The organism is Algoriphagus boritolerans DSM 17298 = JCM 18970 (assembly GCF_900108085.1).
In the GTDB taxonomy this organism is placed as follows: Bacteria; Bacteroidota; Bacteroidia; order Cytophagales; family Cyclobacteriaceae; genus Algoriphagus; species Algoriphagus boritolerans.
Genome location: NZ_FNVR01000002.1, coordinates 282640 through 340310, shown reverse-complemented (window position 1 = coordinate 340310; position 57671 = coordinate 282640). Strand labels below are relative to the sequence as shown.

The 57671-nt window shown below is 42.5% G+C and carries 47 protein-coding genes (2 of these 47 only partly in view); 20 read left to right on the top strand and 27 right to left on the bottom strand.

Annotated features, from left to right (window positions below; translation table 11 throughout):
• From C4S61_RS03630 to C4S61_RS03600, 7 genes are all read left to right on the top strand, one after another.
• Window positions 1-618: the 3' portion of an Ldh family oxidoreductase gene (locus C4S61_RS03630; RefSeq protein ID WP_103923429.1), read on the top strand. It extends 456 nt beyond the left edge of the window; 618 of the gene's 1074 nt are visible here — the last part of the coding sequence; its start codon lies beyond the left edge, outside the window; its stop codon occupies window positions 616-618.
• Between the two features lie 3 nt (window positions 619-621).
• Window positions 622-1215: a hypothetical protein gene (locus C4S61_RS03625; RefSeq protein WP_103923428.1), complete on the top strand. Its 594-nt coding sequence runs from the start codon at window positions 622-624 to the stop codon at window positions 1213-1215.
• Between the two features lie 54 nt (window positions 1216-1269).
• The gene (locus C4S61_RS03620; RefSeq protein WP_103923427.1) at window positions 1270-1485 is read left to right on the top strand and encodes a hypothetical protein; all 216 of its coding nucleotides are present in this window, start codon (window positions 1270-1272) and stop codon (window positions 1483-1485) included.
• Complete coding sequence (locus C4S61_RS03615; RefSeq protein WP_103923426.1) at window positions 1485-1943, top strand: DUF6036 family nucleotidyltransferase; 459 nt, start codon at window positions 1485-1487, stop codon at window positions 1941-1943. Before C4S61_RS03620 ends, C4S61_RS03615 begins: the two co-directional genes overlap by 1 nt.
• A 164-nt stretch (window positions 1944-2107) precedes the next feature.
• Window positions 2108-3475 (top strand): Gfo/Idh/MocA family protein, encoded by a 1368-nt coding sequence (locus tag C4S61_RS03610; protein ID WP_103923425.1) that lies wholly within the window; start codon window positions 2108-2110, stop codon window positions 3473-3475.
• A gap of 131 nt (window positions 3476-3606) precedes the next feature.
• A complete protein-coding gene (locus C4S61_RS03605; protein WP_103923424.1) occupies window positions 3607-4764 on the top strand; it encodes an ATP-binding protein in 1158 nt (385 codons plus the stop codon).
• Window positions 4765-4848: 84 nt separating this feature from the next.
• Window positions 4849-5550 (top strand): hypothetical protein, encoded by a 702-nt coding sequence (locus tag C4S61_RS03600; RefSeq protein WP_103923423.1) that lies wholly within the window; start codon window positions 4849-4851, stop codon window positions 5548-5550.
• Here C4S61_RS03600 and C4S61_RS03595 read toward each other — a convergent pair.
• The 11 genes from C4S61_RS03595 to C4S61_RS03545 form a co-directional block, all read right to left on the bottom strand.
• A complete protein-coding gene (locus tag C4S61_RS03595) occupies window positions 5547-5861 on the bottom strand; it encodes a hypothetical protein (RefSeq protein ID WP_103923422.1) in 315 nt (104 codons plus the stop codon). The genes C4S61_RS03600 and C4S61_RS03595 overlap by 4 nt on opposite strands.
• A gap of 48 nt (window positions 5862-5909) precedes the next feature.
• Window positions 5910-7058, bottom strand: coding sequence for a glycoside hydrolase family 5 protein (locus C4S61_RS03590; protein ID WP_103923421.1), 1149 nt, complete (start codon window positions 7056-7058; stop codon window positions 5910-5912).
• Between the two features lie 131 nt (window positions 7059-7189).
• The gene (locus C4S61_RS03585) at window positions 7190-10297 is read right to left on the bottom strand and encodes an efflux RND transporter permease subunit (RefSeq protein WP_103923420.1); all 3108 of its coding nucleotides are present in this window, start codon (window positions 10295-10297) and stop codon (window positions 7190-7192) included.
• Complete coding sequence (locus tag C4S61_RS03580) at window positions 10294-13338, bottom strand: efflux RND transporter permease subunit (protein WP_103923419.1); 3045 nt, start codon at window positions 13336-13338, stop codon at window positions 10294-10296. Before C4S61_RS03580 ends, C4S61_RS03585 begins: the two co-directional genes overlap by 4 nt.
• Before the next feature lie 3 nt (window positions 13339-13341).
• A complete protein-coding gene (locus C4S61_RS03575; protein ID WP_103923418.1) occupies window positions 13342-14415 on the bottom strand; it encodes an efflux RND transporter periplasmic adaptor subunit in 1074 nt (357 codons plus the stop codon).
• A gap of 357 nt (window positions 14416-14772) precedes the next feature.
• A complete protein-coding gene (locus C4S61_RS03570; RefSeq protein WP_103923417.1) occupies window positions 14773-15174 on the bottom strand; it encodes a hypothetical protein in 402 nt (133 codons plus the stop codon).
• A gap of 12 nt (window positions 15175-15186) precedes the next feature.
• A complete protein-coding gene (locus C4S61_RS03565; protein ID WP_103923416.1) occupies window positions 15187-15609 on the bottom strand; it encodes a hypothetical protein in 423 nt (140 codons plus the stop codon).
• A gap of 6 nt (window positions 15610-15615) precedes the next feature.
• The gene (locus C4S61_RS03560; RefSeq protein WP_103923415.1) at window positions 15616-16818 is read right to left on the bottom strand and encodes an NHL repeat-containing protein; all 1203 of its coding nucleotides are present in this window, start codon (window positions 16816-16818) and stop codon (window positions 15616-15618) included.
• A 709-nt stretch (window positions 16819-17527) separates the two neighbouring features.
• Window positions 17528-17680: a hypothetical protein gene (locus C4S61_RS21780; protein ID WP_160111200.1), complete on the bottom strand. Its 153-nt coding sequence runs from the start codon at window positions 17678-17680 to the stop codon at window positions 17528-17530.
• Between the two features lie 747 nt (window positions 17681-18427).
• Entirely contained in the window at window positions 18428-18907 is a 480-nt protein-coding gene (locus tag C4S61_RS03550) for a hypothetical protein (RefSeq protein WP_146064336.1), read from the bottom strand.
• A gap of 402 nt (window positions 18908-19309) precedes the next feature.
• A complete protein-coding gene (locus tag C4S61_RS03545; protein WP_200820534.1) occupies window positions 19310-19897 on the bottom strand; it encodes a septal ring lytic transglycosylase RlpA family protein in 588 nt (195 codons plus the stop codon).
• A gap of 177 nt (window positions 19898-20074) precedes the next feature.
• Between C4S61_RS03545 and C4S61_RS03540 the strand changes: the two genes are divergently transcribed.
• Complete coding sequence (locus tag C4S61_RS03540; RefSeq protein ID WP_103923412.1) at window positions 20075-21301, top strand: metallophosphoesterase family protein; 1227 nt, start codon at window positions 20075-20077, stop codon at window positions 21299-21301.
• The gene (locus C4S61_RS03535) at window positions 21298-24330 is read left to right on the top strand and encodes an SbcC/MukB-like Walker B domain-containing protein (protein WP_103923411.1); all 3033 of its coding nucleotides are present in this window, start codon (window positions 21298-21300) and stop codon (window positions 24328-24330) included. Before C4S61_RS03540 ends, C4S61_RS03535 begins: the two co-directional genes overlap by 4 nt.
• A 679-nt stretch (window positions 24331-25009) precedes the next feature.
• On the opposite strand, the gene C4S61_RS03530 is transcribed toward C4S61_RS03535, so the two are convergent.
• The 4 genes from C4S61_RS03530 to C4S61_RS03515 form a co-directional block, all read right to left on the bottom strand.
• A complete protein-coding gene (locus C4S61_RS03530; RefSeq protein ID WP_103923410.1) occupies window positions 25010-25621 on the bottom strand; it encodes an alpha/beta hydrolase in 612 nt (203 codons plus the stop codon).
• The gene (locus C4S61_RS03525) at window positions 25614-26564 is read right to left on the bottom strand and encodes a ring-cleaving dioxygenase (protein WP_103923409.1); all 951 of its coding nucleotides are present in this window, start codon (window positions 26562-26564) and stop codon (window positions 25614-25616) included. Before C4S61_RS03525 ends, C4S61_RS03530 begins: the two co-directional genes overlap by 8 nt.
• 78 nt (window positions 26565-26642) lie before the next feature.
• Window positions 26643-27167 (bottom strand): YceI family protein, encoded by a 525-nt coding sequence (locus C4S61_RS03520; RefSeq protein WP_200820533.1) that lies wholly within the window; start codon window positions 27165-27167, stop codon window positions 26643-26645.
• A gap of 78 nt (window positions 27168-27245) precedes the next feature.
• A complete protein-coding gene (locus C4S61_RS03515; protein WP_103923407.1) occupies window positions 27246-27698 on the bottom strand; it encodes a MarR family winged helix-turn-helix transcriptional regulator in 453 nt (150 codons plus the stop codon).
• Window positions 27699-27847: 149 nt separating this feature from the next.
• Here C4S61_RS03515 and C4S61_RS03510 point away from each other — a divergent pair, with 149 nt between their 5' ends.
• The 4 genes from C4S61_RS03510 to C4S61_RS03500 all read left to right on the top strand — a co-directional run bounded on the left by C4S61_RS03510 (window position 27848) and on the right by C4S61_RS03500 (window position 32970).
• A complete protein-coding gene (locus C4S61_RS03510) occupies window positions 27848-30616 on the top strand; it encodes a hybrid sensor histidine kinase/response regulator transcription factor (protein ID WP_103923406.1) in 2769 nt (922 codons plus the stop codon).
• Window positions 30617-30754: 138 nt separating this feature from the next.
• Window positions 30755-30910 carry a hypothetical protein gene (locus tag C4S61_RS21775; protein WP_160111199.1) on the top strand — a complete coding sequence of 52 codons (156 nt, stop codon included), beginning with the start codon at window positions 30755-30757 and terminating at the stop codon, window positions 30908-30910.
• A gap of 14 nt (window positions 30911-30924) precedes the next feature.
• Entirely contained in the window at window positions 30925-32265 is a 1341-nt protein-coding gene (locus tag C4S61_RS03505) for an OmpA family protein (RefSeq protein WP_103923405.1), read from the top strand.
• 18 nt (window positions 32266-32283) lie between these two features.
• Window positions 32284-32970: a hypothetical protein gene (locus tag C4S61_RS03500; protein WP_103923404.1), complete on the top strand. Its 687-nt coding sequence runs from the start codon at window positions 32284-32286 to the stop codon at window positions 32968-32970.
• Window positions 32971-32990: 20 nt separating this feature from the next.
• Here C4S61_RS03500 and C4S61_RS03495 read toward each other — a convergent pair whose 3' ends face one another.
• A complete protein-coding gene (locus tag C4S61_RS03495) occupies window positions 32991-35897 on the bottom strand; it encodes a two component regulator three y domain-containing protein (protein ID WP_103923403.1) in 2907 nt (968 codons plus the stop codon).
• Between the two features lie 386 nt (window positions 35898-36283).
• Between C4S61_RS03495 and C4S61_RS03490 the strand changes: the two genes are divergently transcribed.
• Together C4S61_RS03490 and C4S61_RS03485 are read left to right on the top strand one after the other, a co-directional pair.
• Window positions 36284-37684 (top strand): COG1361 family protein, encoded by a 1401-nt coding sequence (locus C4S61_RS03490; RefSeq protein WP_103923402.1) that lies wholly within the window; start codon window positions 36284-36286, stop codon window positions 37682-37684.
• Window positions 37685-37747: 63 nt separating this feature from the next.
• On the top strand, window positions 37748-38608 hold the full coding sequence (locus C4S61_RS03485; protein WP_103923401.1) for a glycoside hydrolase family 16 protein: 861 nt from the start codon (window positions 37748-37750) through the stop codon (window positions 38606-38608).
• A gap of 26 nt (window positions 38609-38634) precedes the next feature.
• Here C4S61_RS03485 and C4S61_RS03480 read toward each other — a convergent pair whose 3' ends face one another.
• The 10 genes from C4S61_RS03480 to C4S61_RS03435 form a co-directional block, all read right to left on the bottom strand.
• A complete protein-coding gene (locus tag C4S61_RS03480; RefSeq protein WP_103923400.1) occupies window positions 38635-39432 on the bottom strand; it encodes an alpha/beta fold hydrolase in 798 nt (265 codons plus the stop codon).
• A 215-nt stretch (window positions 39433-39647) separates the two neighbouring features.
• Window positions 39648-41240, bottom strand: coding sequence for an amidohydrolase family protein (locus C4S61_RS03475; protein WP_103923399.1), 1593 nt, complete (start codon window positions 41238-41240; stop codon window positions 39648-39650).
• 134 nt (window positions 41241-41374) lie between these two features.
• Window positions 41375-42190: an enoyl-ACP reductase FabI gene (locus C4S61_RS03470; RefSeq protein ID WP_103923398.1), complete on the bottom strand. Its 816-nt coding sequence runs from the start codon at window positions 42188-42190 to the stop codon at window positions 41375-41377.
• A 64-nt stretch (window positions 42191-42254) separates the two neighbouring features.
• A complete protein-coding gene (recN, locus tag C4S61_RS03465) occupies window positions 42255-43907 on the bottom strand; it encodes a DNA repair protein RecN (RefSeq protein WP_103923397.1) in 1653 nt (550 codons plus the stop codon).
• 40 nt (window positions 43908-43947) lie between these two features.
• Complete coding sequence (gene porD / locus C4S61_RS03460; RefSeq protein ID WP_103923396.1) at window positions 43948-44850, bottom strand: type IX secretion system protein PorD; 903 nt, start codon at window positions 44848-44850, stop codon at window positions 43948-43950.
• A gap of 28 nt (window positions 44851-44878) precedes the next feature.
• Window positions 44879-46087: a bifunctional phosphopantothenoylcysteine decarboxylase/phosphopantothenate--cysteine ligase CoaBC gene (gene coaBC / locus C4S61_RS03455; RefSeq protein WP_103923395.1), complete on the bottom strand. Its 1209-nt coding sequence runs from the start codon at window positions 46085-46087 to the stop codon at window positions 44879-44881.
• A gap of 5 nt (window positions 46088-46092) precedes the next feature.
• Entirely contained in the window at window positions 46093-46407 is a 315-nt protein-coding gene (locus C4S61_RS03450) for a DNA-directed RNA polymerase subunit omega (RefSeq protein ID WP_103923394.1), read from the bottom strand.
• A gap of 28 nt (window positions 46408-46435) precedes the next feature.
• Entirely contained in the window at window positions 46436-47341 is a 906-nt protein-coding gene (locus tag C4S61_RS03445) for an outer membrane protein assembly factor BamD (RefSeq protein ID WP_407640568.1), read from the bottom strand.
• A gap of 64 nt (window positions 47342-47405) precedes the next feature.
• Entirely contained in the window at window positions 47406-48116 is a 711-nt protein-coding gene (locus C4S61_RS03440; RefSeq protein WP_103923392.1) for a T9SS type A sorting domain-containing protein, read from the bottom strand.
• Window positions 48117-48242: 126 nt separating this feature from the next.
• Window positions 48243-49928 carry an OstA-like protein gene (locus C4S61_RS03435; RefSeq protein ID WP_103923391.1) on the bottom strand — a complete coding sequence of 562 codons (1686 nt, stop codon included), beginning with the start codon at window positions 49926-49928 and terminating at the stop codon, window positions 48243-48245.
• 137 nt (window positions 49929-50065) lie between these two features.
• Here C4S61_RS03435 and tilS point away from each other — a divergent pair, with 137 nt between their 5' ends.
• The 5 genes from tilS (at window position 50066) to C4S61_RS03410 (ending at window position 57510) form a co-directional block, all read left to right on the top strand.
• Entirely contained in the window at window positions 50066-51385 is a 1320-nt protein-coding gene (tilS, locus tag C4S61_RS03430; protein WP_103923390.1) for a tRNA lysidine(34) synthetase TilS, read from the top strand.
• Window positions 51386-51388: 3 nt separating this feature from the next.
• A complete protein-coding gene (locus tag C4S61_RS03425; protein WP_103923389.1) occupies window positions 51389-51904 on the top strand; it encodes a Crp/Fnr family transcriptional regulator in 516 nt (171 codons plus the stop codon).
• Window positions 51905-52046: 142 nt separating this feature from the next.
• Entirely contained in the window at window positions 52047-52982 is a 936-nt protein-coding gene (gene mdh / locus C4S61_RS03420) for a malate dehydrogenase (protein ID WP_103923388.1), read from the top strand.
• Between the two features lie 103 nt (window positions 52983-53085).
• Window positions 53086-55788, top strand: a complete 2703-nt coding sequence (locus tag C4S61_RS03415) for a hypothetical protein (RefSeq protein WP_146064335.1) — start codon at window positions 53086-53088, stop codon at window positions 55786-55788.
• Window positions 55789-55851: 63 nt separating this feature from the next.
• Window positions 55852-57510: a mechanosensitive ion channel family protein gene (locus C4S61_RS03410; RefSeq protein WP_103923386.1), complete on the top strand. Its 1659-nt coding sequence runs from the start codon at window positions 55852-55854 to the stop codon at window positions 57508-57510.
• Between the two features lie 11 nt (window positions 57511-57521).
• Here C4S61_RS03410 and C4S61_RS03405 read toward each other — a convergent pair whose 3' ends face one another.
• Window positions 57522-57671: the final stretch of a DUF4249 domain-containing protein gene (locus C4S61_RS03405; protein ID WP_103923385.1), read on the bottom strand. It continues 1023 nt past the right edge of the window; the window shows 150 of its 1173 coding nt (coding positions 1024-1173); its start codon lies beyond the right edge, outside the window; its stop codon occupies window positions 57522-57524.

Below are 57671 nucleotides of genomic sequence, written 5' to 3'. Positions count from 1 at the left end.
AGGCTTTTGGGCACTAACCCAATTTCAGTAGCGATTCCGGCAAAAGACCAACCTCCATTCGTAGCTGACATGGCAACTACCACAGCTGCAAACGGAAAACTTGAAATCCTGCAACGTAAAGGGCTTGATACGCCGACCGGCTGGGTCCAAGACAAAGAAGGAAGTCCAACTACCTCTGCAAATGGGGTAAAAGACGGGGGAGCTTTACTTCCGCTTGGAGGAGACCGAGAGCACGGTTCGCACAAAGGCTACGCATTGGGTGCCATCGTGGACATTTTCTCAGCCGTACTCTCCGGCGCCAATTATGGCCCTTGGGTTCCGCCGTTTGTTGCGTTTTTGGATCCCTTGCCTAATTTGGTGGGCAAAGGAATCGGCCACTTTTTCGGCGCGATGCGGGTAGATGCCTTCCGTCCGGCAGATGAATTCAAGACTCACATGGATAATTGGATCACCCGGTTTCGATCTGCCACCCCTACTCCTGGCAATGAAAAAGTCCTAATCCCCGGAGATCCCGAGCGGGAATTGGAAGTGATTCGCAGAACCGAAGGAATTCCACTGCTAGATCCGGTGGTGAAGGATTTGACGCAGCTGGGAGAAAGGTTTGGGGTGAGGTTTTAAGGAATGAAAAAATCAAAATCACCTAACATCAAAGACGATAAAACTTTTATCTTCTTCGAACAACATGTCCCAAAAACTAAAGGAAATATTGTTTTGGATGGGCTTTTCTTCGGGTTGATCATTCTGTCATTTATTCTAGTTGTTTTTGCTATAAATATTTACAGGAACACTATCATCAACCCTACTGATCTTTTCGGTATTGTTTCGATTGGTTTTATAGTTACATTTCTAAGTTTCTGGATTTTCTTAGGAAAAAAGCTTTCGTTTATATCACTCATCTTTACCGGAGTGGTTGTAGGAGGAGGTCTATTCTATTTTTCATTTCTTTTATTAAACAAAACTTTTCCAAAAAGCATAACCAAGTCCATTACCTGCCCAATTAGGGATACAGGTGAACTCGCAAAAGGAAAGCGTAACAAATGCAATACTCCATATATAGTAGTTTTTATTCATGGAATTGAAAAACAATTAATGTTCCCTTGCGAACTCAGAGATACGGTACCTAATTCGGAAGTGGTTGTTTTGGAATATTTCGAAGGCTTTCTCGGATATTCATACATCACAAAAAAAGAGATAAGGCGAAGCAATCCTAGTTGAAGAATTCAAAAAATATTTCTTTTTTTCTACCTTAAGCTGTTTTCCATCCTTTAAATGTCTGAATCTCCTAAAAAATACCACCTAGACCGAACCGCTTTTCAGGCCAGAAATGCTTCAGAACAAGTAAACTACGGGAAGGAACATCAAAAACTCACCTGGCAGGAACGGCTTAGAATCCACCAATACCTCAATAGCATCGCCTACGGATATGACTTGGACAATCCTCCACGGATGGACAAGACTTTCTTTCAGATCAAAAAAAGAGAGTGATGGGAAATATTTTTCAAGAGGATTTTAGAGAATTCTTGAATGCTTTTAATGACCAAAAAGTTGATTACATCTTAGTTGGAGGCTTTTCAGTTATCATTCATGGGTATTCCAGAACTACAGGAGATATGGATATTTGGGTAAGGAAGACTAAAGAAAATTATTGGAAAATCACTCAAGCCTTCCTTCAATTCGGTATGCCCATTTTTGACATGAGTGAAGAAAATTTCCTCAATCATCCTGATTGGAACGTCTTTTCGTATGGAAGATCACCAGTAGCAATCGATATAATGACCGAAGTTAAAGGTTTAGATTTTGATCTAGCTTTTGAAAAATCTAAAATCTATGATGATGGTGGTTTGCACGTCAGAACTCTACATAAAAATGATTTGATTGCAGCTAAAAATGCATCAAAAAGATCGAAAGACCTAGACGACTTGGAAAATCTTGATAAGAATTAGGTAAATTCTCTAATGACTTTTTCACTTCTCAAATTAAAGCTAGAACCTTCCAACTTTTCAACCTTGATACTTTTCAACTATCCCCCTCCCATCCTATCCCGATTTGCATCTGTCCACCCTTTTTGTAAATTGTTGATCAACATTACCTCCTAATCCAAAAACCTATGAATCAATTGAATCGACGTGACTTTTTGAAAGGCTCATCTGCCATGATGACTTTGGCGAGTTTTGGCCTGTTTGGTATGGACTTCAAAGACCGGGAAGGCCCGCTCAAAGTTGCCCTTATCGGAACCGGCTGGTATGGTAAGTCGGATCTTTTCCGACTGATCCAAGTGGCCGACGTAGAAGTGGTCGCACTCTGCGATGTGGACAAAAACCTCCTCACAGCTGCCGGAGAACTTGTTTCCCAGCGTCAAAAATCAAAAAATATCCCTGAACTATTCGAAGATTATCGGGAGTTGCTCCAAAAGCATAAATGTGATCTCGTCCTGATCGGTTCGCCGGATCACTGGCATGCACTTCAGGCTATTGAGGCAATGAAGTCAGGGGCTCACGTGTATTTACAAAAGCCTATTTCAGTCGATGTGATTGAAGGGGAAGCCATCCTCGCAGCCGCCAGAAAATATAACCGAAAGTGCCAGATCGGCACACAGCGCAAAAGCACGCCGCACCTCATCGATGCCAAAAAACAGATCATCGATACGGGCAAACTCGGAAAAATCAGCCATGCTGAAGTCTGCTGCTACTTCCACATGCGCGCAAATGGAAATCCACCTGTCGAACCCGTACCGGATTTCCTGAATTATGAGCTCTGGACCGGACCGGCACCCATGAGGCCATACGATGGACTTCCGCATATCCGCTGGTGGAGAACCTTCATGGAATATGGCAATGGAATCACCGGTGACATGTGCGTCCACATGCTGGATACGGTTCGCTGGATGCTCAAGCTTGGCTGGCCGACACAGATTACCTCTACCGGAGGTATCTATGTGCAAAAAGAAGGGAAATCCAATATCTCTGATACTCAAACTGCCATCTTCGAATTCCCTGAACTTAGCGTCGTCTGGCAACATCGGACATGGGGCAATCCTGCAGATCCAGAATATCCCTGGGCCTTCAAGATTTACGGTGAAAAAGGTATGCTAGCCGGCAGCACCATGCAGGCAGACTACATTCCTTACGACAGTAAGGAAGAAAAAGTCCATTTCGATTGCTTCTTTGAGCGGGAAAAGTACCCGGAAGATCTGACCGAAGAGCGAATTGAACTCAACGCTGCTCCGGCGACCCGAATTCACATGCAAGACTGGCTTGAGTCGATTGACAAAGACACTTTGCCAATTGCAGATGTAGAAGATGGTCATATTTCAACTGCTTCCTGTATTCTCGCGAATATCTCCATGGATCTTGGAGGTCGACCGCTTCGCTATGACCCTAAAACCATGACCGTGATTGGTGACCCGGAAGCCACGGCCAAACTCCGCAGACCTTATCGAGCTCCTTACGTACATCCGGAACCGAAGAACGTTTGATTTAACTCTTCATTTTCAAAATTTGAAATCCCGTAAAAAAAAATCAATCATTTAGGATTTTTTATTGATTTTCAATACTTTATGATAATATCATCCCCGTAAATCTAAAATTTATTTTTAGATTTACGGGGATGATTAAGCGAAAAATAGAATCAGATTTCAATGAATCAATCAGGCAGTTTCCTGTCACAGGATTGATTGGGCCAAGACAAGTTGGGAAAACCACACTTGCCAAATCTTCCATTTATCTATCTGAGTCGATTTATTTGGACTTGGAAAAAATCTCCGATCTAAACAGGCTAAATGATCCTGAATTTTTTTTCGAAGAAAATCAGGACAAAACAATAATCTTGGATGAAATCCACCATTTGCCAAACCTATTTCAATTGATCAGGGCCATGGTAGATATACATAGGAAGCCAGGAAGATTTGTAATTCTTGGTTCAGCGTCACCTGCTCTCCTAAGACAAAGTGATGAAAGTTTGGCGGGAAGAATTTCCTATATCGAAATGATGCCGCTTTCTCTCTTAGAAATAGATCAAACTGAATCATGGGAAGATCTGTGGATTTTTGGAGGGTTTCCAGAAGTTTTTCTTTATTCCAATACAAAATCCAAGAGCAATTGGTATCGAAATTTTGTCTCAAGTTATATCCATCGTGATTTGCCTCAATATGGACTACCTGCCGATTCCAAAGTAACTCGCCAATTCCTAATGATGATTGCTTCATCAAACGGTGGAATTTTAAACTACTCAACCTATGCAAAATCCCTAGGTTTAAGTATCCCAACTGTTAAAACCTACCTTAGCTTCTTTGTAGAAGCATTTCTAATTCGAGAATTATATCCTTGGGCGGTCAATCCAAAAAAAAGGCTGATAAAAGCTCCCAAACTGTATTACAGAGATACAGGTATGTTGCATTATCTATTGGGCATATTCAATAGAGATTCTGTTTTCGGAAATTTAATTTTGGGTTCATCTTGGGAGTCATTTGTGATTGCACAAGTCTCCTCCGTACTCTTATCAGATGATGAAATGTATTATTATAGAACTCATGACGGCGCCGAAATCGACCTTCTGATCCGAAGAAATAACAGTTGGCTTGCCGCAGCAGAAATCAAATTCAGTTCGGCTCCAGTATTAACTAAAGGCACCTACATTGCTATGCAAGATCTCGACATCGAACTTCTCCATGTAATTGTACCCAAGAATGAAAATTACCCTCTAGCCAAAAATGTCCGGGTGATTGGTCTTCGTGGTTTTTTGGAGTTTTTGGACAGCACCAAGTAACAAAACAGTTTTCTTTAAATGCCGACCCAATTATCAGTAACCATTTCGGGGTAATTTCTCGTAAGAAAAGCTAACTCAACGCCTATGAAAAAGCTTTTTTTTGCTCTTATCTTTTTTTTAACAGGATTTTCTACCCACGCACAGTTTTTTCTAGCAGGTGGACATTTTAATGGAGGAATTGCCACAGGTCAACTCAAAGAAGAAACAGGAGGATTGTTTTTCCCAACGATATCAGGAATTCTACTTCACGAAGCCCGTAGCGCTCCGATTCAGTTTGGACTGGAATTGGGTTATGGGATCTACGGCTCTAAGCTTGAAAAACGCACCGACCTGTATGAGGGCTTTTCCGACGAACTCCGATTACGAAGAAATAACAACATCGCTACCGGAATGATCGTCATTCGGTATTTACCTTTCATTGACAGCAAAATCACACCTTTTCTGGAGGCAAAATTCGGAGCAAATTACCTCTACACACGCTATAAAATCCGGGAAAGCATCGCTTCCGATGAGGCAATCGAGTCGGGCAAAGACTTTGAAAACTGGACTTTAGCCCATGGATTCGGAGCGGGAGTTCAATTCCCCATTCCATCAAACCCTGACTTGGTGCTGGAGTTCAAAGCGAACTACCAAAGCAGCAATTCCATTCGGTTTTTAACCAAAGGTGATGCGTCATTTGATCCCTTACCGGGAGGAGGAGGTACCTTTGACTATGAAATCAGAAGTGCCCCACTTTCGAAACTCACCTTTTCTATTGGCCTCTTGGTCTACGGTGCGTTCAATTAATCTTTATCGCAAATCGAATCAATTCCTTCATAAAATAATTTTTTGATAAGACCTACATTTTCACTTGGATACAGCAATGGTTCATCTTCCGGATTAAAAACCAACCCTCGCTTTCGTTTGGGATGATTGATCAGCGTTTCTCCTTTGGGAACCAACTCATTGTTTTCTAATTGGAAAAAAAATAATTGATCTCCAATCCTTGGCAAAACTGCAATAACCTTACTTTTTGAACTAGCTGCTATAAAAGGATAAGCTGGTCCAACCCATTTACCTTCTTTTTTCGGTTGCCATGAATCGGAATAAAGATTCAACTTTTTGACTTTTTCTGAATTGACATCAACAAAAAATCAGTTTCTATTTCAAATCTGCGCCCTTAGCAACTCCAAATACTTCCGATCCAACTTTTCGCCGTACCAATCTTCATAATCCACATCCTTTCTCCCTGAGTTCATCACTCCAAATGCACCGGAAAATTCCCAGATTCCAAATCCAACTTCCATTTCTTTCAATACCTGAAGCACATCTCCAAACCAAGCCAAAAACACATCATGCGGCGTCTGATTGTAGCAACCGCATTCCCCACAGTGCACCCCAACTCCCCGATCGATCAGGTCTTTCCATGGCGCATAATATTGACGGATATTCTCAATATCGAGGGTACTCTCCCCCTGTTTCAGAGGCCAATCCACCGGAGGAACTGATGACGGATCTTTGTAAACCCAACTTGCTTTATGATGTGATATCGGAAAAGGATGATATCCTCTGCAGCTTTGGGACAAGTCCAAATAAGCCAATTCAGGCACAGCCATTCCCCCACCCCCATTCCCATCTGCAATGACCAAACGGGATTTTTTCACTGACTTGATTCGCTCCAAGGCAGCCTTTGCTACACGATGATAATCTACCACATCAACCGGTCCACCTGGGCTATGCTGGTCATTTGGATTCTCCCGCTGATAGGGTTCATTAACCAGATCAAAGCTGAGTTTCTTGGAAGAAATGCCCCGATACCGCTTCGCCCACATTTCCCAATGTGCACAAAACGCATCCAAGGCCTCTTGGTTTTTCCATAGGTTATAGGGCTCTTCAAAACCCGCATTGATGCAAAAACCCGGTGCGCGATGAAGATTCAGACTGACATGAAGTCCTTTTTTAATACTTTGCTCGACCAGTTGATCCACTTTTTCCAGCCTGCTTTCGTCAAAATTCAGCACTTCATCCGGCCGGATCGGTCGAGTTCGATCGATGTTCAAATAGCTTGGATAGGAGATTGGGATTCGGACAAAATCAAATCCCCAATCAGCAATCCAGTTGAGATAATCTGGCTTAGTCGGTCTGCCTTGATCCGGATTATGGGAGAAAAAATCCAGCAGATTGAAGCCCTTCCAGGCGGGAAGTTTGTTTTTCCTTTTGACTTCAGAAAAAGAAGAAAACGGCAACAAACTGGCTCCAGCGGTCGCCAAAGCCGTTTTCTTCATAAAATCCCGACGAGAATCAGAAAGGTTCATAGATACAATAGTTTGGGTTTGCGAATGAAAAAAACCAAGACACTACACATCGATTTAATAAAATCCGTGAAAATCTGTGACTTTTTCTGCGATAATCTGCGGGAAACTTTTTAAAATTTTACAGAAAAAGGTCAGACTTTCCTCTCTTTCTTCCACATCAGCACGGGCAATATCCAAAAAACGCCTACCATACTAAACACCAAACCCCCAATCGTTCCGATGGCAAGCGAAAACCAAAAGATCTCATTCTGTCCTTCAATCAGGAATGGAACCAAGCCGAAGCAAGTTGAAAGAACTGTCAGCAAAATCGGAATCGCTTTGCCAGCCACAGATTTAAGAATGTTTCGGTTATACACTCTGGAATTGCGATTGTTAAAATCATTCAGGATGAAAATCCCGGCATTCACTGCCAATCCACCAAGCATCACAAAAGCCGCATAGCCGCCCTGATCAAAGTAAAAGTCGAAGAGCGAAAAGATCAAAAACAAGCCAATAAAACTGATCGGAATCAGAAAGATGATGTAAAACGGTTGCTTAAAATTCTCGAACAGGATCGTGCAGATAAAGAAAATCCCAACGATCAACAGACCCAAAAGCCCGTATTCCCGCTTGGCTTTTTCAGAATTCCAGCTCCAGGTCTGCTTCTTGGCTTCGTAGCCAATCGGCATGATCACTTTCATTTCTTCCAAAACCTCATCGAGGTATTCGTTGCCAAACTTGGCCGAACCCATGTACTCAAAAGAAACCACCCGGATGTATTGCCGGTCCTCTTTGTGCAAGGCATTGGTGGTCGTTTCCAGATTCAGCGTTCCATAATCGGATATCTTCAAAATACGATCTTCCCCACTGATCAGTCCTTTTTGCTCCAGGTCAAACTTGCTGAAGCGCTCTGATTGTTGCTCCCGCAGAATCAAGCCGTAGTTTTGATCTGCCAATTCAAGGTAGCTTGAAGGCCCTTGAGGTTTGGACAAGTCCTGAAGGGTATTTAGCACTTCAAACTGATTAGTTTCGCCTAATGCAATTTGATTTTGGTCGAGGCGAAGCACATATTCCTGAGTTTTTTGTTCATTATAGCTCAATCGCTCATTGGTATTGACCTCCGGGATTCGCTTATGTTGCCGGAGTTTTTCTGCCAAAATCTCTGATTGTCGCTCCAGTTCGTCAAAGTTGTAGCCCTTCATTTCCACGCGGAAACTTGGAATTCCTTCTCCCCCACCACCGGTATAAAATCCCTGCCCCACGCCATAAATATTCCACTGTGCCCCACTCCAGTCGGTGGACTTTACGGATAGTTTCCCTTTCAACTGATAAGGCAAAGCACCTCGCTCGTATTCTTCCTTGAAGGTAATCACGATTTGGGCATACTGCCCCGAGGTAACATAGGTTACAAACTGATCGACTCCCTCCACGCCTTTTAGGTAAGATTCAAACTCCCGCATAATAAAGTCCATCTGATCCAGCGTATTGCCAAATGGAAGTCGGGCAGACACATACAAGCGGGTCTTTTCCGGTTCGCGGTAGGAGCTTTTCTCATACACTCCCCGGACAAACATCCGCAGCGAACCGCCCAGTGCTTTGTCTACATAAGGCCTGATTTCTTCCTGGTAAAAAGTATTTCCCACTGTCTTATTGTACCACTCCTGCCCTTCCCATTTGGCAGGGAGAAAAAAGATCGGCGTCCCGAAAAGCAATAAAACGCCAATCAAAAAGGTCTTTTTGTATTTCGCAGTGAAGGCAATTCCAGACTCATAGCGTCTCAGCCAGTGCACTCTTCTCCGAAGCTTTGGTAAGGTAAGTTTCCTGCCTTTTTGCACAGACTCTTTAAACAAGACTTCATAAAATGCCGGAGTAAAAAATAGCGCAACCAGCAAACTGACGCCCAGCATTACCGAAACTACAATCGAAAACTCAGTCAGACTTTTTCGGTCCTCTTCCGGCAAAAGCAACACCATCATCAAGGCAACCACGGTTGTCAACGAAGCTGCAAGCAATGCAACGAAGACTTTTCGGTTACGATACTTATGCAGGTGATCCATCATGATGATGGCATTGTCCACGATCAGTCCAAAGCTAATCGTCAAGCCGGCTATCGTAATCATGTGGATATCTACTTTCAAAAAATAGAGCACCATCGCCGTTAAACTCAGATTGACCACAATACCTAAAAAGAGAATGCTGAGGTATTTCCAGTTGCGATTGATCAGGAAAATGAAGGTGATCAGAATCAAAATAGACAAGGCCGAGCGCTGATAGATTTTATTCAGCTCCTTTTCAAGAAACTCGGTGTCATCGTTTTCGAGTCGGACTTCAAATCCCTGCGGAAGATTTGCTTTTGCAGATTCGATGGCTGCTTTTAGAGTTTTTGCCAGCAACACCTTATTCACTCCATCCCGATTGATGGCCGTCAACGTCACAGAGTTGTTTCCGTTGATCCGGTAGTAATTGGTCGCCTCGCCCTCTTCCATCGTCACCTGAGCAATATCCCGAAGGCGCACTTCCATACCCCCGACTTGACGGATGTTAAGATTTTCGAGTTGATCGAGGGAATTCAGTTTTCGATCCAGCGTCACAAAAAGCGTTTGGTCTTGATTGTTATACACCGTCCCCGGAAACTTTTGTCCAAAAGCCTGATTGATCTCAGTATTGAGCATGTTGCGGGAAATGCCAAAGGACTGCATCTTCTGCGCATCAAACGTCACAAACACCTGCAAGTCATTTGCTCCCCGGATCTGTACTTCCTCTACTTCAGCAAATTGAGTCAAGGCAGGCTTAAGCACATCTTCTGCGATCTTTTTGATTTCAAAAGAGGCAAATGGTCCATTGACACTGTAAGTTAGAATTGGAGTTTTGAAGTCATCCCGAGCTTGGGCTGATTGGGTCACAATCGGATAGCTGAGTCGCTCATCCAATTGAGGATAGATCTGCCGGATCAAGGCCAAAACCTCAAACTTCTTCAACTCCATGTCAGACTTCTTGTCAAACGTGAGTGTGATCGACCCCCGGTCGTAATTAGAGACAGACTTGATCTTCTTGAGTTCGGAAAGTTGTGAAAATGCACCCTCAAGCGGCGAGGTAGCCAGTTTCTCGATGATTTCAGGCGAAGATCGGGGTATCCCATAGCCGATGGTAAGGACAGGCTCCCGCTCCCGTGGATTCAGATCCACCGAAAGCAAAGGAACCACGGCAAAGCCCAAAATCCCCAAAACCACAAATGCGATCAGTACCCGAAATGGTGTCATAGCTTCTCCTTTTTCCCTACCACCGTATCAAAAAACCAATACATCAACGGCACAAAATACAAGGCCGTCACTGTCCCGATCGTCAATCCTCCAATGACAGCAAAAACTAAAGGACGCTGTAAATCGGCGCCGAGTCCCGAGCTGAATATGATCGGAATCAACGCCAAAATCGTCGTGATCGAAGTCATCAGGATAGGTTTGAGTCGGATCTTTCCTGCTTCACGAATCGCCTTTTCCAAAAGCAATCCTCCAGTAATCCTTTCATTTTCAGCAAACTCAATTTTCAGCTGATTGATCGTATCGATCTTGAGAATCGCATCATTCACCATGATCCCCAGCATGACCACCAGACCGATAGCCGACATGACATTGAGTGTAGCTCCGCAAATCAAAAGCACCAAAAATGCTCCGCCAATCCCCAATGGCAAGGTAAAGACTACAATCAGCGGCTGCACAAAACTCTCAAATTGCGCTGCCAAAATGAAGTATAACAGCAAGACGGAGATTCCCAAAATCCCGATCAATTGAATGATGTTTTCCTGATCACGAAAATATTGCCCTTTGGTCTCCACCGCCAGATTTTTGTCAGCACCCCATTGGATAAAATCTTCTAGCTGTCCATGTGGATTTTCGGAAGTCACCAAGGCACTTTGGAAAATTCCCCCACGGTCTGCCGTCACATATTTATACTGATCCGCATAGCGGTAGTCTACAAATTCCCTGAGCAAATACGACGTACTGTCAGAAGCATACACCCTAGTCGTTCGTAACAAATCTTCAAATCGATCCTGATTCTCCTGAAGTCGGATCGGGGTAATCTCTCCAAATCGACGAATATCCGTAATCGTGAATACACCAAAAAGTCTGGAAAGTTGATCCTGAACATTCTGGACAGGAATCTGATACAAGGCGAGTTTATCAGCCAAAAGGGTAAATACTACCGAGGATTCTTGCTGCAAGCCAGGCCCAGGCTCCCAGTTTTCGGTAGGAAAATCATCCAACCAAGGCTTCATCTTGGCAGCTTCGATTGGCTTTTTGGCTTTCAGATCTTTCCAGCGCACCTCGTAATAGGGCATGTTGGAGCTGAAGAGCTGATCAAAGGCATTGGGCGCATCGCCAAGGACAAACGTCGTCAGTGGATATTCTTCCTCGATTCTCTTTCGCAGCAGCTCGAGTTGGGTTTCCTTTTCAATTTCCGAGGGGAAAAGCAAATACAACAGCGACTTCTGAATGGAATTATCTCCGTCAAAAAGTAAGAATTGCCGAACCCCAATATCGGCTTCTGCCTGCGTGTAATCTTTGATTTCCTGAATAAGCCCAACCAATCGATCTCGGTTTTGACCTGCAGAAATCGGCTCATTCCAGTCGATTTCGAGGGTAGCATCGGGTTTTTCGATTTCGGGCAATCCTTCCGTTTCGAGTAAAATACTCAAGCCTAATCCCAAGGGAATGATCATGAAAAATCCCAAAAGTGCCAGTTTCTTTCTGGCAAAAACCCAGTGAAATCCCTTTTCATAAACATTCAAAACCTTCAGAAAGGCCTTGGGCTCCCCTTTGAGCGAATCCCGTTTTCCCACCCGGAAAATCAACCAATACAAAAGCGGAAGCAAGACAAAAGCCACCAACAGCGAAACTGATAGAATCGCCGCCACTGCCACCGCCTGATCATAAAACAAAGCTCCGGAGATTCCGCTCAGGAAAACCAGCGGAACAAAAACCGCCAAAGTCGTCAGCACCGAACTGATCAACGCACCCATCACTTCATTGGATCCCTGCACGCAAGCTTCAAAAAGTGGGATTCCGGCTTCCCGCTTGCGCGTGATATTGTCCAGGACGATAATGGCATTGTCTATTAGCATCCCGATCCCTAACGCAAGGCCCGAGAGGGAAATGATATTGATCGAGATATCAAAAAAGTAGAAAATCAAGAAACTGATCAGCAGAGAAGACGGCAAGCTGATGCCCATGATGAGCGGAATCCGATAGTCTTTGATGAAAAGGAAAAGTATGCCAAAGGCGAAAATCCCTCCAAATAGCAAACTGGTCTGAAGGTTGGAAATAGCAGCATTCAGCAAACTGCTTTGATCTTGGGTAATCTCGAAGTCTACCTGCGGATAGTCCACACGAAACAATTCAAGTGACTTTTTGAGCTCGGGAATCAGCTCATTCATCTTGGCCGAGGCCTGCTTGTGGACAGTGATCACCAAGCCTTCATTCATCCCAAAGAGGTGATAGCCCAGCATTTCCTGGGTTTCGTATTTAGCTGTCGCTACCCTACCCAAAGGTACAATGGCTCCATTTGGGGAGCGAACTGGCAGCGACTCGATATCGCGCGGAGTGTCGACACGCGTTGCAAGTCGAAGGTAGTACCGGAATTGTCCGTCTTTCACACTGATCCCCGGCAACTCGGCATTTCCGGATTTGATCGCCTCAATGAGTTCTTGCTGACTCATGCCAAGCGCGGCGAGGGCAGCATCATTGGGTTGAACCGAAATGATGCGCTCTCGCTTCCCGTTGATATCGACCAAAGAGACGCCGGGAAGCTGCTCGATTCGCTTTTTGAGGACATTTTCTGCCAAAAGACTGACTTCGACCTGATCCACATCTGCTTTGGGAATCACTTGCACCCGAGCCACGGGAATATCAGAGGTATTGATTCGGATGACTTCAGGTCTGGGAAGATCATTGGGAAGAGAATTGGTCAGGCGGTCGATCTTTTCATTCACATCGATATAGGCCAGTTCCATTTTGGTTCCGTAGTCGAAAGTCAGGCGGACAGTTCCGATTTCCGAACCCGCTTTGCTTTCCATTTCCTCCAAACCATTGAGTGTAATGAGTCCCTCACGGATCTGCTGCAGGACGTTTTGTTCGATGGATTCGGGGGAAGCGTTGGGATAGGTGACTTTGACCACAATCTGCGGCACATCGATAGGCGGTAAAAGCGAGATCGGCAACAACCGAAACACAATCACCGAAAACACCATCAAAGCCAAAAAAGACATGATCACCGCAATCGGCCGCTCAAGCAAAAATCGAATCATGGCTTATTCTTTTACAAGTTTGACAGGAGCCTGATGCGCCAGCTGAAGGTTATTGGTGGTGATGACGGTACTGTTTTCGGGAATTCCTTCGAGAATTTCGATCTCCTGCCCATTGTCTTTGCCCACTTCCACGTAGTTCCATTTGGATTCCTTTCCGTTTTCAACTGTGAAAACAACGGCTCTACCGGATCGATAGACCACAGCATCTTTGGGCACTACCAAGCTGTTACTCTGCGGAGCACGGATGATTGCGCGGGCGTTCATACCGGGAAGAAGATTTTTGACAGAATTTAAAGTGATTGATACCTGTACCAAGCCATTTTCATCCACTTTGGGATTGATGGCAGTGACCCGCCCTTCGATTGCATTTTGAGAATCGGAGATGGGATAGACTTCTGCGCGCTGGTTGGATGAGATGAGCGGAATGTCAGATTCCAACACATTCACACGAAGTAAGAGACGATCAGTGGAAAGTATCTCTGCAAACTCTGCATTCTTGGTGACTAGACTTCCTTCACGAAATTTGATGTTGGCGATTTTGCCGGAGACAGGAGCACGAACTTCACAGCGGGAGAGGTTTAGTTGGGCTTCTTTCAATTCTACTTCGGCAAGCGAAAGGCCACTGTTGACCAGGATACGGTTTTGAACTGTTTTGGAAATTGCACTGTCCTTGGATTCCAAGGCCAGATGAAACTGTGTCTTTAGCACTTCCAGTTCGGATTGGGCTTTGACTACGGCTATTTTGGCCTTTTCCAAGGCAAACTCCGCTTCCCGTCGGTCCAGTGTGGCGATGAGCTGTCCCTTTTGGACATACTGACCTTCGAGCACTGACACCTTCTCTAGGTATCCCTCCCGCTCTACGAGTGCTTTCACTTCGCTTTGCGCCTCCAGCTTACCGATGGCATTGATCAGGTAATCAAAGCTTTTGCGCTCGGCGGTAGCTGTGCGGACTTCGGTGGCAGCCACTTCATTGCGGAAGGACTCGGAGGAAATTTCCTGAGATTTATCCTCTGCCTTGGTGCAGGAGAAAAGCAAAAGAGCAAGAATTCCTAATCGAACAGTAGAAAAAACAGTCATTGGTTTATGATTTCAAAGTATAGGAACTAAGATATAAGAAAAATTTAAGTTCAAAAAATATCATAAATAAAAAAGACCTAGTAAACATTATCACATGCAAATGAGAACTAGCTCTAAAACTTCACCTATTGCTCTGGGCAAGCATACGCACAATTCAAAGCAGGACCAATACATACTACAATTGGACCTATTGAATCAAGCGTTCCGCTTTTCCAACAACTTGCTTGGGTCTTACTAGGTGTAGCTATAAAAAAACTACAAGTTAAAAGTAAGACAAACGAGAATTTTGCAATCTTCAACATAACATTTTAAATTTAAGTGAAACATAGAACAATTTAATTATAAAATCACAAATATTCAATCATTCAGTAATCTTCCTGCCATAAGAAATTTACCATTATTGTCAATTTTCAAAATATATGGCGAAGTTTTAAAGTTTAAGATCGAACCAACAGCCAAAAACAGATCTTTATCATTTAAATAATAAATATTACCTTTTTGGACCAACCTTTCAAACTTAATAAGATTATCTCCTAAATTTCCATAAACTAAAACAAAATTATTTGTTTTAGATTTAAGTGGCCCAGAAAGGTACTTTAGCAGAACATCAGTACAAAAATCACAATCATTAATTTCGAGCAAAAAAATATTGTTAGAATCATTTGCATCAATACCAATTTCCAATATTGTATTTTCAATAACCTTAACAGGATCTGAAAATAAAAACGAAAAATAAAATAAACTTATAAACGACATCATGATAAACAAAGTTTAGTACATCGAAATTGATAGAACATCCTTAATCTCACCATCTATTATCGGAATATAGTAACCGCCTTTATAATCATCAGTTATGGAAACTAAATGATCATAAAGAGATCTATCTGAAACAACACGAAAATTATCCTCATCCTTTAAATAATCATAAAAAACTGAATTCTTTAAAGTAGTTCTTGAACCATTAGAGATGTATATTAAAAGAAAATCACTATTTTTTATATCTTTTACAGCTTGCCTCATGGTATGAAAACAACTTTCACATGAACGTTCGTCATAAAAAAACAATTTTGACTTACCTTCTATAGAGACATTATTCTTACGTAACAACTTTTCAATTTCAAGGAATTCTTTTTTTTCAGAACAAGAAAGAAACAAGAATAATACAAATAAGAACCAATTAGCAACAAATCTCACAATTAATCAATTTAAAGAAATTTCAAAAACATTAATATACAACTCTTCTCCATTTTTTGGATTATCTATAAGATATATCAACCCTTTATCATCTACAAAAATCTCACCCCATGGTGATAAAGTATTTGGTAAGTCGGCAATATATTCATCACCAGAAATCAAATCCTTAACTAATAAAGCCATTTCAGGAGAATAGTTCCAATCATCGCCAAATGATTCGGGAATTTTACTTATTGAACTTGGGGGTTTATTAAATAGCATAAAAATTTTTTCTCCTTTTATGTATCCACTTTGATAAAATTTATTCATATATTTAATTTTGTAATCTATCTTTGATTTCTGAATTGGATCATCCATATCCAATAAATCCACCGAAAAATTAGGATATTCAAAATGATCTTCAAATTTAACTATATCCAAAAAATTCCAAGAACTATCGAACGAGTACAGATCATCATCAAATCTAAATTTTAAATAATTAATTCCATTTTGTTTCAAATATATTGGAGTTATATAAGCCCAAGATCTTCTATTTTTAGAAATCCCATCCTTGATAGTTAAATTTTCAATAATTGGAGCTTTAAATTCTAAGTCTATTACTTGATTGCCCTCAATAGTAAAAAGAGCAATAAAATTATCTGTTTCATAAAATTTCGGATCATTTAAACTATATATAGTACTCGCAATAGGTAGAGCTAATTTAATTTGATCTTTAGAGGGATCTACAATTTCAATCGATGCATTCGATATCAATGGAACAACAAACGAACTTTCTAAGAATTGTGAAAGATTAATACTTGTTAAATAATTTAGCCCTTTATCAAATACTGATAATCTAGTTACGTTCCCCTCTTCTACAACATATAACTGACCATTCTTTCCCCATAAGGGCAAAATAAATTCGGCCCTAAAATCTTCCTTCATATTGCCTTTTCTAGCAATTTCTCTAATGAAATTCCCTTGAGTATCAAACAGACTTAAATTTAAGAGCGGATGCTGAAAAACAAGAATAGAATCTGAATCAATCTTCTCCAAGTTATAATAAGAGAATGCTAAACTATCATTAAAAAGCTTAATTTTATTTTTGAGAATTAAACTAGCATTTACATTTTCATCATTAAAGGAATCATTTGAAATAGAATAACCATTACCACATGAATAACCAGATAAAATTAATAAGAACAAAATGAAAACAATAAAACCCTTCATATTTAAGTTGGATTAGAAAACAATAAAAACTAAAGATTATAATATAGTAAACAAGCCAGAAATACACTCGAAATCTGGCTTGTTAATTTTCATTGATCTGGACAATGATAAGCACAATCATAAGCTGCCCCAATGCACGAAACTATTGGACCAATTATAGACAATGTTCCGCTACAAATACCTCTGGAATTTGCAGGTAAGCAGAAGAAAGAAGTTGACGCAATTGCCAAGGAGAAAACAATAAGAGATTTTTTAAATTTTTTCATCTGTTTTTAATTTAGCGTTAAAGGTTTTAATTAAAAATATTTAAAAAATTATTATTTAAGTTTAAGAAAATTTCAAAATGTGGCGCTGACCTTGATTTTTCGTTAGTTAATCTATACCGCCCCCTTCAAAAAAACAAGCGTAAGTCGGAAAAATTTAAATTTTATTTTTTAACTACTTGAAAATCAAATGTATAAATTTTATAATAATCAGGTATGTAATGTACTAAATTCAGATTTAACCCTCGTTTTAGTATTCCAATCCCTTGGTAATACCGCCTGATCCTCAGTCCCGGATGCTCTTTGTCGGCATAATATTCCACGATCTGGCCTAGATCTACTGTATCGAAGCGAACTTTCTCTAGATAGCATTCACGTTCGACGAGTGCTTTCACTTCGCTTTGAGTCTCATGTTTTCCAATGACATTGATCGTATAGTCAATGCTTTAACGCTCAGCATTCGCCACACGAACTTCGGTGGCAGCCATTTCATTACGGAAGTTTTCCGATGGAATTTCCTGAGAACCTTCCTCAGATTTGGAACAGGAAAGGAGCAAAAGGGCAAGAATTCCTAATCGAACAGTAGAAAAAACAGTCATTGGTTTATGATTTCAAAGTATAGGAACTAAGATATAAGAAAAAATCAGAGTGTTCGATTAGAAGACTTTAAAATTTCTTAATTGAAGGCAATCTGTGATCAAGGTTCTTGGGTTTCACCACCGTCCCTTGATAATAAGGTCTGATCCTCAGACCGGGATGTTCTTTGTCCAATTTTTCAACTTGGTACTTTGAACCTAACCAAAACAGAAGTATCAAAATCCCAACTGTCTTGGATGAGCAAATGGGAGTATTCCATTAATGCATTTAACCTAAATAGGGAATCTATAGAATGGTTATCAATCCTATTTATAACTTCAATTCAAAAAATAAAATAGTTCCAGGTTGGTATTCATAGGCAGCAAGTCTATTTTCCGAAAGTAAATAGGTCACCAAAGTAAAAACCTGCGCCTGCCTTATTAATTAACCCATATCCATCGTTAAATAAAAAAGACCTTCAATAAAATTGAAGGTTCTTTCAAAATATTTCTTTAAACAAAACTTTATCCAAAATACAACTTCCCAAAAAACCTAGAGGTCCAAAATGGGATGAAGGCTAAATAAATTTTATTTGACTCAAGAAGTTTCAAATCAATCAAACGCTGTCCATCTGTGAATCCTCTATATAAATAGTAAGATATCAACAAAAAACTAAATATAACAGGATCGAAAAATGCAGACCAAATCAATAATGGAAATGGAAGTAATATTGCAAAATAATATACACCTATATTTTTCATAGTCAATTTTTATATACAGTTCAAATAAGCACATCCAGCAGCAATACCGGCTGCTGTAGCCGGAATGAAAGCGGTTTGAACGAAGGCCCAAACTGAAATCCAACCGTGGTTCGTGTAGGCATCTGCAATACAACCAGCCACTCCTTCACCGCAAAGCAACCTGGCATTGGGGTCAGGTCCAGAATTAACTAGTATAGCCTCCGATTTGGGATCTAAGCTAATACTTGAAACTAATTTGTGATTTTTAGAAAAATAATTGATCTCCAATTGACCATTATCCAATTTTAAGGTCTGAATAAACATGAAATCGCCTAATTCCCCATTTAAAATTGGAACAACCAAGCCATAGTTGGATTGTCTCTCTTCGCCAAAACCATCTTGATTTAAGACTAATAATCTCTCACCACTTTCCCTAATTTCCAATTCAAAAACTTCATTATTGTTAAATGTTGCGCTACTCTCTAATTTCAAACCACTAAATAAATCCATTTTCATCTGTTTATAACTTGATTTTTATTGGTCAGATGGAATATCGCATGCATTATAATCATCCCAGTGTATGTCACCGAAGGGGGCATGCTCGATTTCATCTGAAGAAAGGAGTTAAAAAGTTCTTTATTTTCTAATTTTTTCAATTAATACGGAATTTCTTGAATCGACCTTTGCTCCTGATTAACTACCATGTCACAGGAATTCAACAAAAAAATTAAAACCAAACCCAAATTTAAAATTCTCATAAATTATTTTTTAAAATTTATGCCTCCTTCCACACCATACAGGGCGAGGCTTTTATCCCTAAATAAATCCAGACTCTGGCACCAACCTTGATCTTTCGTTAGCTAAACTATCGCAGTGAATTGAAAAAAATAAGTGAAAAAAAAAAAAATGAAATTAGTTTTTAACTAACTGAAAATCAGTAGGAAAAATTTCAATGCATTCAGGTGTGTAATGTACTAAATTCAGATTTAACTCTCTTTTTAGTATTGAAATTCCCTGATAATAAGGCCTGATCCTCAGACCCGGATGCTCTTCGTCTGCATAATATTCCACAAGCTTATCCAGCTGGTCCAGATCTACTGCCTCGATTCTCACTTTTGCTAATCCATCCTGAATCATTTCCAGTCGGGTCGCCGCAGCACGGGATAGATCAATCTGCCGCTTGGAGTAGCTGGGCAGCCGATCATTGATCCGCACGACTACAGCCAATCCATTTTTTTGATTGATTACTCGGATCACAGTACCCAAAGGCAATCGCTTATGCGCTGCAGTCAGACTATCCAGGTGAAAAATCTCGCCGCTAGCCGTCTTCTTACCATGAAACTTTTTCCCATAAAAACTTGCTGTCCCCGCTTGAATAAATAAGGAATCCACCTGCGCCTCCGCCATAGAAGCCCAAAACCCAAAAAGAAAAACCAAAAGGAATCGAATTTTCACCGCCGAATCTACCATTTCCGCCCGATTTCCCAATAAGAATGCCAATTGCTGACCGGCTTTCAATAAACTTTTGGTCTAAGCTTGGCTGTAGTTTATCTTAGTGAAACTTGTTTGTCAACCTTCCATTCTGAATTATTTTTTTGAACTCAATTTTGAAGAGTCCAATCAAAATCACTTTCAGAAGCTGTGGACCGTTGACCATGGACCGTTGACCAAAAACTAATGAAAATCCTCCACACCGCCGACTGGCACCTCGGCAAGCGACTTCAGGAATATTCCCGTATCGAAGAGCAAAAGCTCGTCCTGGATGAAATCTGCCAGATCGCAAATCAGCAAGATGTTGATCTCGTACTCTTGGCCGGAGACATTTTTGACACGTTCAATCCCACTCACGAAGCGGTCGAACTGCTGTACAAAACCCTCCGAAGACTATCAAAAAACGGTACCCGACCTATTATTGCCATTTCTGGAAATCACGACAGCACGCAGTTTGTCGAAGCGCCGGATCCATTGGCCAGAGAATTGGGGATTTTATTTTACAGTCGATATGACACCATTATTCCTGTGGGCAAACTCGATTCGGGAGTGGAAATCGTTCGATCTGAAAGCGGTTTTGCGGAATTGAAATTACCAGCTTTTGATTTTCCGGTCCGTTTGATTTTGGCTCCTTATGCCAATGAAGTCAGCCTCCGAACCTATTTAGGGGAAGAGAATCGGGAAGCGGAATTCAGGAATTTATTGGCAAAAAATTGGCAAAAACTTGCAGATCGCAACTGCGATACGGCCGGTATCAATCTTTTTGTGGGCCATTTTTTCTTTATGAAAGAAGGCGAAAAGCCCGAGGCAGAACCCGAATCGGAGCGTCCGATTCTTCATGTCGGAGGTACGCAGGCGCTTTTCACAGATCATCTTCCCGCACAGATTCAATATGCGGCTTTGGGACATTTACATCGCTACCATTCCGTGGCCCATCCCAGCATTCCGGTGGTCTATTCGAGTTCGCCGCTAGCCTACTCTTTCAGCGAAGCGGATCAGGAGAAAAAAGTCGTGATCATCGATGCTGAACCAGCCAAACCCGTAACCTTTCAACCAATTGGTCTTTCCCAAGGCAGACCTTTGTATCGGGTACAGTTTGACGAACTCTCCAAAGCACTCCAATGGCTGGAGGAAAATCCCTACTGCTTTGTCGAATTGACTTACGAAACAGAGCACTCGATCGACGCGGCAACCCGAAAAGCACTCCTGAAAGCCCACGACGGCATTGTCAATCTGATTCCCCAAATCAAAAATCCACATGGACAGCAGAATTACAGCCTGCAAGTCGAGGATTTGGGAAAGGACATGACCACACTGTTTACCCTTTTCTACCAAAGTGAAAAAGGGCAGGAACCCAACGAAGAACTGTTGGGCATTTTCAAAGAAGTCATCAGCCAAAACGACCAATTATGATCCCTGTAAGACTGGAAATTCAAGGCTTATATTCCTATCGGGAAAAGCAAACTGTCGAGTTTGATCAACTCACCGGGGCAGGATTGTTTGGGATATTCGGAGCTGTGGGCAGCGGAAAATCCTCCATTTTGGAAGCCATACTTTTGGCACTTTACGGCAGTACCGAGCGGCTTTCGGATCGGGGAGAAAAGAACTCCATGCTCAACCTCCAAAGCGATCAGGTGCTGATTAATTTTGAGTTCCGTGCCGGAAAAAACAATGCCAAAACCTACCTGGCCCGCTATGCCGCAAAACGAAACCCGAAGAATTTCGAGGATGTAAAACCTGCCGAACATACATTCTATGAGCGTGTCGGTGATACTTGGGAAGCCTTGAGTCAGCGTGGCGAGGAGCTCGTCGGAATGCAAAAGAACCACTTCAAGCAGACGGTGATCATCCCGCAGGGAAAATTCCGGGAATTCATCGATCTCACGCCCGGTCCACGGGCAGAAATGATGAAGGAGCTTTTTGGTTTGGAGCGATTTGATCTTTCGGGCAAAACCGGTACACTGCTCAAGGCAGTTCGGGAAGAAAAAATCCGGCTGGAAACGCAACTATTGGCATTGGAAGCTTTCACCAAAGAAAATCTAGCCGAAAAGAAGACACATTTTGACAAGCTGACGGAGTCCCTTACCCATGCGGAAAGCATTGTAAAACAAGCGGATCAAGAATTTCGGGCAAAAGAAATCCTGAGAAATCAGCACCAAGAACTCCTCAAGTATCAATCCCTCCGGACTGAACTACTCGAAAAAAAGCCGGAAATCGAATCCAAACGCCAGCTTCATGGAGCATTCATCACGGCAAAAACCCACCTCAAACCCACTTGGGAAAAGCGGAACGATGCCAAAGTCGAGCTGGAAAAGTACACGGTCAGTGTCGAAGATTGCATTCGGTTCAAGGATCGATTTGAAAAAGAAGTGGCTGAGCTCGAAAACGAGGAAATTGAACTTAAGAAGAAAAACCAAGAACGTCCACAGCGGGAAGCCAAAGTTCGTGACCTCAAAAAAGTCTTGGAGATCCAGCTTTTAAACCAAAATCTGAACATTGCGAAGTCTCAACTCGAGACCCTCCAACCTCAGATTGACACCAAAAAAGCAGGTCAAAAAGCGCTTAAACTGCAAATTCAGCACTTGGAGAGCGAAAGCGAAAAAATAGCACCAACTGACAGTTCGCTGTTGGCAGATTTGAAATCGGCTGAGCGAGATTGGAAAAACTGGGAAAATCAAGCGGCAAAGTTTAATGCGGAAATAAAGCAAATCGAGAATGAATCCCGAGCTTTTGAAGGCGAATTGACTCATATTCTCCAATCACTTCCCTTTACACAAACTAGTCTAGACACCTGGCTTCAAGGAGAAAAGGAAAGACTTGCCAAGCTAGAATCCGAGCGCGATGCCTTGATCCAAAAGCAGGGTTTGGTGGCACATATTCATCTCCTCCACGATGGGGAAGCTTGTCCGCTTTGTGGAGCCTTGGAGCATCCCGATCCGTTGCAGGCTGCCGAGGAAGCAATCGAACTCGATGAAAAAACTCGGGAAATCGGATTGACAAAAGACCAAATTCAGCAGATCCAAAATTCGATACAAAAGCAAAATGAATTGGCCATTCATGTAGAAAACTTCCGTAAAAACAAAGAAGCCAAGCAGACTGAAATCGAGCAACTCAGCCAACAAATAGCCAACTTGAAGTCAACCTTGTCAATCCAGGGAATTGAAACACAAGAGTCGCTTTCAGCAAAAATCCAGCAAATCTCAGATTCAGCAAAAAACCTCGAAAAGCTTCAGCTTGACATCCGATCCAAGCGGAAAAAGCTGGATACCGAACAGGAAGATCTGGAAAGAGCAGAAAATGAGCTGAACCAAGCACGGCTGAAAATGCAATCCATTCAGTCCGGGATCAGCTCCAAGCGGGAAGAAATCAAGGATCCGCCATTTTGCGAAGGCTTTTTCGCAAAGGAACCTGACGTAATCCAACAGATGATTCACAACGTTGAAAAGGACATCGAGGAAGCGATTCAACTCTTGGAAGGAAAGCAAAAACACCTACGGGAAAAGCGAGTGGAACAAGTCAAAAACCTTGCGGACTTGGAGACTTTCACTCAGCTAAAAACAGAAACCTTGGAGAAGCTGAAGCAGTTCACAGAACGCTTTGAGCAGTTGAAAGCGGAGTTTGGATTTCCGGATGAACAGGTTTTGATTCGGTTGTTTGAGCATTCTTTGGATGCAGAAAAAGTCCTGAAGGAGATCACCAAGTTTGATCAGGATTTGGCTATCGCCGAAAGTAGAATTCAGGAATTAACCAAAAATCCCGAGGTCGGCCAGTTTCAGGAGGAATCCTTCCTTCAGCTTTCAGCGAAGCTGCAACTCCTCCAAACCGAGGCGGAAAACCTCCAAAAACAACAACTTCTCCTCGGTCAGGAAATCAAAGAATCCCTCAAAAAACTGGAAGAAAAGGCGAAGCTGGAGCTGATTTATTCCAAGCTCCAAAACCGGGAAAGCAACCTCCGTGAGCTGGATAACCTATTTCGTGGAAGTGGCTTTGTGAAATACGTCAGCTCCATCTACCTCAAAGAACTCTGCAACACGGCCAATGTGCGATTTATAAAACTGAGCAAAAACAGCCTCAGTTTGGAGATTGACGAGGACAATACGTTCTGGGTGATTGACTACCTGAACGGTGGAAAAAGACGCTTGCTCAAGACGCTTTCGGGTGGACAAACTTTCCAGGCATCACTTTGCCTTGCTTTGGCTTTGGCAGAAAAAGTAAAAGCACTCAATCAGGCTGATCAGAGCTTTTTCTTCCTGGATGAAGGCTTTGGTGCCTTGGATCGGAATGCACTTCGGGTTGTCTTCGAAACGCTCAAATCACTTCGTCATGAAAACCGCATCGTCGGTATCATCAGCCATGTGGAAGAGCTTCAGCAGGAAGTCGGCGTCTATGCGCAGATCGAACTCGATCCGGATCGCGGCTCGCAGGTGAGTTATTCGTTTTAGGAAATCTTTGCCGCAAAGACAGTTAAGCGCGAAGAAAGTCCTGCTTTTCATTTGGTTCAAGTTTTCAAACTTGAACCCACAATTATAAAGTTTTTAGACTGCTGTTTAATGATTAATTCTTTTTTGAAGCAGTCTGAAGACTTCATTATCCTAAGCACAAGTCGAAAGACTTGCGCTGGTATGGTTGTAGGTTTGAGTTTTTAGAAATCTGTGAAGACCTGCCTTGCCGTCAGGCAGGTCTGTGCCTTTTTCTGCGCAAAACTTGCCTGAAGGCAATCAGGTCTGCGGGAAAAAGTTTCAATAAAAGCCCAAAGTGAACCCTATTTTCAATAAGACCCTATAAAAATCCTCTTTTGTGCCTTCGCAACTTAGTGGCGAAAAAAAGCCATTGAGTAATTTTACTCAGTATATTGAGTAAATTCCAAATTTACCATCCATTTTATTTAAAATCAGTGAGTTGTAAAATAATTTTTCAACAAAAAATCAGTTAAAATTGGCCTAAATTGAGGCTATCTTAATTTCTCATCCTTGAGAAAAAGACAAAAAAATACCCCGACAACGTGCCGGGGACTTTTAAAACTAAATAGACCTTACAAGAAAATTGGTCTATCCAAAAATGGACAAAATGAATCAGGGTTCTTATTCTCAGAATAGTTTTCCGATCAAACACTTCTGATCTTTAACTAAAAATATTCTGATTTACCCAGTTAATCTCTTCTTCTCGGATCGTATGATCCGGGTCATCAAATAATTTTATCGTGACTTCTGCTCCCATTTTTCGAAGCAGTTCACCTGATTCTTTTATCCTACGGGCAGGAACGTGAAAATCACGATCGCTGCTACCGATGAAAATCGGAGTTCCCTGAAAATCACCCGCATAATTTTCAGGCTTCAGCTGCTCTCCGATCAATCCTCCTGTGAATGCGACTATGCCTCCAAATTTCTGACCATGACGGGCAGCAAATTCTAGACTTAGACAAGCTCCCTGCGAGAACCCCAACAGAACAGTGTTTTTTGAGGGAATACCAGCAGCTTCGATTTTATTCCAGGTTTCTTCCAAAATCTGAAGAGAGCCTTCCAATGCAACCTTATTGCCTTCGTCAGATGCCATAAACCCAAACGGATACCAGCTATTTCGGTTGGCCTGAGGCGCAAGAATTGCATAATCGGTCAGATTGAGATGAGGAACCAGCGAAAGGATACTATCAGCGGTCGCTCCACGACCATGGATCATGATGATTGCTTTTTTAGCTTCCGATAAAGGAAGTCCTGTTATTTTGATATCAGACATAAGATTCAATGTCCAGTTTTACAGGTGCCAGGTTTTTTTCAATTCTTTCACGGCTAGGTTCCGCCCATTCCGGAAGTTTGATCAATTCCCCTAAATGTGCCTCATCCTCATCAATTGCAAAACCCGGCTCATCTGTGGCTATTTCAAACAAAACGCCTCCTGGCTCACGGAAATAAATTGACTTGAAATAGTTTCTGTCTTTGACTTCTGTGACTTGGTAGCCATTTCGCATCAAGATCTCCTGAATTTCAAGTTGAGTGGTCGTATTCGCAGTTCGGAAAGCGATGTGATGTACTGATCCGGCAGATTGCTGACCTCGATTACCTGTTCGGTCGATGACAATGTCCACAAGATCTCCAGGCTTACCTTCCGTACCATAGCGGAAACGCTCTCCTTCCTGACCGATAAACCGATAATCCATGTGCTCAGTCAGAAGCTTTACTGTCAATTCCTTGGCTCGGAGATTTAATGTAGCGCCATAGAATCCTTTGATCGAATGAGCGGCAGGAATGTGACCATAGGTCCAGCCCGGACGATCATCCCGATCATTGGCAACCAGCTCGATTCCCATGCTGTCGTGGTCTTCAAAGCGGATCAGCATTTCTCCAAAGCGGGTTTGAATGTCAGAGACTGCAATTCCAAATTTTTTCAATCGCTCGATCCAAAAGTCCAGCGAATCTTTTCCAATAGAAAAAGCCGTATAGGTCAATTCACCAGCTCCTTTGGTACCTTTTCTGGCCCCTGTAAAAGGAAAGGTAGTAAATACCGTACCGGGTCTGCCCAACTCATCTCCGAAGTAGAAGTGATAGACATCCGGCGCATCAAAGTTGATTGTCCTCTTTACCAGCCTCAAACCAAGGATACCGGAATAGAAGTCAACATTTTTTTGTGGGTTTCCGGCGATCGCAGTGATGTGATGTATACCGGTGATTAATGGAGTCATAGAATTGAATTTAAGAAAAAAAGCCACCCTGAGGCAGCTTTTATAGATTACACGATAGCCTCTGGAACGAAGGTTCGGTTACTGTTTTACTACTTGTACGTTAAGGATCAATCTTACCTGATCACTTACTACCACATTTCCAGCTTCGGTAACTGCGGACCAGGTCAGGCCAAATTCTTTACGGCTGATTTTGCCTTCAATTTCAAATCCAGCTTTGGTTTGTCCGTAAGGATCTACGGCTACACCACCGAAGTCAACGTCCAAGGTTACTTCTTTCTTGTTTCCGCGGATCGTAAGATCTCCTACCAACTTATAATCACCACCGTTTTTGACCACTTTCCCTGAGAAAGTTAAATTTGGATGATTAGCGGCATCAAAGAAATCCGCTGATTTCAAGTGATTGTCACGGTCTGACTGATTGGTATCGATGCTGTCAATAGCGGCAGAAAAATTAACGCTTGCTCCGTCAAAATCATCGGAAGTTGACTCTGCAGAACCTTCGAAGCTTCTGAAATAACCAGTGACTGTTGAGATGACCAGGTGTTTTACTTTGAACGAAACTTCAGAGTGTGTTGGGTCGATAATCCATTTTGCTGTACTCATAATTTTTGTTGTTTTAAGTAGATTGTTTTAGAATTGTTTTGACATTTATTGTATAGACATTTATTAATTCAAATTTTTTTAACCCCTCAGTTTATCCAGCAAGTCATTTAGCTGAAGCGCCTCTTCTTTGGTGAGTTTCACAAAATTTCGATTTGCTTCCTCCACTTGGATTTCCAATTGATTGAGCAACTCCAGACCTTTCTCTGTAATCAGAACATCCACCTGACGCCGGTCACTTGGGCACTCTTCACGCTTCACCAATTCTTTCATTTTCAACTTATCCACCAGACGGGAAGCATTGGACATTTTGTTTAGCATGCGATCCTGAATCGAAGAAACAGTTGTAGGCGCACCATTTTGACCTCTGAGAATTCTCAACACATTGTATTGCTCAGGTGAAAGATCATGAGGCTTGAACAGGGCATTTTGAGAGGTCACCAAATAACTATTAGTATACAGGAGATTTACCACCAATTTGTTGTAAGGATCCTTAAATTCCTTTTGCTGAATTGCCTCTTCGATTTTTCCCATATTAATTACAGATGAATTAAATGTATATACATTCAAATGTACAAAAAGGTTTCACACTTCTCAATTATTTTTTCAAAAAATTCACACTTTGAAGTTCGGGCCTTAGAAAAGTTTTTTTTTTAACTTCCTTTCCATTTCCTTTTTTGACTATGAAAAAGCTTTCTTCTGTCCTTATCTTTTTTCTCTTTCTGAATCCTCTGGACATCTGGCAAACTTTGGGTCAAGTAAGTAGTCACGCGCAGGCACAATTCCAGCGGTTAATCGACCAAAGAAAATTTAATGCCGCCGAAGTTTTTGTAGATTCTCTGATTGCGGAAAGCCAAAACGGATCAATCGATCAAGCCAATGCCGTTCTTTTAAAAGCTATCGCACTTCAATCACAGAAGAAATTAACAGACGCTCACCACCTTGCCGATAGTCTCCTTCGTACCGGCGTTTTTGATGAAATCCCAGCGCTTCAGATGCAGTCGTTTCTGGTTTTGGGGAATGTCAACTACTCCCGGTTTCGTCAAAAAGAAGCAACAGCGCTTTATCTAAAAATTGACAGCCTGGGTGACAAATACCAAGATGGGATCGAAACCCAAATCAAAGCATTAACTAATCTGGGGACGCTGATGCTCAGCGTAGAAGAAGGGCGAGCAGAGGACTTTCTTCGTTCCGGTGACTATTATTATTCCAAAGCACTTGCCCTGTCACTCCATACAAATGACAGCACCTCTTTCTATGACCTCAGCACCTACCTTGCAACACAGGATTTTGGTAAAGGGAAACTGGACTCAATCGAAAATGTGTATTTGCAGGCCATTGCCTTTTTTGAAAAAACGAAAAATCAGAAGTTGCTGGCCTCTACACTTTGGGGATTGGGATGGGCTTATGAATCCGAAAATGAGCCGGACAAGGCCGAAGATACTTATCAAAGACTCATTCGTCTAAACTCCGGTGATTCTGCAAAAGTTAACGACATGGCCCGTGCACATTGGATCTATGCTAATTTTTTAAATCGCAGAGAGGACATTGACGGAGCTATCCGGGAATTTGAAACAGCGGAAAAACTCTTTAATTCAGAAAAAGAGCAGGACATCGGCCCCTTAAATGGCACAATTTACAATTTGGCAACTCTTTATCGTAAAGCTGGGAGAGATCGGGAGGCTTTTGACTATTTGGAAAAAGCCTGGACTATGCAAGACTCCATCGATCAGGCAATGGAATATGATCTATTGAAGGAACTGGAAATCAAATACCAAACTGCACAAAAAGATAAGGCAATCGCAGAGTTGCAATTGGAAACCAGCCGAAGAAATTTCCAAATCGGAATTGGGCTAGCTGCTTTTACTCTCTTGGTAGCTGGATTTATATTTTTTGTACGCTATCAGCGAAAGAAAATAGCTCTTGCAAAAAAAATCACCGATTTGGATGAAGTCAAAAATCAATTCTTCGAAAACATCACGCACGAATTTCGAACCCCCCTTACACTCATTGACAGCCCCTTACAACTTCTTTCAAAAGACAATCAAACTACTCCTGAAGCAAAAACCAAAATTGAATTAATCCGAAGTCAAAGTAGCCGATTATTGGAACTAGTTGATCAGATCCTCTCTTTAAATCAACTGAAAAACGGGGAAATAAATGTGCTGCTCAAAAAATCAAACCTTAATCATTCAATCCGATCTATTCTCGATCCTTTTGAATTTCAGGCTAAAGAAAAAGGAATTCAATGGCAGTCCGCGCTTAAATTATCGGAGGAAGAAGTATGGTTTGATTTCGACTTGCTTCAAAAAATACTTGGGAATCTCCTTGGCAACGCATTGAAATACACCCCATCGGAAGGAAAAATCATTTTATCAGGAAGCCATGACGGAAAATTTTTGAAGTTAAAAATTCAAAATTCTGCTCCCGATATACACCCTCAGGATTTGAAAAAAATCTTTGACCGATTCTATCAAAAAGATGATAAATCTTCTGGATTCGGGATTGGTTTATCCTTGGTCAAAGCGGTACTTGATCGACTCAATGGTTCTTGGGAAGCGGCAATTCAGGATCAATCATTGGTCATTTCAGCACAAATTCCGGTTACCTTGGACCTCCTTCCCCAAAATGCTATTGTGCTTCAAGAAACTCCGGAACCAGAAGCCGCAGCTGCTGATCCTACTGAAGCGCTTGGTGAAAAACCAATCCTACTGATTGCAGAAGATCATCCGGATACACGGGCCATTCTCTCAGACATTTTCCGGAAAGACTATCAGGTCATCACAGCCAAGACCGGGGTAGAAGCTTGGAAAATATGCCAGGAAGTAGTTCCAGACCTTATTTTGTCCGATATCTCTATGCCGGATGTCGGAGGATTGGAACTTTGCAGAAAAATCAAAGTCCATGAGTTTCTATCTCACATTCCGGTCTTCTTATTGACTGCATCGAGCGGTATAGCTTCTCAAATCAAAGGTGCTGAAGCAGAAGCGGATGGCTACATGACCAAGCCTTTCAATCACGATCTGCTCATCAGCGAAATCAAAAAGCTGATCACACAGCGCAAAAAACTCCGGGACCGATACAGCAGAGAAGTCATCCTAAAGCCAGTGGATCTTGCCATCAATTCCGCTGAGGAGCAGTTTTTGGAAAAATTACAGCAAGTCATCGCTGATAATTTTGAAAACCCTGATTTCAGTGCAGAAAATTTTGCCTCAGCCATGGCGATGAGCAGAATGCAGCTTCATCGCAAACTCAAGCATCTGACGGGCCTTTCGGCTATGGAGTTTCTCAAAGACCAGCGTTTAAAAACGGCTGCCAATTTACTTTCGCGAGGTGATTTGAGTGTTTCGGACGTTGCCTATTCTGTCGGCTTTAATGACATTTCCCATTTTTCAAAAAGCTTCAAAGCAAGCTTTGGACAGAGTCCGACCGACTATCAACAGTCAAATTAATCCTTTCTCGTTTTTTAATTAGGCCTCTGAGATTATTCTGAGGCCTTTTTTGTGGCTTGTTACAACTGACCAAGAAGCTGTTACACAGTGACCAGCCATTAATATTCGGAGATACTAAGTTTGATTCGAAAGAATGGTATGGAAAAAAAACCAGGAAAATATGAGGGAAAACTTCCGCCATTGGAGAGTCGACAGATTTTATTGAATGTAAACGAATTGGAAAAAGGTCAATACGAGCTTATCCTCCTTCAAAATGGAATTCCCTTCAAACGCGTCTATTTCAAAAAGCATTAAACGAACCACACAGCATGAAAACTATTGAGAAAACCTTAAGACCCCTTGTTTCATTAGCCGTCCTCACTTTTTGTCTTGGAGCTATCCCAGCCTTTTCACAGTCAAAATTTATCAAGGATTTGAAAAAGGCGGCTGAGGAATCAGCCAAACGGACAGTCGAGCGAAAAGTAGAGGATAAGACTGCCGAAAAAACCGATGAAGCGGTAGAGGCGGTATTTGATGCCCCAAATATCTTTAAATCAAAGAAAAATCGCGAAAACCCTGATTCGGATCCATCCGAAACGCGGACAGGCGGCTCTGATAAAAACTCCAAAAGCTCAACATCAACTAACAACCAACCTTCCTCATCAAACCGCAATATCTCTGTGGCCGACCAATTCATCCCAAATGGTCAGGTGATGTACGTCGATGAATTTGAACGGGACGCTTTGGGGGATTTTCCTTCCAAATGGGAAACCAACTCCGGGGGTGAGATCGTCACAGTAGATGATTTTAAGGCTTTGCGCACTTCTGGAACGGGCTATTATACGCCCAATCTCCCTTCCGAACTCCCTGAGAATTATGCTGTGGAATTTGATCTGTTTACTTACAATCTAGAGTATAAAACAACCACACCACTTCGTTTTGCAATTCATTTGGTGGAGCAACCTTTAATTTCAAAAGCAAAAAAAGGAGCTGAGATTGACATGCCACTTTGGTACAAGGGTGCTTCCGACTATTTTTTGGTAGAGACCTATGGCACTGCAACGAAAATAAACAATAAAATCCCCTTTGACTACACCGAGAAGCTGAACGACATCATTCATTTTACCTTGATCAAAAATGGAAAGCGAGTTCGGCTATTTCTCGACGAGACGAAAGTAATTGACATTCCTTCTTTGGCTTCGGACAACCTTGGAAAATACATTCAATTCTACGTGCGAGAAGTGGACCTCCAAAAAGATCTCGTAGTTGCATTAGCCAACCTTAAAATCACCGAAGAAGGAGAAGACCTGCGCTCCAAACTTTTGAAAGCAGAGGGTTTCTCGACAACGGCAATTCTATTCCAAACAGCATCGGATAAGCTTCAACCCGCATCCTTTGGGTTTCTGGACGAGTTGGGTCAAGTCTTGAAAGACGATGAGTTTCTGAAAATTCAAATCATTGGACACACGGACAGTGATGGAGACGAGAGCAGCAATCAGGTCCTTTCCGAAAAAAGAGCACTGTCTGTCGCGAATTACCTCACAGAAAAATTCGGCATCTCAAATTCCCGACTTCAATCCCTGGGAAAAGGGGAATCAGAGCCATTAAATACCAACTCTTCGGCTGCAGAAAAAGCAGCAAACCGAAGGGTCGAATTCAAGAAATTTTAACCTAAAAAAATATCTATCATGAAACCGTTTTTAAAAATATTCGCTTTGACTTTGCTTTTGATGCCATTTTATTCCCAAGCTCAATTCAGCACTACCTCCAAAATCCCAACCAACACAACGGTGAAATCAGGGGTAAATTTGTCAAATACTTCAAAGTTGACTTTGAGCAAGACCACGATGGATCAGCTTAGTGTTCAGATTCTGGACAAATCCATAAGCTCAATTCCAAAAATCAGCCTAAATCCCGAAGATCTTGAGCGAAACCGGGTGAAATCTTGGGAAATAACTCCACTGAGACCAATCACCCCTGGAATGGATATCAGTTTTATGGGCAATTATTCGAAAAATGCCTTCTACATTATCCCAATTCTAAATGACAGAATACAAGGACAGCGACACTATCAGGCGGTAAATCTGTCTGTATTTACTTCAATGATTCTGGGAAAAGACTATCGATTTACTATCGAGTTGGAAAACCCCAACGAATTCCCCCAAGGTGGAGAAATCAGAATTTCTTTGGGAGGAACAAACTATTTCATTAAACCCGAAAGAGGGAGAAAAGAAGTCTATCTCTTATTCAGTAATGCAGAAACAGCCCCACAGATCATCAGTATCGGACCGGCTGTAGTAAATGACGACTGGTATAACCCGAAAAGCTACGGTGTGACAAAAGTAAAATTGGAGGAATTAGCTCCTGCTCAATAAGCTTCAAAAGAACCAAATCTCTAAAACCTCAGCAAGAAATCGCTGAGGTTTTCTTGTCTCGACAGGCCTAATTTTTTTCTAACACGATACCTTCCGATTTCAACACCCCGCACTGAGATGCCCAAAAGATTTGCGATTTCTTTGGTGTTCAGATTCATTCGTAGATAGGCACTAAACCTAATTTCCTGAGGTGTGAGTTCGGGATATTTTTCTTTGAGCCGGGTGATGAAATTCCCGTGCACCTGATCAAAATTTTCTGAAAACCTACTCCACTCCTCTCCCCCATCCAGGTCTTTGTCAATGGATTTAATCAGGCGATTTAGCTGGGCTGTAAGCTGTCTGTTCTTTTCCTCTTCAGTCAGATTCTTTAGGGAGATTTTAATATCGTGTAGCAGTTTATTTTTCTGTATCAGGTGCATCGCGGAGGAAGTCAGCTCCTGATTTTTGAAGGTGATCTCAGCTTGAAGTTTGGCATTTTTTAATTGCATGATTTCCTCCTCAGATCTGATGGTAAGGTTCTCTATCTCATCATTTTTACGCTGTATAGCCTTATTTTTTTCATTTTCAAGTCGCTTCGTTTGCGCTTTGTGGCGTTTATCAAGCCAATTAAACCCTAAATACAAACCCACACCAACTGTGATCGCATAAAAGAGATAGGCAGCAAATGATCTATAGATAGGCGGCTTGACGGTAAAAACAAAGGAAATTGGCTCAGAGACCTCTCCAAAGATAGTTTTTGAGCGAACTTGAAAATTGTACTTCCCTTCCCTCAGTCCAGTATATTCTTTCCTGCTATCCAAAGACCAGGGAGACCAATTTGCATCATAATTCTCAAGCATCACTTGAAACTGAACCTGATCACCACTCTCAAAATGCGGGGAGGAAAACTCAAAAACGAAGGAGTTTTGAGCATAGGAAAATTCTCCTCCACTGAGTATGCTTGGAAAGCCAACCCCTGCCTGATGTCCTGAAAATAAAAGATTTAATGCTCTCCCATGATTTAGGATTTCTCTAAAAAGTACGCGAGGCCTGTCTTCCCGTGGCAAATCCTTTTGAGGATCATAATGAATGAACCCTTGTTTTCCGCCAATCAGGATATTCTGATTGTCCAAAACCGTAATATTCGCCAGATCATCATTCCAAAGCCTGTTAACCTTATTAAAAGCTTTTGTGTGAAGTTTTTGCCTATTGTTTTCGGTTTTAATGATTCCCAGCTGGGATTGTTCAATAAAATAAATATTGCCCAGCTCATCTGATTCCAAATCTGCAATCACTGTCCCATATCCAAAAAGATCATTGAACTCATCCCAGGGAAAGAAATAATTTTTCTCGGAATCATATCGATAGAATCCTCCATTTGCGGTAAAAATCATTTGGTTAGCGACTCGATGAACGTTGATTAAGACATCATTCGGAAAGCCATCGGCGCTATTATAAAGGTCACTTTCAACCACCTCAGAAAAGTCAGGGTTGAATTTGACCCGAAAAACTCCCTTGTAGCCATGTGCCACCCAAAGGATATTTCCATCAAACTCCATGACTCGGGATGATTCATCGAAACCCCTTATTTTATGTACATAAACCAATTCTCCATTCTGCCATTTAAAAAGGCTAAGCCCTGAATAAGTCCCTTGAATAAAGTACTCAGGATGATCAGGGATAGCTTTTAGAATCCAAGCTCCCTGCTCTGAGGAAAGAGGCAGTGCGCTTTCGCCTTCTATCAAAAAAGTACCGTTATTATGACCCAAAACAACTTTTCCACGGATATTCTGAATCGAATAGACTTGACCTTCGGTTCCCGAAACAAGTTTAGCTTTTCCGTTTTGCCAGATAAACAATCCGTTATTTGTCCCTAAGTAATAGAGGTCATCCTTTTTCAAAGCAGCATATCCTGAGCCTGCCAGTCCCATCCGATCATCAATCACTGAAAAAGGGGAAACCAAATCCACTCTTGCGACTCCATTATTCATCGCCAGCCAAAGTCCCATTTGACTGTCCTCATAAATAAAATTTATCGTAAAATCTCTCAATCCGGCCCCTTTATCGATATGGGATATCAGGTTACCATCTTTATCAATCACAAAAAGTCCTGCATTTTGAGTACCGATCGCTATCCCTCCATTTCTAAGTCGAATGCTGTAATTGATGAGGTATTCATTTTTCCAAAACTCTGAACTTAACGGAAACGGAGTGATATCTCCATCATAAAGAAAAGCGCCATTTGAAAAAGTGGTTATCAGCCATTTGTCATGATCGTAGGGCAGGATATTTGAAATCCGAATTTCTTTAAAAAAATCCCCATTGGGAATGGGCTTGAAGCCTTGTAGTGTTACCAAAAAAAGCCCGTCTCCAGTAATTTGAGTGTAAATCTGGTTATCAATCTGAAAAGAGATATCCAATCTCTTATCCGAATTTATTGGCTCAACAGTCTCTCCGTCATAAACATATATCCGCTTGAACGTACAGAAATAAACCACGTTATTTTGCCCAAAAATCTTCCATGTTTCATCAAAGTCCCGAATCGAGGAGGGAAGACTGTCCGCTAATGAGGTATACTTCAAAGTGCCCGTCTCATCGCTGGAGAGAAAACCAAAATCAGCCTGACTTCCGACATAAATTCTCCCATCTTTCCCCCAAAATGCGGAGCGAACTTTAGTATTATTGAGTCCATATCTCTTCCAGAATTTTCCGTCAAATTCCAGCAAACCAAGATTATTGGCTATGTAGATTCTACCCACATCATCCTGAATAATATCCCAATTTTGAATGCCGGCTTCATAGGTAGCTGGTTCATAATTTGCAATAAAAGGCAGGCCTTTGTAATCGTTACTTTGCTGACCAAAAGCAGTAAGGGTAATCAAGAATAATGAAAGAAACCAGAAGCCTTTTGTTCTACTCCGCACAATCACTTTTGAGATAATCCCCATACTTTTCAGATGTAACAGCCAAAATGACTTGTGAAAATTAAAAAAATTAAAAATCTGCCTTAATCTAAGCAAAACTGACTTTTTTTCCCAATTGATGAAATTTTGATGTAGTAATTTTAGAGTAATGATGAATAGTTGTAGTGGGTTATTATTTGGGTTTTAGTCAATTAGATGACAGTTTGCATTAAAAAAATAGACCCATGAAATCGAGCATGACGAAGATCGTCTCACACTGGGATGATTATAATGCATGCGAGATTCCATCTGACTAATAAAAATCAAATTACAAACAGATGAAATCGAGCATGACGAAGATCGTCACACACTGGGATGATTATAAACCATGCGAGATTCCATCTGACCAATAAAAATCAAATTATAAACAGATGAAAAAAACAATCTTACGACTAACAGGTATTATATCGCTGTTTATCTCCGTATCGGCATGCGATAATGGATACAACGATGTACCGGTAATTGATTCTCCCCCCAGCCTCAGCTTAGGAGCAATCACAAGTGGATTGGTGGAAGGCCAAGATTTTAAAATTGAAATCACGATTGGAGATGGAAGGGATGAAGGCACCATCAGTACGCTATCAACCTTTACGTATGCCATTACCAGAGCAGGGGAAACTGTATCCTCCGGATCTGAGGATCTTTCAGGAGATCTTCAAACGGTAGTAATTGAAATTCCTAATGGATTCGAACCTGGTAATTATAACCTTGACATCTTGGCTACAGATTCCAACGGAAATGAAAGCACAGAAAATCTTTCCTTCACGGTAGCCTCGGCAAGACCTGAATTTGATATTTCCGGAACTTGGACGATGGAACCAATCGCCGGAGCACTTAAAGTTGGCCCTAGCCCGGGCAGTGGAGAGTGGTATCAGAACTCTGCGGGAGACGTTGCGCTGCGCAGTTGTTATTTTGACGACACCTACACCTTTGATTTAAATGGCACTTTTACCCAGGACATGGGGGGCCAAACATGGCTTGAAACTTGGCAGGGTGTGGCAGCTGATGGCTGTGGAACTCCAGTTAGTCCTTTTGATGGTTCAGGGAGCTTTACTTATAGCTACACCAGTACTACGCTTACCTTGATAGGAGAAGGTGCCCATATCGGTCTTGCCAAAGTCAATAATGCAGGAGAAATCTCCAATGGCGCTCCCCTGGCCAGTCAGATCGCATATACCATTGTAGAGCAATCCCAAGAGGGTGATGTAAGAAGAATGACCCTTCGAATCGAGGCTGGATCTGGTGTTTGGTGGGATTTTAAATTAATCTCCGGCACACCGGCAAGTGCCCCTCTTGCTGGAACATGGAAAATGGAACCAGTAGAAGGAGCATTTGCAGTGGGTCCTTCGGCAGGCAGTAGAGAATGGTTCTTTAATACCACTGCGGATGTGTCCACAAGAGCCTGCTTTTTTGATGACACCTACACTTTCGGCGAAGACGGTACATTCTCAATAGAGATGGGAGAGCAGACATGGTTGGAAGCTTGGCAGGGAATTGCATCAGATGGATGCGGAACTCCAAAAGCTCCTCATGATGGAGCTGGATCTTACACCTATCAATACGATGGTACTACCCTCAAACTTATCGGTCAGGGAGCTCATGTCGCACTTCCTAAAGCTGTAAATGGAGGGGAGTTGCCAAATGTTGCTGTACCCAATGAGGTAAATTATCAGGTTGTAAGTTTAACCCAGGCCGGTGGAGTCAAAAAAATGACCTTACATATTGAAACAGGTACCGGAGTTTGGTGGACTTTCAAATTAGTGTCTGAATAAATCCAAGTGAAGATTTTTGTAAGGAATTCCAGAAATCTTCACTTTACCTAAACTTTATTAGCTATGCAAAAATGGATTTATTTGACGGTATGTTTTTCTTTTTTGGGATTCGGCGGATGTGTATCTGAGGAGGGTAATCCTGACGGCAATGGAGCTTCAATTTCTGTAGCCATTCCAACTTCCGGAGCTACCTCACCTTCCTCGTATCCGGGAATGAATCTGGTATGGGAAGATGAATTTGAAGGAAATTTGCTAAATACCTCCAATTGGAGTCATGAGACCGGAACGGGCCAGAATGGCTGGGGAAACAATGAATTGCAATTTTACAAACAAGAAAACACCTCCTTGCAAGATGGTTACTTGGTAATAACAGCCAAAAAAGAATCATTCGGTGGAAAGGAGTACACTTCTTCACGGATCATAACAAAGGACAAAAAACAATTCCGATACGGAAGAGTAGACATACGGGCAGCATTGCCAAAAGGGCAAGGGATGTGGCCTGCATTGTGGATGCTTGGATCCAATTTCAATTCTGTTGGTTGGCCAGCATGCGGAGAGATCGACATCATGGAGATGATTGGTGGAAATGGCAGGGAAAAGACTGTTCATGGTACGGTACACTGGCAACATGACGGATCACAAGCTCAATACGGCGGCGATTATTCGCTTCCTTCTGGGACCCTATCAGACAAATTCCATGTCTTTTCTATCAGTTGGGATGCCCAATCCATCCGCTGGCTGATAGATGATCAGGAATACCATGTAATTGACACTTCTCCCGCCCAATTGGATGAATTTAGGAGAAGTTTCTTCTTCATCTTCAATGTGGCTGTGGGGGGAAATTGGCCCGGATCTCCAGATGCCAATACCACTTTTCCTCAACACATGATTGTGGATTATGTGAGAGTATTCCAATCCAATTAAAAAAAGCCCCTCGGGGCTTTTTTTTGCTACTGTTCCATGATCCATTCCGCAATCAGTCGATTGACCTCATCGGGCTTTTCGATGCAGCTGCTGTGTCCCGCACCGGGTATGAGGTGAAGTTTTGCTTTACCTATCCCCATTTGAATGTATTTAGCCTTTTCAGGCTTAGTGGCTACATCCTCGTCACCCACAATGATCAGGGTCGGACAAGTAATTTTGGACAGCTCATCCTCCACGCCTTTTCGGTAAATGACTCCTTCTACCGGACCGCTGATACTTCTTTTGTTGGAGGACAATTCCTGCTTCCAGTACTTGATCAGGGGCTTATTCGACGGATTTGAAAGCCAACTCTCCGCAAACATGAGGTGCATCACTTTGGAAGCAATGGGAGGAATTACTCCAACCCATTTTACAATTCCATTGAGGGTTTTGTATTGCGGTAGGTTTTCTACGGGCTCTGCATTGGCAGAAGTTTCCATGAGTATGAGGCTTTTGATCAAATCTGGTCTTCTCGCCGCAAGCCTCAACCCCACAAATCCACCCATGGACAAGCCCGCGAAATGGACGGGGCCATCAACCAGATTTTGGATTAATTCAGCAGCATCTTCAGCGACAGTTTCCATATCAAATGGCCCCTTCACTTCGCTTTGCCCTTGACCCCGGTGATCATATGCTATCACGCGGTAATTTTTACTGAAAAAATCGATCTGGTTTTGAAACATCCGGTGACTCCAAAGCAATCCATGCGAAAAAATGATGGTCTCTTTCCCGAATCCTTTCTCTTCATAGAAAAGCTTCACTTCGTTAACCTCAATAGTGGGCATAAAAACAATGGATTTTGAGTAGAACTATTTGAATAAAGGATAAATTTTTCTAATTATATGCTATTCTGCAAGTAGACAAGTATACCCTTGATTTTGGGCTGGGAGACCGAAGACGGAAGACCGAAGAAGTCCAAGAATTGGCATTTACTAGTTCATTTGAACTTCGAAGTTAGCTACTGGCAAAGTTCCGTATATCCATATAAATTTTTGATGAGTTATTGCCAGTCCAAGCCTGGCTGAGTCATTCGGGCATTTTCTCTGGCTTTATGCGCATCCACAATTTTCCGAACATCCTCAAGAAGTTGCTTTGCGTCGTAGACAATGCCGTCCTTCACCGTGTACTTAACGCCACCTACTCTCACGGGTTCGTTTTTTTCATTGATTCGGATAGAACCTGTACCGTAGAGTACTTTGAGGTTTTGGAGTGGATTTTCTTCTACGATAACAAAATCAGCAAGCTTGCCAACCTCAACAGTTCCTATCTCTTTGTCCATCCCCAAAGCTTCGGCTCCATACATGGTAGCAGATCGGATCACCTCCAAAGGATGGAAACCCGCCTCCCGAAGTAGCTCCAATTCCCGGATATAGGCAAATCCATACAATTGATAGATAAATCCTGAGTCAGATCCGGCTGTTACCCGACCACCTCGGTTTTTATACTCGTTGACAAAAGTCATCCATAGGCTGTAATTTTTCTTCCATTGAACCTCCTCCTCTGTAGTCCAGTCAAACCAATAAGATCCGTGGGATTGTCTGCTCGGGGAATAGAATTTCCACAAAGAAGGAAGTGTGTAAACTGCATGCCATTCCTGAGTCCTTGCTCGCATCAGGTCACGATTTGCTTCATAAATATTGAAAGTAGGATCAAGCGTGAAGTCAAGCTCAAGCAATTCGTCCATCACTTTGTTCCAGTGCTCAGAATAAGGTGGTGCGGCCTGATTCCATAGCTTTCCTGCCTCAGCAAATCGATGCTGTTCGTTCTGATAGTTGTAATCCAGCCTAAAATCCTGGATTGTCCTGTCTTGAAATAAAGCTTCAGGCAATCCATACCAATGCTCCATACCTGTTAACCCGGCACGTGCAGAATTCAGGACATTCCATCTGGCAACGCCTAATTGCTGATGGTGCATGATAGATCGAAGTCCGATTCGCTTGTTTTCAGAAATCGCTGCCTCGATCACCTCAGGATTGGCACCAAAAAACTTAATCCCATCGGCTCCTTTGGCTTTGTTGGAATTGACCCAAGCCTTCGCTTGCGCTGCATTTATGATGGGACTTTCAGAACCCTGCCCGAATGAAGTATAGGCAAAAATCCTAGGGGCGGTGATTTCATTGTTCAGTGATTTCTTTTTTTGGTCCAAGACCCAGTTCAGTCCATTTCCGGCTGAGGGATCTTTAATCGTGGTAATCCCATGTGCCATCCATAATTTATAAACATATTCGGCAGGAGTACCCTGTCCTGTGCCTCCAATATGACCATGGCTATCCACAAAACCAGGTAGCAGGTAGTGCCCTTCTAGGTCAAGTACTTTTGTGACTGAATCTGCTTCTGGCCTTTCGCTTTCATTGATCGGAAGTCCCGGATAGCCAACGATTTCAATTTGAGTGATACGGTTTTTCTCTACCACGATATCTACCGGACCAACAGGCGGTGCTCCGGTTCCGTCCACCAAAATTACTCCGCGAAGGATCAATTTGGAATAAGGCCCTTCACCTTCCTCCCTGATTGGGGCGGGCATGATTTGGGAAAAAGCTTGAAGTGTGAAAGCAATGCCTACTAAGGCTGCGAGTAGAATTCTTCGATACATAGATTGAGTGGATGTGAATTAGGACAATAAGATAAAATAAAATGCATCAGGAAAAAATTGGATTTGTCTCATTGAGCGACATGAAAAAAGCCCGACTGAGAACAATCGGGCTTTTTCGATAGAGATTAGTGGTTTTATAAATCTTTAAACTTTTCCATGATATCTTCAGAGATTCCAGTGAAAGAATAGCCTCCGTCATGGAAGAGGTTCTGCATAGTGACCATTCTGGTCAAGTCCGAAAACATCATCACAATGTAATCTGCACAGGCTTCAGCCGATGCGTTACCAAGAGGGGAAAGTGCCTCGGCAAAATTGTAGAAGGAGTCAAATCCACTGATTCCTGATCCGGCAGTAGTTTTGGTAGGAGACTGAGAAATCGTGTTGACCCGGACTTTTTTCAACTTCCCATAGCGATATCCATATCCTCTTGCAATGCTTTCCAGCAGGGCTTTGGCGTCAGCCATATCGGTATAGAACGGGAAAACCCGCTGCGCTGCGATGTAAGAAAGTCCTACGATCGAACCCCATTCTTTCATCACATCCATTTTCTCCGCCACTTGCATCATTTTATGAAAGGAAACGGAAGAAACATCGTAAGACTTCATGGCCCATTCGTAGTTCAAGTCACCATAGCTGCGGCCTTTTCTAATATTGGGGGACATGCCAATGGAATGTAAAAGGAAATCAAAATCTGAACCCAAAAACTCCTTGGCCTCAGCATAAAGCTTCTCAATATCCTCCACGACCGTAGCATCCGCCGGAAGGACGATGGTGTTGCATTCTTCAGCGAGTTCCTTGATGGCGCCCATGCGCATTGCTATGGGTGCATTAGTGAGCACAAAACGCCCACCTTGTTCTTTAACTTTTAGGGCAGTTTTCCAGGCAATTGAATTTTCATCCAGTGCTCCTGTGATGATTCCAACTTTTCCTTTTAGCAAATTTTCTGGCATATAGCTTTTGGATTGATTTCAAAAATTTTAGGGTAAAAATAGGAAAAATTTGGGATTACCCTGCTCAATTCAACAATAGCTCTTTGGCACTCTCACGTGATGATGTAGATGGATTAGCTCCTGCGATCATCTTGGCCAACTCCTCCACCCGCTCTTCATGAGTCAAAAGTTTAATTTTACTTACAGTCCTTTCGGCCGAGTTGTCTTTATACACAAAGTAATGCAATTCCCCCTTTGCAGCGACCTGAGGAAGATGAGTAATGCAAATCACCTGGTGTCGTGAGGCTATTTCTTTCATCATTCGAACCATCTGAAGCGCCACTTCACCCGAAATACCCGTGTCGATTTCATCAAAAATCAGCGTGGGAAAGGCCATTTTATCAGCCATTAAAAATTTGATTGCAAAGAGTAACCTTGAAAATTCTCCTCCCGAAGCCACTTTTTTTAAGGGTTGTAAGGTGCCACCCTTATTGGCAGAAAATAAGATCTCCACTTCATCAAGTCCTGAAAGTGAGGGGGAAATCAGCCGATGCTCAAATTGGATTCGGGCATTTTCCATGCCCAATCCCACCAGCAATTCCTGAAGTTCCTTTTCAAATTGCCGAAAACAGGATTTCCGTTTTTGGGTCAACAAATTCCCAAACTCCTCCATGGAATTTCTTGCGTCATTCATTTGCTTCTCCGCTTCTGCAAGACTTTCGTCCAGGTTTTGAAACTGAAAAACTTTATCTGCCAGCTCGCTTTCAATTTGGATCAATTCCTCCACAGTACTTACCCCATGCTTTTTTTGAAGTTGGTAGATTTTACTCAAGCGCTCCCGAATCTGCTCCAACTTTTCAAAGTCTATTTCTACCTTGCTTTCCTCATCGACAAGCGATTCACTGAGATCTTTCAATTCAATAAATACGCTTTGAAACCGCTCTCTCAGCTCGGAAAATTTATGAGCCAAACGCTCGAGACTCTGCAACCCATGCTGGATTTGACCCAATCCCTGGATCACTCCAAACTGCTCTTCCTGAAAAAGAGCAAGCATTTCGTTGATCTTCAGCTTGATTTCCTCTGCATTTTCCAGCACCTCTTGGGTGGATTCCAGTTCAGATTGTTCGCCTGCAACCAAAGCCATTGCACTCAGTTCATCCAATTGGAACTGGTTGAAGTCAGCCTCCTTCTGCATTTCAAAGGCTTTGTATTTCAATTCATCAAATTGCTTTTTCGCCTTGCGGAAATTCCTGTAGCGTTGCTGATAAGCCTCCAAATCTTGCATGGTCTGGGCAAAAGCATCCACCAGACTAAGTTGATAACTTCCCTCACCGAGCTGAAGGGTGTCATGCTGGGAATGGACATCCATAAGTTTCGATCCCAGAATTTTCAGAGCATCAAGCAAGACCGGGGTATCATTTACAAAAGATCGTGACTTTCCATTCGGACTGATTTCTCTTCGGATGATGCAGCTTTCCTCATAATCCAACTGCTCCTGATCGAAAAATTCTTTTAACCCATATTCAGAAATATCAAATATGCCTTCGACGACGCATTTTTTATCTTCGTGCAGCAAAACCTTCGAATCTGAGCGATTGCCGAGCAAAAGTCCCACAGCCCCCAGCATGATAGACTTGCCGGCACCTGTCTCCCCAGTGATCATACTAAGCCCATTGCTGGGCTGCATACTTAGTTGGTCGATTAGCGCATAATTGGAAATACTAAGTGATTTGAGCATATACTTGATCAGCTTTGGACAAAGCTAAAAAAAAACCAGCTTAGCTTCTCAGAAGCTCGTTGTACTTTCTGGCGTTATTTGGGTCGACCTCCAAAAGTAACTTCACTGCCTCGTCCCGAATTTCAAAAGGTGCACTTTTCAACACTTGTGAAATTTCATCTGATTTGGCATCCACAAAAGTAATGGTAAAGATCCCATTTGGCTGTAATTTATTTGCTGTTGCCACTAGTTTGATTGCCTCCAGGATGTTCTTGTAGGCAGTTTCGGGATCAATTTGAATCAGATCCATGCCTTGCCGATGATAGAGATAGTAGGCATCACGTATCGATCCATAAATCGTGGACACATAAATATCATTGATCAGCCAATAGCGATTTCTTCGGTCAGTTTGAGTTTGGACCCAGCCGGGTCTCCCGGATTGTTGGGCATTGTTTACAATATCGTTTGCCACCTCAAAAAATGGATTTCCTCCCCGGCTGGCAAAAGTGTCGTAGTCGATACCCAAGGCGATGTAAGCGTAAAAAGCCAGAAGTGAACTGATATTATTCAAAAATGTAAACCTGTTAAATTCCAAGGGCTGAGACTCCAAATACTCAAAGTTCCAATTTCGGTCCGCAAAATTAAGAATCAAGGACTCATAATTGGTCCCATAGACCGGACGAACTACCTGAACCTGAACCGTGGCGTTGTAAAACCCGATCTGAGGTACATCATTGATGGTAATCAGTAGGTTTCCTTTGACTCGCTCTTCGGGGCGATATTCGTCATCCGTCCAAGATCTACCATTGAGAAACTGCTCAAAATTGGTCTTCATCTGATTGAAAATATCCGTATTCTGAATTCTGGATCGGTCGCTGTTAATGATGACCGTGAAATTCAGTTCTTGCGCCTCCGCTGCCCATGTAAAAAAATAAAACAGAATTAGAAATTTAAGCTTAGTCATAGGTCTAAAGTAGCTAAAATTTCGAAAGTCAAATCCAAACCGGCACCTTTTTGATTTCTTCCAAAATTAAGACTGCAACGTCATTTTTCGAGACAAGTCCTGAATCTGCAGACCTTCCATCCGAATGAAATATCTTCACTCGATTCGTGTCATGTTGGAACCCAGCCCCTTTTTCGTTTGCCGAATTCAAAACGATCAGATCAAAGTTTTTCTTGTCTAGCTTACCCTTGGCGTTCAGTTCCTCATTTTCGGTTTCCAAGGCAAATCCAACATGAATTTGCCCTTTCCTCTTGGCTTTACCTAATTCAAAGGCGATGTCAACATTCTTTTTAAGGAGAATCGACATTTCCGAATCAGCTTTTTTGATTTTCTCCTGAGCGACCACCGCTGGAGAATAGTCCGCTACTGCCGCTGCAAAAACACAGACATCCATTTCTCCATGAAGTTTTTTGGAGGCTTGGTACATTTCTGCGGCAGACTTTACCTTGACCAGGTGAAATAGCCCGGTGTCGATTGGAAGCGAAACTGGACCGGAAACCAGAAAAACTTCGGCTCCGCAGGTCCTGAAGGCATTTGCGATAGCCAAGCCCATTTTTCCGGAAGAATGATTGCTAATGTATCTGACAGGATCGATAGCTTCCTGAGTTGGTCCAAGTGTGATCAGCACTTTTTTTCCTTTGAAATCAGGTTTTGATCCAAAAAAATTCTCCACCCGCACCAAAATATGCTCCGGCTCCATCATTCTTCCCTGTCCCAAAAGCCCACTCGCTAATTCTCCACTTTCGGCATCCAAAAGTAAATTTCCGAAAGATTGAACTTTTCGAAGGTTTTCGCGGACAGCAGGATGTTGGTACATGTCCAAGTCCATGGCTGGCGCCAGCATGACGGGGCACCGAGCTGAGAGGTAGGTAGCAGAGAGCAGGTTATCACAAAGTCCATTTGCAAATTTCGCAAGGGTATTGGCACTCAGCGGAGCGATAATGAAAAGATCGGCCCAAAGACCAAGTGCTACATGATTATTCCATTCTCCGGATTTCTTATCAAAAAATTCTGAATAGACCGGACGCTTGGATAGCGTTGCTAAAGTAAGAGGGGTAATAAAGTCAAGAGCCGAAGTGCTCATAATGAGTTGCACTTCAGCTCCTGATTTGATTAGTAAACGGGTCAAATGAGCGGATTTATAGGCAGCAATACTGCCAGTCACCCCCAGTAGAATTCGCTTACCGTTGAGGTTCATCGCGATTACTCAGCCCCTTCTTCGGTGGGATATCTGAAATAAATTTTCCCCTCCATAAATTCTTCCATAGCCAAGGCCGAAGGCTTGGGCATTCGCTCGTAAAACTTTGAGATTTCGATTTGCTCTTTGTTTTCGAATACTTCCTCCAAGTTATCCACGGTAGATGCAAACTCAGAAAGCTTGTTGTTCAACTCCTCTTTTAGATTAGTAGAAATCTGCTTTGCACGCTGCCCAATAATGTGAATAGAATCATAGATGTTTCCGGTCTTTTCAGCCACTTTATCAAGGTCACGAGTTACAATAGATGGATTGATTGCCATAGTATTTTTGCTATTAATTTTTCGAATTTTAGTTATTGTTTTCCCCTATTTTCGCTTCAGACAAAGCCTTTGCTTCGGCCTCTGCCGTTTTTTCCGCGTATTCTTTCTTCAACTTCAAATGCGATTCCAGCTCTCCTCGCGTATCGGCCTCGAAGGCTTTTACTTTACTCAGGTATGGACTACTTGGGTATTTTCTGTAAAAGGTATTTGCAAAAGAAATTGCTTCCTTTAGCCTTTCTTCTTTTTTATCAAAAGCTGAATTTCTTGCGTACCCAAATCCTACTTCAACCAACTTATAAGAAAGCTCTTCATTACGCTTACTTTCAGGATAGTCTTTTGTGAAGTTCTGGAAATTCACAATGCAGGCCCTATAAAAGTCTCCGGGAAATAACCCATCCTTTAACCTGTAATACATCTGGGCCTCGCTGTATGCTTTGTCCTCGAACCTTCCCTCCAAATCGATCAGCATCTCCATGGCTCGTTCATAACTTGCAGATTCTGGAAATCTGGTCACAAATTGCTGGATCGCCGCCACAGCCTCCTGGCTACTTTGCTGATCCAAATTGAAATCAGGAGCATCCAGGTAAAGTGAATAAGCATGCATGAAAAGTGCTTCTTCTGCCAGAGGGCTTCTGTTGTAAGTTCTGAAAAACGTATTAAAATAACCAGCAGATTCAATGTATCGCTTGATTTTGAAATGCGCGTTGGCATAATTGTATTCTGCCAATTCTGCTTTTTCTGATCCCTTGATTACCGGTAATACCTTCTCGTAAAGAATAATGGCTTTGTTGTATTCTCCTTCCTGATAATATTTGTTGGCACCGTTATACAGCTCTTCCCAGTTGGTACTTTTCTCCAATTTGGTGAAAGGCCCACAAGAAGAGATCAAAAACAGTACGAAAAGAAATTGAAGGGATTTTGACAGCATGCTCATTTTCAAGACCGCAAATATACGGGTAAATTGTTTGTATTCAAATGCCTGAATAATTCAAGGATTCCTACTTCTTTACTTGTAGTTTCTTGGTTACAACGTTTTTGTTGTCCACAAAAAGGGTGTAGAAGTACACACCCGGCTGAAAGTCCGTCACGTTGATTACCAATGAATTTCGTTCCGGATCAAGTTCATATTCGGCAATAGGGTTACCAATGAAACTATTGATTGAAATCTTGGCTTTGGCTTTAGGATTAACCAATTCATAGTCCAATTGTGCTACTCTATTACTCGGATTTGGATAGATTTCGCTGAGATTAATATCCTTATGGGAGAAGTCTTTGGTAGATGTGGAAGCAACTTCATACCTAGCTTCAACGACGAAATTTTCCCGAATATTTTCTGCGTTAACGAAAAATAAGTCAAAACTTCCTCTTGTTTCGGCAATTCCCAGCTCGAATTCCAAGTACAGATCGGTATAGATTTCTCCCGGCGCTAGTTTCAAGGAAATTTTTGCGAGATCCTTCTTGGGATCAAAACACTGGTCGTCAATACAAATCTTAACTTTCTGAGAGGAACCGACACTTCCCCGGAGGTTTTTCAGAAGATAGGTTTTAGACTGATTGGCTTCATTCTGCAAAATGACGGTTTTCCGCTGAGAAGAACCGATCTCCCCTGCAAAGTCCACTACCTCACTCAATACACGAACCTGCTGCGCACCAGCCAATACAGGCGCAAAGAACAACATGCATGTTAAAAATTTGAATAAGGACTTCATGTAAAACTTTAATCAATAGGATCGGCAGATTGGTTTTTCTGAAATTAATATACGGACAAAAATACTTTTTTGATTCTCAATACAATAAAATTACGGGTTAATTGTTGTTAACCTTTTAAAATACTTTCAAAGTAATTCGACTTCGATTTGATTGCCCTTTTTAGGCAAAGGAACCAACATCGTTTTTATTGGGACTAAACCCGATTTTCCTAGTTTTTCCTGAATTTGTTCTTCAGTTGGCATCTCAATTTTCACATCGGGATCATTGAATAAATTTTCAGCATCCAAGTCAATTTCGACCGGTTTTCTCCAGGCATCAATCGCAGCCCGATCTGGTTTTTCTTCAATTCTCCAGTTGAACCCATCGAGCCGGGAGACTTTTTCATCTATTTTTTGGACAGGAGTAAATTTTCCGTCTGGCCGAATGCCGAAATTAGCTTTACGAATTGCCCCGTCCTGAAAGGTCAATTTGATATTGGCACTCAAAATCCGATTTACTCCCTGTGTCAGCGTATCTGCCTCCAAAGCAAAATACAAGGATTCCCCGTTCCCTTCAATGATCAACCTATCCATCTGTCCCTCCACAAAGTATCCCGTCATCTCCCTTCCTTTCATTTGGTTGTAATTCAGCAGGGTGTCCGTCATGATCGAAAAAGCCTTGTCTTTCATGTAAACCCTATCTAATTCCTCATTGGCAATGTAAAAAATCATGGAATCGGCAGAAATCTGGCTTTTCTGATTCCACATGACCGGATCCTGGAATAATCGAATCGAAGAATCAGCGTAGTTGTACACGAGCGAATCTGCAATCCCTGCAAGATCTGCCTTGGTCAGCTTAATGGAATTGAATGCCAATAAATATCTGGCGGTGTCAGCTTCGCTATCCTGAGAAATCAAGGTGTCTGCAGTCATAAACAGGGTGTCCTTCTCGAAGTATTTTCGTACCAACGCATTTCCATAAATCAAACTGTATTTCCTGTCTTCCCAATATTTCCCATTGTCTCCATAGACTTCCACCTGACGTTCCTTGTTCAATACACGGACATCTTCTTTTCCTTCATAGTAGGCTTTAGTTTCGTCATAAAATAACTCCTGCGCTTTGATCCGGCTTTCCTCTGTCTCTACGATCCCGTCGAAAAATCGAAATTGTTTCTGTTGGGTATCATAGAAACTTCCATTTTGGGCATCCAGTTTATACCCCTCTTTGGAGACTATATTGGTTAATCCTTTAGTCTCGGAAGTTTTTGGAATCGTCAGATAGATCAGGTTATTGGTTTTCATGGTGTAGTCCGGATTGACCAGAATTACATTTTGACGAAACGTAATCCGTTCAAAATTGACCTCGTAAACGCCCCTTTCGCTCGTAAGGACGTTGGTTGAATCGACAACTTTACCATCGTTGAAATAAGTGGCAACATTTGTTTCTCTGTTGTAATCCAGGTAGTCAGTGTAGAGTGTGGTTTCCTGATTGGTAAAAACAACGTTGTTCCGCAGCTTGGCAACTTTGGTATTTCCATCGTACTCCGCATAGGTACTAGTCGTGGTGATCGGGTCCTCTACGTCTTTGATCCGAACTCGGCCAAAAAGCTGGGCTCTATTCTCTGCTCTATAAAAATGGGCTGAATCACAGTAAATCAGAGAATTTTGATGCTTCATTTCCACATTACCCAGCAATCGATCAAATCCTACTGCACCCCTCAACAAATCTGCCTTATTGATTTCAAGCGTAGAGCTCTGTTGTGCGAAAGCTTCGCCAGTAAGGGAAAAAATCAGGATCCAGAACACCGATGTAAGGAAGAAGCGAATAGTCATAATTGCTTAGATGTGGGCAAAAATAGCGGAAAGCACCGTAAAACTCTATCAACGCCACACCTAAAGCTTCGATTTTGATCTTTCTTAACAAGCACGTTCAGTTCTATTTTTGTCAAAGAAAACCCTATTTTTGATCAATGCTCGACATATTCCGATCTCACGTCTCGTCCAAAAATCTGATCGATCCACAATGCACTTACCTACTCGCATGCAGCGGTGGAATGGACAGCATGTGTTTGGGTAATCTTTTGACCCAAGCAGGTATTTCTTTCGAAGTCGCTCATCTTAATTTTCAGCTTCGTGGATCAGAAAGTATTGGGGACGAGGAGTTTGTGAGATCCTGGGCCAAAGACCATGGGCTTACTTTTCACCTCAAGCAAGCAGATACCGAAAGTTATGCATTGGCTAGAGGGATCTCAATTCAGATGGCAGCGCGAGAGATCCGGTATGCATTTTTCGAAGAGATCCGAGCTGCACAAAATCTTCACGGAATCCTACTGGCTCATCATGAAGACGATCAGTTGGAGACGATTTTTCTTAACCTACTTCGTGGCACAGGAATAGAAGGTGTATATGGAATGGCCGACCGGAAAGGCTGGCTGATTCGGCCACTTTTACCATTTAGCAGAACTGATATTCAGTCATTTATGGAATTAAATCAACTGAAATGGCGGGATGACAGCTCCAATAATAAATCAGATTACAAACGAAACAATCTCAGAATCAACGGGCTTCCCGCGATTTACAACTTGGAGAAAGATGCCAGAAAGAATCTTTTGACGAGCTTTCAAAGATTGAAAGATACAGGAAAGGCATTCAGCGGGCTCTTCGAAACTTGGAAAAAAACTGCCATCCGAGAGGAATCGAACTTTCAATTCCTTGCTTATGAATCCATCCAAAATCAACCCGGAGCAGCAACGCTCCTCTACTTTTGGCTTCGACTGTATGGTTTTAATTCGGATCAAACTCAAGTTATTGCTTCAAGTTTGGGCCAACCAAAGTCTGGAGTGGTATTCAAAAGCGCCACCCATCTTCTTCATTTTGATAGAATGGAATTGATTTTGGCACCAATCGTGGAAGATTTCAAGCCCATTTTGATTAGGGAAAGTGACTCAGGGCTCAGTCTACCCGAAGGGCAATTTTCAATTACCCCTCAAAAATGGCCTGCCCAACTGGATAAAAACCCAATGCATGCGCAACTGGACACTGCAAGGCTGGAGTTTCCCCTCCAAATCCGGACTTGGCAGGAGGGGGATAAATTCGTCCCCTTGGGGATGACTTCCTCCAAAAAAATCTCTGATTTTCTGATCGATTCCAAAATCCCTTTAGCTAAGAAAAGAGACGTAAAAGTCTTAGTTTCGGGAAAGGAAATAGTCTGGGTAATCGGCTTGAGAATCGCCGATTGGGCCAAGTGCACTCCGGCAACGCAACGAATGCTTTACATCAAAAAAACCTGATCCATGATAAATCCATTTTCAAAAACCTACGACGAGGAGCAGCTGCTGATGTTTGATTTTTTGCAGGGGATCAAGTTTTTTGAGCGACTGAGACAAAAAGAGCTAGCCCGCTTTATTCCCGCAATGCACCACAGAAAATACCTTCGCGATGAGGTGGTTTTTTTCAGCAAGGATCCAAGCCAGGCGCTTTACCTCATCAAAAAAGGAAAAGTAGACCTGACCATTGATATCAAGGACAATTTTGAAACCATCATGGAAGTAGGTCGTGGGGAAGCTTTTGGTGAAAATTCACTTTTAGAAGAGGCCAAGCGGACTTACACCGCCTTGATCACTTCGGATGAAGCAGAGTTGATCGTGATACCGCACTTTGCGATTCAGGAGATTTTTGACAGCAATCCAAAGATCAAAGCCAAAATGATGACCTCGCTCTCTGAATACTTCAATGCCAACAACCAGCGCCTTTTTCGCTCCTATCGGGAGTCATTCGGATTTTTCAGCCTCAGACAAATGTTTGAATAGCGGTTCATCTGCTCTGATTTTCGTTCATCAAAATTCCTGAACCCATCCTAAAGTATTCGAAGCCAAGCTTCGAATACTTGTTGTTGTTTAATATCTTAGCGGCGCTTTTAAAGCCAGTAATCATAAAAAAATCATCAAAATCATGAGCAAAGTAACCGTAGTAGGTGCAGGCAACGTAGGTGCTACCTGTGCCGATGTTTTAGCATATCGCGAAGTAGCCGAAGAAATTGTTTTAATTGATATCAAGGAAGGTATCGCAGAAGGTAAGGCCCTTGACATCTGGCAGAAAGCCCCGATCAATCAGTACGACAGCAGAACTGTGGGCAGCACCAATGACTACAGCAAAACTGCCAATTCAGACGTGGTCGTGATCACTTCCGGTCTTCCGAGAAAGCCGGGTATGACCCGAGACGATCTGATCGAAACCAATGCCGGCATCGTCAAGTCTGTGACTGAAAATGTGGTGAAATATTCTCCAAATGCGATCATCATTATGGTCTCCAACCCACTCGATGTGATGACCTATCAGGCACATCTGACTTCCGGACTGAGCAGAAATAAAGTGATCGGTATGGCGGGTATCCTGGATACAGCTCGCTACAGAGCATTTCTGGCCGAAGAACTCAATGTATCAGGAAAAGAAATTCAGGCGATTCTGATGGGAGGCCACGGCGACACGATGGTTCCACTTCCTCGATACACTACAGTGGCAGGTATTCCTGTGACGGAATTGGTCGCCAAAGACAAGCTGGACGCCATCATCGAACGCACCAAATTTGGAGGTGGGGAACTGGTCAAGTTGATGGGGACTTCTGCTTGGTATGCTCCGGGAGCTGCTGCCGCACAAATGGTAGAAGCCATCCTGAAAAATCAGCGACGTGTATTCCCGGTATGCATCAAACTGGACGGCGAATATGGCATCGATGACTGCTACTTGGGCGTTCCGGTAATTTTAGGCAAAAACGGTGTTGAAAAAGTACTTGAGCTGGATCTCAATGCGGAAGAAAAAGCATTGCTTGAGACATCCCGAGGTCATGTCAAGGAAGTAATGAATGTATTGGACAACCTTTCCAAGTAATTCAAACAAAAAATAAGCTAAGACCTAAGATTCACCGCTCAAAAACGGGGTTTCTTAGGTCTGTTTTTTGTATTATGTCAATGAAATCAGTCCTGGAAGTATTGTGAAAATCTGGAAAAGCCTTTTGATAATCGCTGTAATTATCCTCGTTTCCTGGGGTGGATTTTGGCTTTATCTAAATTTCCTCTCCGGAAGAAACATCAATAGCCTGGATCTGATCCATCCTGAGGCTGTATTTGTGTTTGAATCAAATCAGGCAGATCAAACATGGAATGAACTGGTAAGCCAACCCCTCTGGGAAGTGATTTCCCAACTTCCGGCTTTTGCCAAAACTGCTGATCAATTGGTCAGTTTGGACAGCCTGACTGGTGCGAATGGGCAGGTTTCCCGGACACTTCGCAATAAGCAAGTTACCATCAGCTACCACGCCACGGGAATTGACAGTTTTGACCTTCTATTCACCGTCAATTTCGGAGCTAATTCACCGCTTGATTTTTTGGAAGAAATAAAAAGCCGGATACCCAAATCCATCCGGATTCAATCCCGAACGTACAGCGACATCGAAGTCTTGGAATTTTTCGATTCCGCAAACTCGCGGAAGTGGTCCGTGTCTGTCTTAGGCAATGTTCTATTGGCCTCTTCCTCCTCTTTTATCATAGAGGAGGCTATCCGACTCTATATCAGCGCAGATCAAAACTCACTCGCTTCGAAACTTTCTTCCAATTTGAAACTGGATGCGGAGCAGGGAAGACTGATCTTTTCAGCCCATGGCCTATCCAAACTTTTGGAGGGAATCAGTAAGGAAAGAGACAATATTACGGTTAAAGAACTTGCGCAAAATGATGCCGTGTTTGCTCTGAACCTGACTTTTGAGGAAGGTCAGCTCATCTTTAAAGGTCCTGCAATTCTCTCAGAAGAATTGGACTTCACTCCGGCGGTGAGGGCGAATTTCCCGGAATTTCAAAAGGTAATCTCCTCCCGAACACAGACCATCACCCAAATCAACATGGATGGGGTCTTTGAAACACAAAAACTGCGAAATACCGCCTTTACCTCCAAATCTACCATCAGTGGAGAAATCCAAAGCAAGCTCACTGACCGTGGCTTTTTGGATAATTTTTCGGGTGAATTCTACTATTTAAAACTGGAAAACCTCGGAAATCAAAATGACAATCAAGTGGTCTTAGCCCGAGTTTTAAATCCTGCCCAGGCCATTGCTTTTCTGAAAGAATACCGAACCAGTACAGACAGTGAGCAATCGGACTTTTACCGGGATTCGGAGATTTTGTATTTCCCGGAAGAAGATTTCCCGGCACATTTATTCAACGGGAAGTTTGCCGGATTTCCGCAGACACACATCAGTTTATTGGGAGAAATCCTCGTGATGTCCAATTCGGCGGCCGGAATGAAGATGATTTTGGATGATTTTGCCATGGGCAACACTTGGGCAAAAGCGCCCGAATCCTTCCCCGGAAACCGGGCAATCAATCCTGCCGCTGGCTATTCCAAAACTTTTCTGATCGACAAGATCTGGGAAAGCTGGGAAAACAAAAGCAATCCCTCCTGGAGTCCATTCCTGCAGATCTATGCTCCGACCTTCCGTGCTTTCCCATTCGTGAGTTTGAGAATAAATCAGATCGGTGGAAAGCCTGAGGCAACGTTGACCATCCCCTATCAATCCTCAGGAGTCAGCGCGGTGAAAGAAACAGCCGGAGTGAGTCTGATTCCAGCTAAAACAATTACGCTTTCTGACAAAATAGTCTTCGGCCCCAAAGCCATTTTGAACTTCAATGACAGAACAGAGGATCTGGTAGTGCAAGACACCAATCATGTGCTTCACTTAATAAATTCCGGAGGCGAGAAGGTTTATTCAGTTCCACTTTCGGGGCCTGTGGTTTCGGATGCTTATCAGATCGATTTTCTGAAAAACGGCAAACTTCAACTGCTGATTGCCACTGCTGAAAATCTCTATGCAATCGACCGCCTCGGCAATCCCCTTCCGGGATTCCCCGTCTCGCTCAACGAACGAATCACACACTTAAATCTGGTAGACTATGACAATACACGGGAATACCGCTATTTCATAGCCACTGAATCCGGAAACCTATGGCTTCTGGACAGAAATGGAAAAAAACTCGAAGGATGGGATCCATTGAAACTGCAAGAACGGGTGATCTTGACTCCTCGACACATCCGGGTTCCCGGAAAAGGGGACTTCATGGTAGCCCAGTCTGCATCCGGTAATGTTCACCTTTTTAATCGTAGAGGAGAAAAACAATCCGGTTCTCCGCTAAGCTTAGGAAAGGATTTCATCACACCTATTAACATTACTTCCGGGGCAAGGGGAAATTCTCTGAAGATTTCGGCAATTTCTCAATCCGGCGAATTGATCCATGCAAGCTTCAATGGCGAAATCACTTACAGGACACAGCTGGTCAAAGAAAATCGAGATGATCGCTTTGAATTAATTGCTGATCAGTCGGGTTATGCTGAGTTAATTCTGTCAAAACAATACGCAAAGACTGTCGTCTCGGACGACCAGGAAAAGGTATTGTTTTCACTCCTTTTATCAGGAGAAAACCTGAAGTTTGGTTATTTTGATTTTGGATCAAACAGAAAGATTCTTGCTGTCTCCGATCCTGAGCAGGGCTTTGGTTACCTGTATGATCTGAAAGGAGATATGCTGACCACCACCCCGCTTGAAAGTGAAGGTCCTATCCAAATCAGCCACCAATCCACCAAGGGGCAATACGTAATCCGAACCGTCAGTGGGAGTCGAATCCTGGAGTACCTGATGCCCGATTGACTTCAATCACTTGGCTTGGCTTTGAGGATAAAGTAACTTGCAGGGGCAAATCAAACGAAATCAATGATGTCTAAGAGGCTCTGCTTAGTTTTTATTTTCTTCATTTCACTTTTCCAACACGCACATCCACAACTTATTACGGACAATGAATTACCCTCGTCCATTGAAGAGGACGTAAACTTAAACTCACCCTATCATACCACACTTACCTTTTTCTACAATCTGGATCGAAATCATTTCTTTCCCGAGCGAGCAGCCAAAACGCTCGATTTAAAAAACACGGAAGGCGATCCTGAAGAACTTGCGATCAAACTTCAGCAGATTTTTGAAGGAAAAGGGATCGTAATACGAACCAGTGAAATCCCAAACGACGCAAACTTTACAGATTCTACCGCAAATGGAGAACAGCGATTCTACTTTGATAAGGTAAAACTTCCAGCAATTTTCTTGGATAAGGTTGGCAACCAATGGAAATTTTCTTCCTTTTCAGTTGCCCAGATTACCGACCTCCATCGCGAGACCTACCCCTATGGCACAGATCGACTTCTCAATATCCTGCCAAAAATAGGCACGAGTGAATATCTCGGTCTCCAACTTTGGCAACTGGCCGGAATTACCTTCCTGATCTTCCTGACATTCTTAGCGCATTTGGTTTTCACTTTTCTGGTGGACAAGGGGCTGATTTACGTCCTGGACCGATTGGGCTATGGCTACATCGGGGAAAATTACCTGCTGCCTGTTGCCAAAATCACCAGCTTCTATCTGATTGTACTTTTGCTTTCCTTCCTGATTCGCATTTTACAGTTACCGGTAGAAATATATGCCTGGATTGTACCGGTCTTTGATACCCTGAAGCCCTTTCTGATCACGGTGATTTTCTACAAAATCGTCGATGTAGTAGCAGCATATTTTGCAAGCCTTGCTGCAAAAACCGAATCCACACTCGATGATCAACTCGTTCCGCTGATCCGCAAGACGCTCAAAGCGCTGGTTATTTTAGTGGGCACTTTATTCGTGCTTCGAGATGGGCTCAATTTCGACATTCTCCCCTTCCTGACTGGAATCTCAATCGGTGGGGTCGCGATTGCATTGGCAGCCCAAGACACGATCAAAAACTTTTTTGGATCCATCATGATCTTCATTGACAAACCCTTTCAAGTGGGGGATTGGGTGACTTCCGGAGAAATAGACGGAACGGTGGAGGAAGTTGGATTTAGATCTACCCGGATCAGGACTTTCCGAAATTCAGTCATGTATGTGCCAAATGGAAAAATAGCAGATGCAGTCGTAGACAATCATGGCTTGCGTCAATACCGTCGTTTTTTCACCACGCTGACCATCACCTATGACACACCACCGGAATTGATCGAGGAGTTTGTCAAAGGGCTTCAGGAAATTGTATTAGCGCATCCAAAAACGAGAAAAGACTATTTCAACATTTTCTTCAACAACCTTTCCGCCTACAGCCAGGACATCATGTTCTATATTTTCTTTGAAGTCCCCACATGGCCGGAAGAACTCAAATCAAGACACGAAATTCTGATTCAAATCGTCAAGTTGGCAAATACCCTGGGTGTCCGCTTCGCATTTCCCACACAAACGCTGCACATGGAGTCCTTTCCGGAAAAAAACGGTCTCACTCCAGCTTATCCCGGCGAAGCAGAATACAAGACTCGGCTGAGTAATTTCCTTAATTCAGAACTCCGTAAGAAAAACTCCTAAGCGCACTACACTCAATCCTGTTCCCAAAAATCCGGAACAATCGGAGAAGCATAAAGTGTGCAATCTGCACATCTTTTAGTGGTAGGATAATACCCCACTATGGAAGTTCCTTCCATTAACTCCCGAGCCGGAACAATAAATCCACTACCAAAAATCGACTC

Bases quoted from the DNA above. Each gene is read 5' to 3' on its own strand.
- C4S61_RS03505 (WP_103923405.1), top strand. From the start codon at position 30,925: ATGAAAACTATTGAGAAAACCTTAAGACCCCTTGTTTCATTAGCCGTC.
- C4S61_RS03495 (WP_103923403.1), bottom strand. From the start codon at position 35,897: ATGGGGATTATCTCAAAAGTGATTGTGCGGAGTAGAACAAAAGGCTTC.
- C4S61_RS03550 (WP_146064336.1), bottom strand. From the start codon at position 18,907: ATGGATTTATTTAGTGGTTTGAAATTAGAGAGTAGCGCAACATTTAAC.
- C4S61_RS03575 (WP_103923418.1), bottom strand. From the start codon at position 14,415: ATGACTGTTTTTTCTACTGTTCGATTAGGAATTCTTGCTCTTTTGCTT.
- C4S61_RS03435 (WP_103923391.1), bottom strand. From the start codon at position 49,928: ATGACTATTCGCTTCTTCCTTACATCGGTGTTCTGGATCCTGATTTTT.
- C4S61_RS03490 (WP_103923402.1), top strand. From the start codon at position 36,284: ATGAAAAAAACAATCTTACGACTAACAGGTATTATATCGCTGTTTATC.
- C4S61_RS03605 (WP_103923424.1), top strand. From the start codon at position 3,607: ATGATTAAGCGAAAAATAGAATCAGATTTCAATGAATCAATCAGGCAG.
- C4S61_RS03620 (WP_103923427.1), top strand. From the start codon at position 1,270: ATGTCTGAATCTCCTAAAAAATACCACCTAGACCGAACCGCTTTTCAG.
- C4S61_RS03600 (WP_103923423.1), top strand. From the start codon at position 4,849: ATGAAAAAGCTTTTTTTTGCTCTTATCTTTTTTTTAACAGGATTTTCT.
- C4S61_RS03525 (WP_103923409.1), bottom strand. From the start codon at position 26,564: ATGACTCCATTAATCACCGGTATACATCACATCACTGCGATCGCCGGA.
- C4S61_RS03510 (WP_103923406.1), top strand. From the start codon at position 27,848: ATGAAAAAGCTTTCTTCTGTCCTTATCTTTTTTCTCTTTCTGAATCCT.
- C4S61_RS03520 (WP_200820533.1), bottom strand. From the start codon at position 27,167: ATGAGTACAGCAAAATGGATTATCGACCCAACACACTCTGAAGTTTCG.
- C4S61_RS03410 (WP_103923386.1), top strand. From the start codon at position 55,852: ATGATGTCTAAGAGGCTCTGCTTAGTTTTTATTTTCTTCATTTCACTT.
- C4S61_RS03475 (WP_103923399.1), bottom strand. From the start codon at position 41,240: ATGTATCGAAGAATTCTACTCGCAGCCTTAGTAGGCATTGCTTTCACA.
- C4S61_RS03470 (WP_103923398.1), bottom strand. From the start codon at position 42,190: ATGCCAGAAAATTTGCTAAAAGGAAAAGTTGGAATCATCACAGGAGCA.
- C4S61_RS03570 (WP_103923417.1), bottom strand. From the start codon at position 15,174: ATGATGTCGTTTATAAGTTTATTTTATTTTTCGTTTTTATTTTCAGAT.
- C4S61_RS03500 (WP_103923404.1), top strand. From the start codon at position 32,284: ATGAAACCGTTTTTAAAAATATTCGCTTTGACTTTGCTTTTGATGCCA.
- C4S61_RS03425 (WP_103923389.1), top strand. From the start codon at position 51,389: ATGATAAATCCATTTTCAAAAACCTACGACGAGGAGCAGCTGCTGATG.
- coaBC (WP_103923395.1), bottom strand. From the start codon at position 46,087: ATGAACCTCAACGGTAAGCGAATTCTACTGGGGGTGACTGGCAGTATT.
- mdh (WP_103923388.1), top strand. From the start codon at position 52,047: ATGAGCAAAGTAACCGTAGTAGGTGCAGGCAACGTAGGTGCTACCTGT.
- C4S61_RS03450 (WP_103923394.1), bottom strand. From the start codon at position 46,407: ATGGCAATCAATCCATCTATTGTAACTCGTGACCTTGATAAAGTGGCT.
- recN (WP_103923397.1), bottom strand. From the start codon at position 43,907: ATGCTCAAATCACTTAGTATTTCCAATTATGCGCTAATCGACCAACTA.
- C4S61_RS03625 (WP_103923428.1), top strand. From the start codon at position 622: ATGAAAAAATCAAAATCACCTAACATCAAAGACGATAAAACTTTTATC.
- C4S61_RS21775 (WP_160111199.1), top strand. From the start codon at position 30,755: ATGGAAAAAAAACCAGGAAAATATGAGGGAAAACTTCCGCCATTGGAG.
- C4S61_RS03610 (WP_103923425.1), top strand. From the start codon at position 2,108: ATGAATCAATTGAATCGACGTGACTTTTTGAAAGGCTCATCTGCCATG.
- C4S61_RS03590 (WP_103923421.1), bottom strand. From the start codon at position 7,058: ATGAACCTTTCTGATTCTCGTCGGGATTTTATGAAGAAAACGGCTTTG.
- C4S61_RS03530 (WP_103923410.1), bottom strand. From the start codon at position 25,621: ATGTCTGATATCAAAATAACAGGACTTCCTTTATCGGAAGCTAAAAAA.
- porD (WP_103923396.1), bottom strand. From the start codon at position 44,850: ATGACTAAGCTTAAATTTCTAATTCTGTTTTATTTTTTTACATGGGCA.
- C4S61_RS03535 (WP_103923411.1), top strand. From the start codon at position 21,298: ATGATCCCTGTAAGACTGGAAATTCAAGGCTTATATTCCTATCGGGAA.
- C4S61_RS03480 (WP_103923400.1), bottom strand. From the start codon at position 39,432: ATGCCCACTATTGAGGTTAACGAAGTGAAGCTTTTCTATGAAGAGAAA.
- tilS (WP_103923390.1), top strand. From the start codon at position 50,066: ATGCTCGACATATTCCGATCTCACGTCTCGTCCAAAAATCTGATCGAT.
- C4S61_RS03445 (WP_407640568.1), bottom strand. From the start codon at position 47,341: ATGAGCATGCTGTCAAAATCCCTTCAATTTCTTTTCGTACTGTTTTTG.
- C4S61_RS03585 (WP_103923420.1), bottom strand. From the start codon at position 10,297: ATGACACCATTTCGGGTACTGATCGCATTTGTGGTTTTGGGGATTTTG.
- C4S61_RS03485 (WP_103923401.1), top strand. From the start codon at position 37,748: ATGCAAAAATGGATTTATTTGACGGTATGTTTTTCTTTTTTGGGATTC.
- C4S61_RS03540 (WP_103923412.1), top strand. From the start codon at position 20,075: ATGAAAATCCTCCACACCGCCGACTGGCACCTCGGCAAGCGACTTCAG.
- C4S61_RS03515 (WP_103923407.1), bottom strand. From the start codon at position 27,698: ATGGGAAAAATCGAAGAGGCAATTCAGCAAAAGGAATTTAAGGATCCT.
- C4S61_RS03440 (WP_103923392.1), bottom strand. From the start codon at position 48,116: ATGAAGTCCTTATTCAAATTTTTAACATGCATGTTGTTCTTTGCGCCT.
- C4S61_RS03580 (WP_103923419.1), bottom strand. From the start codon at position 13,338: ATGATTCGATTTTTGCTTGAGCGGCCGATTGCGGTGATCATGTCTTTT.
- C4S61_RS03560 (WP_103923415.1), bottom strand. From the start codon at position 16,818: ATGAAGGGTTTTATTGTTTTCATTTTGTTCTTATTAATTTTATCTGGT.
- C4S61_RS03615 (WP_103923426.1), top strand. From the start codon at position 1,485: ATGGGAAATATTTTTCAAGAGGATTTTAGAGAATTCTTGAATGCTTTT.
- C4S61_RS21780 (WP_160111200.1), bottom strand. From the start codon at position 17,680: ATGACTGTTTTTTCTACTGTTCGATTAGGAATTCTTGCCCTTTTGCTC.